Source organism: Planococcus soli, assembly GCF_016881065.1.
GTDB classification, from domain to species: domain Bacteria; phylum Bacillota; class Bacilli; order Bacillales_A; family Planococcaceae; genus Planococcus; species Planococcus soli.
In genome coordinates this window covers 1-57,671 of record NZ_WXYN01000020.1, presented here as the reverse complement: position 1 = coordinate 57,671, position 57,671 = coordinate 1, and the positions used below count along the sequence as shown (strand labels likewise).

The 57,671-nt window shown below is 45.9% G+C and carries 55 protein-coding genes, 1 pseudogene and 1 other annotated feature (1 of these 57 running past the window's edge); of the genes and pseudogenes, 10 read left to right on the top strand and 46 right to left on the bottom strand.

What is annotated here, in order from left to right; all coding sequences use genetic code 11:
* Window positions 1–154: the 5' portion of a hypothetical protein gene (locus GJB59_RS10940; RefSeq protein ID WP_142827301.1), read on the bottom strand. The gene continues 74 nt to the left of window position 1, outside the view; 154 of the gene's 228 nt are visible here — the first part of the coding sequence; it begins with the start codon at window positions 152–154; the stop codon falls past the left edge of the window.
* Between the two features lie 129 nt (window positions 155–283).
* Here GJB59_RS10940 and GJB59_RS10935 point away from each other — a divergent pair, with 129 nt between their 5' ends.
* Both GJB59_RS10935 and GJB59_RS19200 read left to right on the top strand, forming a co-directional pair.
* Complete coding sequence (locus tag GJB59_RS10935; protein WP_142827302.1) at window positions 284–907, top strand: hypothetical protein; 624 nt, start codon at window positions 284–286, stop codon at window positions 905–907.
* Window positions 908–1,209: 302 nt separating this feature from the next.
* The gene (locus GJB59_RS19200) at window positions 1,210–1,332 is read left to right on the top strand and encodes a hypothetical protein (protein ID WP_268951320.1); all 123 of its coding nucleotides are present in this window, start codon (window positions 1,210–1,212) and stop codon (window positions 1,330–1,332) included.
* Window positions 1,333–1,653: 321 nt separating this feature from the next.
* On the opposite strand, the gene GJB59_RS10925 is transcribed toward GJB59_RS19200, so the two are convergent.
* Together GJB59_RS10925 and murB are read right to left on the bottom strand one after the other, a co-directional pair.
* Window positions 1,654–4,020 carry a penicillin acylase family protein gene (locus GJB59_RS10925; protein WP_142827303.1) on the bottom strand — a complete coding sequence of 789 codons (2,367 nt, stop codon included), beginning with the start codon at window positions 4,018–4,020 and terminating at the stop codon, window positions 1,654–1,656.
* A gap of 137 nt (window positions 4,021–4,157) precedes the next feature.
* Entirely contained in the window at window positions 4,158–5,075 is a 918-nt protein-coding gene (gene murB, locus GJB59_RS10920; protein ID WP_142827304.1) for a UDP-N-acetylmuramate dehydrogenase, read from the bottom strand.
* A gap of 202 nt (window positions 5,076–5,277) precedes the next feature.
* On the opposite strand from murB, the gene GJB59_RS10915 reads away from it, so the two are divergent.
* Window positions 5,278–5,799 carry a YceI family protein gene (locus tag GJB59_RS10915; RefSeq protein ID WP_142827305.1) on the top strand — a complete coding sequence of 174 codons (522 nt, stop codon included), beginning with the start codon at window positions 5,278–5,280 and terminating at the stop codon, window positions 5,797–5,799.
* A 51-nt stretch (window positions 5,800–5,850) separates the two neighbouring features.
* Here the strand turns inward: GJB59_RS10915 and GJB59_RS10910 are convergent, their stop codons facing one another.
* The 4 genes from GJB59_RS10910 to GJB59_RS10895 form a co-directional block, all read right to left on the bottom strand.
* The gene (locus GJB59_RS10910) at window positions 5,851–7,407 is read right to left on the bottom strand and encodes an FAD-dependent oxidoreductase (protein WP_236015622.1); all 1,557 of its coding nucleotides are present in this window, start codon (window positions 7,405–7,407) and stop codon (window positions 5,851–5,853) included.
* Between the two features lie 192 nt (window positions 7,408–7,599).
* The gene (locus GJB59_RS10905) at window positions 7,600–8,238 is read right to left on the bottom strand and encodes an FMN-dependent NADH-azoreductase (RefSeq protein WP_142827306.1); all 639 of its coding nucleotides are present in this window, start codon (window positions 8,236–8,238) and stop codon (window positions 7,600–7,602) included.
* Window positions 8,239–8,346: 108 nt separating this feature from the next.
* Window positions 8,347–9,057 (bottom strand): DsbA family oxidoreductase, encoded by a 711-nt coding sequence (locus GJB59_RS10900; protein ID WP_142827307.1) that lies wholly within the window; start codon window positions 9,055–9,057, stop codon window positions 8,347–8,349.
* Window positions 9,058–9,328: 271 nt separating this feature from the next.
* The gene (locus GJB59_RS10895) at window positions 9,329–10,255 is read right to left on the bottom strand and encodes a manganese-dependent inorganic pyrophosphatase (protein ID WP_142827308.1); all 927 of its coding nucleotides are present in this window, start codon (window positions 10,253–10,255) and stop codon (window positions 9,329–9,331) included.
* Between the two features lie 210 nt (window positions 10,256–10,465).
* Here GJB59_RS10895 and GJB59_RS10890 point away from each other — a divergent pair, with 210 nt between their 5' ends.
* A complete protein-coding gene (locus GJB59_RS10890; protein ID WP_236015620.1) occupies window positions 10,466–11,275 on the top strand; it encodes a GNAT family N-acetyltransferase in 810 nt (269 codons plus the stop codon).
* 119 nt (window positions 11,276–11,394) lie between these two features.
* On the opposite strand, the gene GJB59_RS10885 is transcribed toward GJB59_RS10890, so the two are convergent.
* From GJB59_RS10885 to GJB59_RS10795, 20 genes and pseudogenes are all read right to left on the bottom strand, one after another.
* On the bottom strand, window positions 11,395–11,916 hold the full coding sequence (locus tag GJB59_RS10885; protein WP_142827310.1) for a type 1 glutamine amidotransferase domain-containing protein: 522 nt from the start codon (window positions 11,914–11,916) through the stop codon (window positions 11,395–11,397).
* Between the two features lie 69 nt (window positions 11,917–11,985).
* Window positions 11,986–12,576, bottom strand: a complete 591-nt coding sequence (locus tag GJB59_RS10880) for a DNA-3-methyladenine glycosylase (protein WP_142827311.1) — start codon at window positions 12,574–12,576, stop codon at window positions 11,986–11,988.
* Window positions 12,577–12,596: 20 nt separating this feature from the next.
* Entirely contained in the window at window positions 12,597–13,367 is a 771-nt protein-coding gene (gene trpA, locus GJB59_RS10875) for a tryptophan synthase subunit alpha (protein ID WP_142827312.1), read from the bottom strand.
* Entirely contained in the window at window positions 13,364–14,557 is a 1,194-nt protein-coding gene (trpB, locus tag GJB59_RS10870; RefSeq protein ID WP_236015624.1) for a tryptophan synthase subunit beta, read from the bottom strand. Before trpB ends, trpA begins: the two co-directional genes overlap by 4 nt.
* A 30-nt stretch (window positions 14,558–14,587) precedes the next feature.
* Window positions 14,588–15,160: pseudogene (locus GJB59_RS19120) on the bottom strand (phosphoribosylanthranilate isomerase); the annotation flags it as partial.
* Window positions 15,157–15,930: an indole-3-glycerol phosphate synthase TrpC gene (gene trpC / locus GJB59_RS10865; protein ID WP_142827314.1), complete on the bottom strand. Its 774-nt coding sequence runs from the start codon at window positions 15,928–15,930 to the stop codon at window positions 15,157–15,159. The gene trpC and the pseudogene GJB59_RS19120, both read right to left, overlap by 4 nt.
* Window positions 15,927–16,919, bottom strand: a complete 993-nt coding sequence (gene trpD, locus GJB59_RS10860; protein ID WP_142827315.1) for an anthranilate phosphoribosyltransferase — start codon at window positions 16,917–16,919, stop codon at window positions 15,927–15,929. Before trpD ends, trpC begins: the two co-directional genes overlap by 4 nt.
* 63 nt (window positions 16,920–16,982) lie before the next feature.
* Window positions 16,983–17,218: a binding site (T-box leader), on the bottom strand.
* Between the two features lie 287 nt (window positions 17,219–17,505).
* On the bottom strand, window positions 17,506–19,122 hold the full coding sequence (locus GJB59_RS10855) for a long-chain fatty acid--CoA ligase (RefSeq protein WP_142827316.1): 1,617 nt from the start codon (window positions 19,120–19,122) through the stop codon (window positions 17,506–17,508).
* A complete protein-coding gene (locus GJB59_RS10850; protein WP_142827317.1) occupies window positions 19,119–20,102 on the bottom strand; it encodes a CaiB/BaiF CoA transferase family protein in 984 nt (327 codons plus the stop codon). The genes GJB59_RS10855 and GJB59_RS10850 overlap by 4 nt, the downstream gene beginning before the upstream one ends.
* Complete coding sequence (locus tag GJB59_RS10845; RefSeq protein WP_142827318.1) at window positions 20,103–21,251, bottom strand: acyl-CoA dehydrogenase family protein; 1,149 nt, start codon at window positions 21,249–21,251, stop codon at window positions 20,103–20,105.
* A 14-nt stretch (window positions 21,252–21,265) separates the two neighbouring features.
* The gene (locus GJB59_RS10840; RefSeq protein WP_142827319.1) at window positions 21,266–22,036 is read right to left on the bottom strand and encodes a 3-hydroxyacyl-CoA dehydrogenase; all 771 of its coding nucleotides are present in this window, start codon (window positions 22,034–22,036) and stop codon (window positions 21,266–21,268) included.
* Between the two features lie 28 nt (window positions 22,037–22,064).
* Window positions 22,065–23,213, bottom strand: a complete 1,149-nt coding sequence (locus GJB59_RS10835; RefSeq protein ID WP_142827320.1) for a thiolase family protein — start codon at window positions 23,211–23,213, stop codon at window positions 22,065–22,067.
* A 605-nt stretch (window positions 23,214–23,818) separates the two neighbouring features.
* Complete coding sequence (locus GJB59_RS10830; protein ID WP_185960012.1) at window positions 23,819–24,721, bottom strand: glycine betaine ABC transporter substrate-binding protein; 903 nt, start codon at window positions 24,719–24,721, stop codon at window positions 23,819–23,821.
* A gap of 12 nt (window positions 24,722–24,733) precedes the next feature.
* Window positions 24,734–25,372, bottom strand: a complete 639-nt coding sequence (locus GJB59_RS10825) for an ABC transporter permease (RefSeq protein ID WP_185960013.1) — start codon at window positions 25,370–25,372, stop codon at window positions 24,734–24,736.
* Window positions 25,369–26,337, bottom strand: coding sequence for an ABC transporter ATP-binding protein (locus GJB59_RS10820; protein ID WP_142827321.1), 969 nt, complete (start codon window positions 26,335–26,337; stop codon window positions 25,369–25,371). Before GJB59_RS10820 ends, GJB59_RS10825 begins: the two co-directional genes overlap by 4 nt.
* A gap of 87 nt (window positions 26,338–26,424) precedes the next feature.
* On the bottom strand, window positions 26,425–27,270 hold the full coding sequence (locus GJB59_RS10815) for a GNAT family N-acetyltransferase (protein ID WP_142827322.1): 846 nt from the start codon (window positions 27,268–27,270) through the stop codon (window positions 26,425–26,427).
* 142 nt (window positions 27,271–27,412) lie between these two features.
* Window positions 27,413–28,630, bottom strand: coding sequence for an MFS transporter (locus GJB59_RS10810; RefSeq protein WP_142827323.1), 1,218 nt, complete (start codon window positions 28,628–28,630; stop codon window positions 27,413–27,415).
* Between the two features lie 209 nt (window positions 28,631–28,839).
* A complete protein-coding gene (locus GJB59_RS10805) occupies window positions 28,840–29,787 on the bottom strand; it encodes a DUF4003 family protein (RefSeq protein ID WP_142827324.1) in 948 nt (315 codons plus the stop codon).
* A gap of 55 nt (window positions 29,788–29,842) precedes the next feature.
* Window positions 29,843–30,652, bottom strand: coding sequence for a zinc transporter ZupT (gene zupT, locus GJB59_RS10800; protein ID WP_142827325.1), 810 nt, complete (start codon window positions 30,650–30,652; stop codon window positions 29,843–29,845).
* A gap of 96 nt (window positions 30,653–30,748) precedes the next feature.
* Entirely contained in the window at window positions 30,749–31,396 is a 648-nt protein-coding gene (locus GJB59_RS10795) for a uracil-DNA glycosylase (RefSeq protein ID WP_142827326.1), read from the bottom strand.
* Between the two features lie 124 nt (window positions 31,397–31,520).
* Here GJB59_RS10795 and GJB59_RS10790 point away from each other — a divergent pair, with 124 nt between their 5' ends.
* Complete coding sequence (locus GJB59_RS10790; protein ID WP_142827327.1) at window positions 31,521–31,862, top strand: P-II family nitrogen regulator; 342 nt, start codon at window positions 31,521–31,523, stop codon at window positions 31,860–31,862.
* Window positions 31,863–31,874: 12 nt separating this feature from the next.
* Window positions 31,875–33,164 (top strand): ammonium transporter, encoded by a 1,290-nt coding sequence (locus GJB59_RS10785; RefSeq protein WP_142827328.1) that lies wholly within the window; start codon window positions 31,875–31,877, stop codon window positions 33,162–33,164.
* 26 nt (window positions 33,165–33,190) lie between these two features.
* Here the strand turns inward: GJB59_RS10785 and GJB59_RS10780 are convergent, their stop codons facing one another.
* The 9 genes from GJB59_RS10780 to GJB59_RS10740 all read right to left on the bottom strand — a co-directional run bounded on the left by GJB59_RS10780 (window position 33,191) and on the right by GJB59_RS10740 (window position 41,131).
* A complete protein-coding gene (locus tag GJB59_RS10780) occupies window positions 33,191–33,829 on the bottom strand; it encodes a phosphatase PAP2 family protein (RefSeq protein WP_142827329.1) in 639 nt (212 codons plus the stop codon).
* 96 nt (window positions 33,830–33,925) lie between these two features.
* Window positions 33,926–34,594 carry an ABC transporter ATP-binding protein gene (locus GJB59_RS10775; RefSeq protein WP_142827330.1) on the bottom strand — a complete coding sequence of 223 codons (669 nt, stop codon included), beginning with the start codon at window positions 34,592–34,594 and terminating at the stop codon, window positions 33,926–33,928.
* A gap of 3 nt (window positions 34,595–34,597) precedes the next feature.
* On the bottom strand, window positions 34,598–35,665 hold the full coding sequence (locus GJB59_RS10770; RefSeq protein ID WP_142827331.1) for an ABC transporter permease: 1,068 nt from the start codon (window positions 35,663–35,665) through the stop codon (window positions 34,598–34,600).
* Between the two features lie 268 nt (window positions 35,666–35,933).
* A complete protein-coding gene (locus GJB59_RS10765) occupies window positions 35,934–36,242 on the bottom strand; it encodes an antibiotic biosynthesis monooxygenase family protein (protein ID WP_142827332.1) in 309 nt (102 codons plus the stop codon).
* A 93-nt stretch (window positions 36,243–36,335) separates the two neighbouring features.
* Window positions 36,336–37,298 (bottom strand): siderophore ABC transporter substrate-binding protein, encoded by a 963-nt coding sequence (locus GJB59_RS10760; RefSeq protein WP_142827333.1) that lies wholly within the window; start codon window positions 37,296–37,298, stop codon window positions 36,336–36,338.
* Between the two features lie 21 nt (window positions 37,299–37,319).
* A complete protein-coding gene (locus tag GJB59_RS10755) occupies window positions 37,320–38,081 on the bottom strand; it encodes an iron ABC transporter ATP-binding protein (protein ID WP_142827334.1) in 762 nt (253 codons plus the stop codon).
* A complete protein-coding gene (locus GJB59_RS10750; RefSeq protein ID WP_142827335.1) occupies window positions 38,078–39,028 on the bottom strand; it encodes an iron chelate uptake ABC transporter family permease subunit in 951 nt (316 codons plus the stop codon). Before GJB59_RS10750 ends, GJB59_RS10755 begins: the two co-directional genes overlap by 4 nt.
* On the bottom strand, window positions 39,021–39,971 hold the full coding sequence (locus tag GJB59_RS10745) for an ABC transporter permease (RefSeq protein ID WP_142827336.1): 951 nt from the start codon (window positions 39,969–39,971) through the stop codon (window positions 39,021–39,023). Before GJB59_RS10745 ends, GJB59_RS10750 begins: the two co-directional genes overlap by 8 nt.
* 287 nt (window positions 39,972–40,258) lie before the next feature.
* On the bottom strand, window positions 40,259–41,131 hold the full coding sequence (locus GJB59_RS10740) for a DUF6612 family protein (protein WP_328822968.1): 873 nt from the start codon (window positions 41,129–41,131) through the stop codon (window positions 40,259–40,261).
* Window positions 41,132–41,326: 195 nt separating this feature from the next.
* On the opposite strand from GJB59_RS10740, the gene GJB59_RS10735 reads away from it, so the two are divergent.
* Window positions 41,327–43,045, top strand: a complete 1,719-nt coding sequence (locus GJB59_RS10735) for an ABC transporter ATP-binding protein (RefSeq protein ID WP_142827338.1) — start codon at window positions 41,327–41,329, stop codon at window positions 43,043–43,045.
* 93 nt (window positions 43,046–43,138) lie between these two features.
* Here the strand turns inward: GJB59_RS10735 and hflX are convergent, their stop codons facing one another.
* Both hflX and GJB59_RS10725 read right to left on the bottom strand, forming a co-directional pair.
* Window positions 43,139–44,410 carry a GTPase HflX gene (gene hflX, locus GJB59_RS10730; RefSeq protein WP_142827339.1) on the bottom strand — a complete coding sequence of 424 codons (1,272 nt, stop codon included), beginning with the start codon at window positions 44,408–44,410 and terminating at the stop codon, window positions 43,139–43,141.
* Between the two features lie 78 nt (window positions 44,411–44,488).
* Window positions 44,489–45,202, bottom strand: a complete 714-nt coding sequence (locus tag GJB59_RS10725) for a VOC family protein (protein WP_142827340.1) — start codon at window positions 45,200–45,202, stop codon at window positions 44,489–44,491.
* Window positions 45,203–45,400: 198 nt separating this feature from the next.
* Here GJB59_RS10725 and GJB59_RS10720 point away from each other — a divergent pair, with 198 nt between their 5' ends.
* Window positions 45,401–46,951 (top strand): BCCT family transporter, encoded by a 1,551-nt coding sequence (locus GJB59_RS10720; RefSeq protein WP_142827341.1) that lies wholly within the window; start codon window positions 45,401–45,403, stop codon window positions 46,949–46,951.
* Between the two features lie 68 nt (window positions 46,952–47,019).
* Here GJB59_RS10720 and putP read toward each other — a convergent pair whose 3' ends face one another.
* Window positions 47,020–48,540, bottom strand: coding sequence for a sodium/proline symporter PutP (putP, locus tag GJB59_RS10715; RefSeq protein WP_142827342.1), 1,521 nt, complete (start codon window positions 48,538–48,540; stop codon window positions 47,020–47,022).
* A 111-nt stretch (window positions 48,541–48,651) separates the two neighbouring features.
* Here putP and GJB59_RS10710 point away from each other — a divergent pair, with 111 nt between their 5' ends.
* Complete coding sequence (locus tag GJB59_RS10710; RefSeq protein WP_142827343.1) at window positions 48,652–49,014, top strand: DUF2188 domain-containing protein; 363 nt, start codon at window positions 48,652–48,654, stop codon at window positions 49,012–49,014.
* Window positions 49,015–49,056: 42 nt separating this feature from the next.
* Here GJB59_RS10710 and GJB59_RS10705 read toward each other — a convergent pair whose 3' ends face one another.
* From GJB59_RS10705 to desA, 3 genes are all read right to left on the bottom strand, one after another.
* Entirely contained in the window at window positions 49,057–49,656 is a 600-nt protein-coding gene (locus tag GJB59_RS10705; RefSeq protein ID WP_142827344.1) for a response regulator transcription factor, read from the bottom strand.
* Window positions 49,653–50,789 carry a sensor histidine kinase gene (locus GJB59_RS10700; protein WP_142827345.1) on the bottom strand — a complete coding sequence of 379 codons (1,137 nt, stop codon included), beginning with the start codon at window positions 50,787–50,789 and terminating at the stop codon, window positions 49,653–49,655. Before GJB59_RS10700 ends, GJB59_RS10705 begins: the two co-directional genes overlap by 4 nt.
* Window positions 50,790–50,883: 94 nt before the next feature.
* The gene (gene desA / locus GJB59_RS10695) at window positions 50,884–51,903 is read right to left on the bottom strand and encodes a Delta(5) desaturase DesA (RefSeq protein WP_142827346.1); all 1,020 of its coding nucleotides are present in this window, start codon (window positions 51,901–51,903) and stop codon (window positions 50,884–50,886) included.
* Between the two features lie 207 nt (window positions 51,904–52,110).
* Between desA and GJB59_RS10690 the strand changes: the two genes are divergently transcribed.
* Window positions 52,111–52,341: a hypothetical protein gene (locus GJB59_RS10690; RefSeq protein WP_142827347.1), complete on the top strand. Its 231-nt coding sequence runs from the start codon at window positions 52,111–52,113 to the stop codon at window positions 52,339–52,341.
* 369 nt (window positions 52,342–52,710) lie between these two features.
* Here GJB59_RS10690 and cydC read toward each other — a convergent pair whose 3' ends face one another.
* From cydC to GJB59_RS10670, 4 genes are all read right to left on the bottom strand, one after another.
* Window positions 52,711–54,417: a thiol reductant ABC exporter subunit CydC gene (gene cydC, locus GJB59_RS10685; RefSeq protein ID WP_142827348.1), complete on the bottom strand. Its 1,707-nt coding sequence runs from the start codon at window positions 54,415–54,417 to the stop codon at window positions 52,711–52,713.
* Window positions 54,414–56,138, bottom strand: a complete 1,725-nt coding sequence (gene cydD, locus GJB59_RS10680) for a thiol reductant ABC exporter subunit CydD (RefSeq protein WP_142827349.1) — start codon at window positions 56,136–56,138, stop codon at window positions 54,414–54,416. The genes cydC and cydD overlap by 4 nt, the downstream gene beginning before the upstream one ends.
* Before the next feature lie 178 nt (window positions 56,139–56,316).
* On the bottom strand, window positions 56,317–56,487 hold the full coding sequence (locus tag GJB59_RS10675) for a hypothetical protein (protein ID WP_185960014.1): 171 nt from the start codon (window positions 56,485–56,487) through the stop codon (window positions 56,317–56,319).
* A 111-nt stretch (window positions 56,488–56,598) separates the two neighbouring features.
* Window positions 56,599–57,330 (bottom strand): hypothetical protein, encoded by a 732-nt coding sequence (locus tag GJB59_RS10670; protein ID WP_142827350.1) that lies wholly within the window; start codon window positions 57,328–57,330, stop codon window positions 56,599–56,601.
* Between the last annotated feature and the right edge of the window lie 341 nt (window positions 57,331–57,671).

The following is a 57,671-nucleotide window of genomic DNA, read 5'->3' as shown; positions in this document are numbered from 1 at the left end:
GGTCTTTTTCATACAAGATGCCTGCTAAAATAATTGCTGTCACCATAAAATAAATTACTTCAAGACTATCTAACATTGTATATATAATAATCCCCAAAAATATAATAACGGCAATTGTTATTCCTAAACCTCGTTCTGTAAATACTTTTTGCATACTCAACCTTCTTTCTTAGTTTCTAATTATTAAATAAATTATAACATATTTTAGTTGTCAGAAAATACTTGTTTTTCCAAATAAATAGCATACAATTTAAAAGTAAGTAAAAAATTAGGAGGTTATGAAATGAAAAATATTACAGTATTAATTTCTACAGTTTTATTATTGTCAGCACCTTTAACTCCACTCGCTAATGGATTGGAAGAAGAAAAAAAGTCTCAAGTTGATAGTGTTAACGAATCAGGTTATTATGGTCCCACACTAAATTATCAGTCACAGGTACTTTATTCAGGACCTATAGGGGGAGATGAAAATATTAAAAAAATTAGTACTCTTGAAGAAAACGGTGATGGTGATTTCACTACACAAATGATTATCAATGATAGCGCTAACTTTAATTGGAAATTTGATAAAACCATATACGGCAGCGATAAGTTAGTTAAAAATGGATATTCTTGGTTAACTACCCTTGTACTTAGAGGATCAGGAGCAGGAGCAGGATATGCTTTAACCACTCTTTTCACTTCTGCTGCGGCTAAGTCAGTGGCTGGCGGTATGGCTGGAGCAGTCTGGGTTAGAGGAGTCAAAGGATTACCTACAACTCAATATACATATTGGACAGTAAAAAAATATGTGGATAAAGACGCTTATAACATTTACAACCGTTACGTAGTATATATGTACACTGACAAAGCTAAAACGAAATTAAAAACTTCTTTTACAGAAGTACATTCTAATAGATATAAATAACCTTTGATAAACTATATTTAAACAGTAATGAATAAGTTGTCACTGCCGGTGTATATTCAGGCAGCCTATTACAAGCTTCGTTAAATTTTGTATGCCTTGAATTCACACTAAAATGCAATCAACTAACTGTCATCAGCAGCCCATGACTCTTCGTGGCTTGCTGATGGCAGTTAGTTTTTGTCTGCTAAAAAACTATGGGTCATAAAAGACTCGACAGTATTTAAATAAACGGTGCTAAGTAATAACCAATAGTCATACTTGCCTATTTTGGCAATTTCATATTTAGAGAAAGGAGGATTCATATGATCTTAATTTTATCTACTTATATCGCTTTGTTAAATTTTACTGTCCATAAAATTGCTGAAAACGACAGAGAGAGATGGATCAATGCTGGTTATCTTACCGCTTTTGAACTTCCCCTTTAATTCATTTTCTTATTCTTAATATTGCAGGTGCTATCACTGGTGCTGGGATGGGTACAAGTGCTACAGGATTATTATTCGCAGTTGCAATATCAATTACCGGATTCGTCTTTTTGTATATTGGTTATATTTCCAAAAGTGCACGTAATCAGTGATATTATTAGTAAAGAATCCAATAACTAAAAACCGTTCGTAAAAGTACACCTTTACGAACACTTCAAAACACCTGAAAAACGGCACAAAAAACGTTCGTAAACGTGTCAAAACACTTTACGAACGTTCCCTTATTTGCATATACTTTTACGAACGATTTTTCGGTATAACTTACTGAGCCTTCAAAATTAATGTCGCCCCTTCAATATCCTCCATAATTTCGGTTTCATGAAATCTTCCTTCTGCCCAGTCATCCACTTGGTTGTGGAAGTAATCCGATTTCATATGTCCACTTAGGCCAGGCCCAACAATATGATAGGCACTTGTTAAATCAGCAAGATCAGCCACAAAACGCCAGGAGGCTCCGTGGTCGACTTCGCCTTCCGGGGTGGATGCAGCTGCCTGAACGGTGATATTGGAACCTCCGATCGGTACAGGGCTCGGGCTAAGGAACTCGGCAAAAATTGCAGAGGCACCTGCAAGCGGATGCGGGAACGTCAATTGATGGTGGTCTCCCCATGCCCATTCGGCCGAGTCATTTCCCTGCTCTTCCCTAATTTCAGCCACTGCCGTCTCCAACGAATCGACAAGCCATTTTTCGGCGCCGCCATATTCCGTAACCCAAACGCCTTCTTCTCCGGCAAATGCACTTCGCATCATTTCATCCGTAATGTGATTTTTGCCCGCCAGCATATCGAAAACGTCTTCTGGAAATTCATCTGCCAATAGCGTTTCCGGCAGCTGCTTCATCCATTTATGGAAAACCAGCGGTGCGCCCTGATCTTGACTGTCGACCTGATCCCACTCTTCAAGCATGGTAAGCACCTCATCAAATTCATCGATTTCATTGCGCACAGTGGAAATCATGTCCCCTAAAAACTCTGCTGCATATAAATTCTGCTGGTCCATCTGCAGCTCCATCATATCCTGTGCTGTCAGATCATCCGATGCTTCCAGCACTTCGGCAATCCGCTCATAGCGATAGGGCTGCGCCCAAAAATCGGTAATGTGATACGGATAGGACTCATCAATCACTTCGTTGTTCGCTGTAGCAATAAACCCGCTTTCCGGATTGACCGCAGTTGGCAATTCATCAAAAGGCACATAGCCATCCCAGCCATATTCTGCTGAATCTCCTGGAACCGGCAGCTGCCCGTCCCCAGATTTGCGGATTGGAATGCGGCCGTTCGCTTTATAAGCGATTGTGCCATCTGTAGAAGCAAAAACAAAGTTTTGGGCCGGAGCCTGGAAATCTTCCAGCGCCAGTTCAAACTCTTCCCAATTGGATGCTTTGTTAAAGTTCAATACGGCCTGCAGTTCAAGTGTCGGCTCCAGCGCGGTCCACTGCATTGAAAAGACAGCACCTGCTTCCTCTTCGTCATACAGGACATTCGAAACGACTGGTCCATGCCTTGTTACCAACACTTCAAAATCTTCCGTTTCCCCGTCCTTTACTTTGATCGGTTCATTTCTGACTTCTGCCTGTTCCCACTGGCCTTCATATTGGAACTGTGTCGGATCTTCAGGATTTGGCGTTTCGATGTAAAGATCCTGAACGTCGGGGCCGACATTGGTGACGCCCCAGGCGATTTCCTCGTTATGCCCCAGAATAATCCCAGGGATTCCAGCAAAAATAACGCCGCTGACATTTTGTTCAGGCGACTCCAGATGCATTTGGTACCAGATCGATGGCGTGCTGAGTCCAAGATGCGGATCATCTGCAAGCAGTGGTTTTCCGCTTGCCGTTTTGTCTCCTGACACTACCCAGTTGTTGCTGCCGTTAAATTCAGGCGGAATAACCGATGCATCGAAATCTCCGGCTACCTGGACTGGCTGCTGCTTGTTTGCTGCCAAAATCGCCGGTGCAATTTCCGGGTAAGAGATAAACAGCTCGCGGGCTTTGTCTTCCGGGAATTCATTTAATGCCCAGTGGCGAACTGCGAGTGTATTCCAATGGCCGCCGAGGTCATAGGCCATGAACTTGCCGATTGTCAGCGAGTCGACAGGTGTCCACTCCGCAGGCTCGTAGCCAAGCAAGGCAAACTCAAAACTTAACTTGCTGTTTGCTTTTGCCTCTTCCATATAGGCGTTAACCCCTTCTGCATACCATTCCAAAACCTGTTTGGCTTCTGCGTCATAGCCATCCCATGATTTTTCCGCAGCATCCCGCAAACTGAAGGTCCGGAAAAACTTATCGGTATCGACTGCATCCGCCCCGATCACCTCTGCCAATTGGCCGCTAGCCTGTCTGCGGGACAGGTCCATCTGGAACATCCGATCCTGCGCCTGGACATATCCCTGTGCCCGGTAAAGATCAGCATCTGTCTCTGCCTGAATATGCGGCACGCCAATATCATCACGGATGACCGACACATCGCTGTCGAGTACCGCGACTGCCGCTTCGCCTTCAATAATCGGCTTGGACTTTCCTATGTAACCGTTTACAAAAATGAGTGCCGCTGCCGCAACTGCGACAAGAACGCCCAGAACAACCAAAAGCCATTTTAGCCACCTTCTGCTTTTCACTTTCTCCCCCATTGCCCTGCCCCCTTTTTCTTATGATGTTTCATTCGACTGACGAAGGATAAATCCCTTTTTTTTAAAAGAACAAACCGTATACACCAATTCAGTTCTCCACAAAAAAAGATGCCCCAGTTAAGGGACATCTTTTGGAATCAAACTTGATCTTCTCCGACAATCTTCACTTCCAGCTCTAAATCAATACCGAACTTCTCTTGCACAGCCGCTTTGACCATTTCAATCGTTTTGATGTAATCATTGGCCGATGCATTGTTTTTATTTACAATAAAACCGGCGTGCTTCGTAGAGACTTCTGCTCCGCCAAAGCCCCGTCCTTGAAGGCCGCTGTCCTGGATCAATTTGCCGGCGAAATTGCCGGGTGGACGTTTGAAAACACTGCCTGCAGAAGGAAATTCCAGCGGCTGTTTCGTTTCCCGCTGATACGTCAATTCCGACATCTTGGCATCGATAACCGTTTGCTTGCCGATTTCCAGCTCGAATTCGGCCGACAAAACGTAAAAGCCTTTTTTCGTGATGATGCTCTTGCGGTAGTCAAGCTCCAAATCTTCTTTGGATAAGACCAGCTTCTCGCCTTCTTTAGAGAGAACTGTCGCTTGAATAATAACATCTTTTATTTCTCCGCCGTAAGCACCTGCATTCATCGCCATGGCACCGCCGATAGATCCCGGAATGCCGCAAGCAAATTCAAAACCGGTCAGTTGGTTGGCTGCGGCAATTTTTGATACCTTTTTGATGTTCGCTCCGCCCTGGGCATAAACTCTTGTACCCTCTATGCGGATCGCCTGCAGACTTTTTAAAGTCAGGACGATTCCACGAAATCCTCCGTCCCGGACGACCATATTTGATCCGTTTCCGAGAAGCAGCAAAGGAATGTTATTTGTGTATGCATATTTTACTGCAAAAGCAGTTTCATCTTCAGTTGTCGGTGACACAAAAATATCAGCTGGCCCACCCATTTTAGTTAATGTATGAAGGTGTAGCGGTTCATCCATTTTGACGTGATCATCCGTCAAAAAATCGCGTAAATCCGTCAACCATTGTTCTTTCGTCATCTAAAGCAAATCCCTTCTAAACTTATAGCTTCTACTAGTATCCAATTTTCATCCCGATTTGACAAGCAATATAGCAAGGTTCAGGCCAAAAGTCCAATAAAATAATGTCTCGAATTCGAGAATTATTAATTAATAACTATTGACTTTGAGATTTATTGCCGTTATATTTAATTTAGAACAATATTTCTAGGAGGAATTTAACATGAAAAAATGGACAGTAGACACAGCACACTCAGAAATCGGATTTTCCGTAAAGCACATGATGATCTCGAAAGTAAAAGGCTCTTTTACATCTTATGAAGCAGTCGTTGAAGCGAACGAAGAAAATCTGCAAGGCGCGTTGATCGACTTTAAAATTGATGTAGCAAGCATCAACACAAACAACACGGACCGCGACAACCACTTGCGCTCTGCTGATTTCTTTGATGCTGAGCAATTCCCATACATCACATTCAAAGCCAATGACATTGTTAAGAACGATGGCGAGTACGAATTGACTGGCGACCTTACGATGAAAGGCATTACGCGCCCGGCTACTTTCGAAGTAGAATACGGTGGCAAAGGCACGAATCCATGGGGCGTTGAAGTAGTGGCGTTCAATGTAGAAGGCAAAGTAAACCGCAAAGATTTCGGCCTTACTTGGAACCAAGCACTTGAAACTGGCGGCGTAATGGTCGGCGAAGACATCAAAATCACATTGGAATTAGAAGGCAATCCAGCATAATAGAAAGACATTCAAAAAGCAGTGCGAGGAAAATTCCTCGCACTGCTTTTTTTATTTATAATCCTGCTCAATTTTCGGCAACGGTTTAACCGCTGGTCCATTCAATACATCTCCTGTATAGGAGAAGCGGGAGCCGTGGCATGGGCAATCCCAGGAACGTTCGGCGTCATTCCAATTGACTTCGCATCCCATATGGGTGCATGCCGTATCCACAAGATGGACTTGGCCGTATTCATCCCGGTAGCCGCCAGCCTTTTTCTTGCCGACTTTAACTAGCGCGCCCTCGTCTTTGCCCAGGTCTTCGACGGTTTTGGACGCCCGTTTCAGTTTCCCTTTGACCAACTCTTTCGCAACCGAAGCGTTGTCTTTTGCAAAACTCGCGACATCCACCGATTTCATTTTAGGCCGGGTTGGACTAAAGACAGGTGCGTAGTGATTTTCCTTGCCCAGAATTTGATCAGTTAATAGCATGCCGGCCAATGCCCCATTCGACATTCCCCATTTGTGGAAGCCGGTCGCCACCAGGATCTTGTCGTAGCCTGCAGTGATGGTGCCGATATAAGGAATCTGGTCGAGTGTTGTCATATCCTGAGCTGACCAGCGGTACGGAATCTCCTCGATGCCGAAATGCTCTTCACCAAACTTCTCAAGATTGCGGTAATGTTCCATTGTCTCACTCGAACTTTTTCCAGTGGCATGGCCATCGCCGCCAATCAGCAGCAGCTTCTCCCCATTTTCTCCCGGCACATAGCGCAAGGAACGGGACGGCATATCGCCGCTGATATACATGTCATTCGGAATCTTGCCATTCACTTTGGCTGCAATGGCATACGAGCGATTGACCGATAAGCGGGAAAAGTACATGCCATCAAAATCATTGAATGGATAGTGCGTAGCAACAATGACTTGGTTGCACGATAAATGCGACAGATTTTCGGTTTGAATAACCGGATCGTTTTTGCTCAAGATCTTCACGGCACGGGTCTGCTCATAAATTTTGCCGCCCAGCCGTTCAATTTCTTTTACCAATCCCGCCAAAAACTTCACTGGATGGAATTGGGCTTGGCCGCGCATGACCACCGCTTCTTTTACTTGGAACGGCAATTCCACTTCTTCTTTTGCCAGCTCTCCGTCGATGCCCAGCTGTTCGTAAGCCTCTGCCTCTTTTTCAACCAGCTTCGCTCCTGCAGCCGTATTGGCATAGACGAATGCATTATGATGTGAAAAATCGCAGTCGATGCCAAGTTCATCGGCAGTTTCTTCAATGAATTTCAAGCCGTCCATATTTGCCTGGTAATACAGTTTTGCTTTTTCCTCACCCACCAGTTTGACCAGAGGATAATAAAAAAGACCATGCTGTGCAGTTATTTTTGCGGTCGTATTGCCTGTTACCCCATCAACCAGTTTTCCAGCATCAATTAAGGTTACTTTCCTGCCAGCTTTCGCCAGTAGATAAGCACTAATAATACCGACCATGCCCCCGCCAACCACTGCAATATCTGTCGATTCGTTTGCTTGTAAAGCGGGATAGCTCGGAATATCCTTGTATTCTCTCCAATACGACTTCTGCTCTCCTGGAACTCGACTCACGTTATCACTCTGCACCATGCCATTCCTCCTCATAAAGCTTTTAGTAAATGTCTACCCCTAATGAAGAATCTTAATCAAATTGATAGATCGTCAAATCCCCAATTATTTGGATATACTGTCGAACTCGCATGAAATACTGTCCATCTTGGCAGATTTACTGTCCAACAGAAAAAAGGACCGCCCTTTAAGGGCAGTCCTTCATCCGAAAATTTATGCGTTTACTTTTACTAATGAATTTGCAGATTGCTCTACGCGCTTCATGCCTTCAGCAACGATTTCTTCCGCGCGGTCCGGGTACATATTGTGCCCTTCAATAATTACTTCTTCAATGTCAGTAATACCGAAGAAATCCATGATCAAACGGATATAGTTAACGCTCATTTCAGCAGGAGCCATTTCAGGTGTTGAATAAACTCCGCCGCGCGCGTTCAAGATGATGACTTTTTTCTCAGGTACAAGACCGACCGGGCCTTCAGCAGTGTATTTGAATGTAACGCCTGCACGGTAAACGTAATCGATGAACGTCTGCAATGGTGCAGGAATTGTTTTATTCCATAATGGGAACGCAAATACAACAACGTCAGCGTCCATGAATGCATCCATAGCTTTGTTGGCAGCAGTCAAAATACGCTGCTCCAGCTCTGTCATTTCTTCAGCTTGTGCAGATTTTTGCATTGCATCAAAGAAATCTTGACCGAAATATGGCATATCTTCCTTGAATACATCAAACGTATTGACGTTAAGATCAGAACCGGTTCCGATAGAATCCATGAATACTTCGTACATTTTGCTTGAAACCCCTTCTGATGCAGGGCGGTTGTTTGCTTTTACTACTAAAACATTTGTCATTAGGTTAAAACTCCTTCTGTAATTATATTAAAATTATTTATCTCAAATTAAAAGCACTTTCTCATCTTAAGAAAAAGCAGAGTAAAAGTCAATTACTCTGCCTCAGGCTTAAAGTCCGTCACATGAATCCCCTGTACAATAGCTGGTTTTCTTTTTGCCCATCGGCTTTAGCTTTGGGCGAATTCCCTCTTCTTCAGCAATTTGTTCAAGTGACTCAACAAATGCTTCCAATGGCTGGGCACCGGAAATCGCATATTTGCGGTTAACGACAAAGAATGGGACGCCTTGTACGCCAATTTGGCCGGCTTCAGCAATATCGAGCTGGACCTCCGCCATGAATTGATCGGATTCCAGCACTTGTTCTGCCTCACTACTTGATAGTCCAACCGCTTCCACGATATTCAGTAAAACCCTGTGGTTGCTGACATTTTTTGCTTCAACAAAATACTGATGCATAAGCTGTTCAGTCAGTTCTGCATCTTTGTCCTTGGTTTCAGCCCATTTAACTAAACGATGGGCCGCCAATGTATTGGCTTCCATCATGTTATCGAAATCATATTCCAAACCAACAGAACGGGCATGCTGCGCCACTCCCTCAGTCATTTCTTTTGCTTGTTCCATAGTTTTCCCAAATTTTTTCGCCAGACTCTCATAAGTCGAAACAACAGAATCGGTCGGAGTATTCGGATCCAGCTGATAAGCCTTAAATGAAACCTCCGCCTGGCTTTCAAATCCTGATTGAACCAACGCCTTTTCCAAAGTCCGCTTGCCTATATAGCAGAATGGGCATACATAATCTGACCAAACTTCAATTTTCATAGTTATCCACCTCGCCATTAACTATAGCAACGATAACAACAGCGCTCAATTTTTTTGCCTGTGGAAAGAAAAGTGAAAGTGCCTGTTCAGCTCTGACAGGCATAAGGCAGACCAGCAGAGTGGCGTTCTTTGCCACGCCGCTGGGTTGACTTATGATCCGAAGAGCTAGGCACTTGCAACTGGACAATTAGAAAAGCGCAGGCACCTGTCCTGAATCGACGGGCTTAAGGCAAGGTATTAAACCACAAAAAAACTGACTCCCCAAAGGGAATCAGCTTAATGCTTCTGTAATAACAGGAACAATTTGTTTTTTGCGCGATACAACGCCCGGCAGCAGGACGCGGTTGTCGACTACACTAGATTTAAAGGCGCCTTCGATAATGCCTGATCTTTCGCCAAGAACGATGGCGACTGAATTATTGTTGAGAATATCCGTAACAGCAAACACAAAGAGATCTAAGCCTTTGGCAGCGATGGTGTTTGCCATTAACACTTCAAGCTCTTTTTGGCGGACCATGACTTCTTCCACATCTATGGCATTGACTTGAGCAACTTCAAATCGGCGGTCGCCGGCTTCAAATTCCTTGGAGTCCAATGAAATTAAATCCTCTAATGTTTTATTGCTTAAATCAGCTCCCGCTTTCAATAAGTCGAGGCCATACTTTTGCACATCAATGTTAGCGATGTTTGCCAGTTCTTTGGCTGCTTCAACATCTTGCGGCGTGCAAGTTGGCGATTTAAAAAGAAGTGTATCCGAAATAATGGCCGAAAGCATCAAGCCAGCGATATTCATCGGCACTTCAACGCCGTTTTCTTTAAATAATTTCAAAATGATAGTCGTCGTGCAGCCAACCGGCTCCGCACGGAAAAAAAGTGGATCTGTGGTTTCAAAGTTGGCAATCCGGTGGTGGTCCACCACTTCAATCACCTGAACTTCATTGAGGTCTTCTGCACTTTGCTGGCGTTCATTGTGATCCACCAAAATTACCTGTGAAGCTTCCTTAGCGACCTGGGTCACCAGGCGCGGCTGATCGAACTTGAATGTTTCCAATGCGAATACTGTTTCGTTGTTTACTTCCCCTAAGCGAATCGGTTCAGCAACCATGCCCATTTCATTTTTTAAATAAGCGTATGAAATGGCCGAACAAATGGAGTCGGTGTCCGGATTTTTATGACCCAATACTAAAACTTTTGACATGAATAATAGCCTCCTGAAAAACTTAGTTTCTGTGCTTATTCTAACATAAGTACAGCAATTGAAAAAATCGAACTGCTGAACAATAAAAAATAAACCTAAAAGAGTATAAAGTTTATAGAATTATCTGTTTTTTATAAATTCATTGTGTACTTTAGCACATGCTAATGGTATAATATGACTAACTAATTCAAAGTTAGGTGGAAGGAAGAGATGCCTGTGACTATTTTACTGGAAAAGAAATACATTCCTCTGGCCGATTATTTCTCCGGAGCGACGAATCCCTCAATAAAATTAACATTTTCAGAAATCGAACAAATTATGGGACAGAATTTGCCCAATGCCGCCTACTTGAATAAAAGCTGGTGGAAAAAGACAAAAGCGCCGGCAAAGCACTTTCACGCCTGGGTAGACGCTGGTTACTTTGTCAGCGATGTTGAACCCGACCGCTTTGTGGTCTTTGAAAGGATTGACCTTTCAAATGGCAGCGGCTCAGGCCAAGATGAAGAGGATCAGGACATCCTGCTGATCCGAACTGCTGAGCATGGAGATGCACGCTCTCTCGCTGCTTTGCAGAAAACAGTGGAATCTGAGTCCGAGTTCATGCTGTACGCTAAAGACGAACGGACACAATCCACTCAAAAAGTCCGCAAACAAATCATCGAATGGAAACAAAGTGGCCATTCGACTATCATCATCGCTATCTTAAACGGTCAGCATGTCGGCTTTTTGATGATTATGGGCAACGATGCTAAACGAGCTGCACATAGGGCTACTATCGATCTAGGCCTTCAAAAAGAAGCGCAAGGCAAAGGAATTGCCAAATCATTGCTTGATAAAGCAGTGGAATGGTCTAAGGATAAAGGCATCAGCCGGCTTGAACTGTCGGTTGTCGAAGAAAACGCACCGGCACGCAAACTGTATGAAAAAGCCGGTTTTGAATCTGAAGGCATCCGCCAAAAATCCATGATGATAAATGGCAAACCACACAACGAAATTTATTTAGCGAAGTTTTTGGATTAGAAAAAGGAGTGCGCCCCGGCGCACTCCTTTTCATTGGATTTGGTTTCCAAAAACCTGTGTTCCTTAAAATCTTCTCCGCAAAAACCCCGAATCAGCTAGGCTGGTTCGGGGTTTATTTATTAAGCTAGCTTTTCTAACAAACGCAAGGATTCGCGATTGAACGCCGGGAGGTCATCCGGCTGGCGGCTCGTAACCAATTGGTCCTGGCACACTGCCACTTCTTCATCGACTACAGTAGCTCCTGCATATTCCATATCGACTTGAATCGATTTAAAGCCTGTCGCTTTACGGCCTTCCAACGCTTTGGCCGTTATCAATAATTGAGGTCCATGACAAATTGCAAAGACCGGTTTTTTCGCATCCATGAACGCTTTCGTGAATGCTACAAAACGATCATCCGCACGTAATTGGTCTGGAGAAAATCCGCCTGGCAAGAATAGTGCATCGTAATCATCCGGGCTGACATCGTCAATGCCTTTATCAATGGTGACAACAGCTTCGCCTTGTTTGCCTGTCACTTCTTTGCCTGCTTCTTTTTCGATAGTGAAGACTTCGTGACCCGCATCATTAAACGCTTTCGACGGATCTGTATATTCCACATCTTCGAACATGTCTGTAATTAAAGTTGCGATTTTTGCCACTTTCTACCACTCCTTCTGTTTAATCATTCTCTTTCAGTATTCCACCAAAAGAAGACATTAAACACAGAACTAGCGAAATTTCGAGACAAAGGGATTTTCTGTCTCCCAAAAACGATACGGATAGTCGACCGCTTCAAGCGAATTCTCAATGCCGACTCGCGGTCCGACCGATACGGCATGAACGGGATCTCCTTGCGCAATATAAAGCGGCTTCTCAGAAAAATGGCTGCCATAGTGATCCATGGTGATGGCCATTGCCTTGGTCAGTTTTCCAGGTCCACTGGTCCAATTCTTCATTGGCATATGCTTGCCGCGCCGTTCCGCCATCAGCTCTATGCCTTCTAGCGGTTCGACTGCACGAATCAAAATCGCCCGCGGAGTATCTTCTGGTCCGCTGACGACATTGATCAATGTATGGGTGTGCATTTGATACGTATAAATGAGCCCGGGTTTGCCGAACATGATTTCAGTGCGTTTGGTGCGGCGGTTGCCAAAACTATGGGCAGCCCGATCTTCCGCACCCATGTAAGCTTCAGTTTCCACGATACGCCCCGCAACGATGCCCTCCGGCAATTCATGAACCAGGATTTGGCCAAGCAATTTCCGGGAGAGCTCCAATGTCGGAGCATGGAAAAACTCAGCAGTGACTGGTGTAAACATAACATCTCCTCCTATCGGCATTATACCGAATGGGTGGCAGTCACCGCACTGATAAGCGGTTCGATTTCTTGGATTCTATTATCGTTGAAAGCTTCCACAATGGCACTTCCGACAATAAAGCCGTCTACATCATCACGCAGCATGTCGACGTGGCTGCTTTTCGAAATTCCAAATCCAGCGTAAACCGGAACCGGGCTTTTCTCCCGGACTTTGCGCATAAAGGCTTTAACATCTTCCGACATTTCATCGCGTGATCCGGTTATGCCTTTGACCGTTACTGCATAGACAAACCCTTCCGCTCCGCTGAGAATATCAGCCAGCCGCACATCGGTCGTCGTCAAGGTCACCAGCTGAATCAATTTGATGCCCTCTTTATCTATATGGGGCTGCACCAATTCTTTATGTTCATAAGGAAGATCCGGTATGATAACTGCCGAAACTCCAGCCTTGCTGCATTCAGATGCAAAACGTTCTACGCCAAATTTCAGCACCGGGTTCAGATAAGTCATAACCAGCAAAGGAATTTCAACCTGGAAAGTCCAGCTTTTCATTTCTTCCAGCACTTTCTGCAGTGTGACACCGTGTTTCAAGGCACGGTTGCCTGCCGCTTCAATCGTCGGTCCGTCCGCTACCGGATCAGAGAATGGGATGCCGATTTCAATGGCCGTTACTCCCGCTCCCTGTAAGTACTGCACTTGCTCTTTCAAACGGTCAAGGCCGCCATCGCCTGCCATGATGTAGGCGACAAACGCCTTATTTCCTGAATTCTTCAGCTGTTCCAGTCGTTTCATGACAGTCCCTCCAGTTTCTCAGCATACGTCGCCATATCCTTATCGCCGCGTCCTGATACGCAAATCACCAGAATCTGATCAGCAGTCATCGTCTTGGCTTGCTTTTCAGCTTCTGCAATGGCATGTGCTGATTCAAGCGCAGGAATGATTCCTTCAAGGCGGGACATGCTGATGACCGCATCAAGCGCTTCTTTATCTGTAATCGAACGATATTCGACACGGCCGATATCCGCTAAGTACGCGTGTTCCGGCCCAATTCCCGGATAATCGAGTCCCGCAGAAATGGAGTGCGCTTCCTGTACCTGCCCCGCATCGTCCTGAAGCAATTTCATCATAGCGCCGTGAAGTACGCCTTCTGTCCCTTTTGTCAAAGTCGCAGCATGCCTGTCCGTATCGACACCCTGACCGGCTGCTTCAACGCCAATCAACTGCACGTCTTTATCTTTAATGAAGGGATAGAACATGCCGATCGCGTTGCTGCCGCCGCCTACGCATGCCAAAATGGCATCAGGCAAACGACCTTCTTTCTCCAGAATTTGGCGCTTTGTTTCTTCGCCGATGACGCTTTGGAAATCGCGGACCATCGTCGGGAATGGATGCGGACCAAGAGCCGAACCGATCAGGTAATGCGTATCTTCTACGTTTGAAACCCAGTAGCGAAGGGCTTCATTGACCGCATCTTTTAAAGTTGCACTGCCTTTTGTAACACTTTCAACGCGCGCTCCCAACAGCTTCATGCGAAATACATTCAGTTGTTGGCGTTTGATGTCTTCTTCTCCCATGAAAATAACGCATTCCAAATCAAAAAGTGCACAAATCGTCGCTGTCGCTACACCGTGCTGGCCCGCTCCAGTTTCTGCTACAATTTTTCGTTTGCCCATGCGCATGGCAAGCAAGGCTTGGCCAATTGCATTATTCACTTTATGGGCGCCGGTGTGATTCAAGTCTTCGCGTTTCAAGTAGATTTTTGGTCCACCCAATGATTCTGTCATGCGTTGCGCAAACGTCAGCGGCTGTTCGCGGCCAACATACTCGGATAAATAATGATGGTATTCTTTCTGGAATTCAGGATCTTCTTTTACCTCGTTATAGGCATCTTCCAATTCTTTGACGGCTTTCATCAAGGTTTCCGGTACAAATTGTCCGCCGTATTTGCCGAAAAATCCAACCTTTTCTATTGTTTGTTCCATCGAATCATCCTTTACTTGTTTTATGAATTCCTGTATTTTTGCCGTGTCTTTGCGGCCGTCCGTTTCGACGCCGCTTGAAACATCGACCATATAAGGCGTTGTTTGCATAATGGCTGCATGAACATTTTCCGGCTTCAAGCCCCCTGCTACAATTAGGCGGGATGGATCGATATCGGCTCCATCGAGCAGGGACCAATCGAACACTTTGCCGCTGCCTCCACGATAATCGGTACCGGGAGCATCTACCAAAACATAATCAGCAATGGATTTCTTCAATTGATCTGCATCTTCTTTCGTACGGATGGAAAACGCCTGGATAACCGGGACTTGAATCGCTCCGACCAGTTCATCGGGTTCATCGCCGTGCAGTTGGACCATCGTCAATGGAACCCGTGCAATCGCGTCTTCGATTTGTTCCAAAGAAGCATTAACAAATACGCCAATTTTATCGGTATCTACCGGAATGTGTTTGGCCAGTTCAGTCGCCTGTTCGATCGTCACCTGGCGTTTGCTTGGAGCAAACACAAAACCGATAGCATCTGCCCGCTCTGCCGCTTTGACATGCTGTTCTTCTTTCAAACCACAGATTTTTACTTTGGTCATCGGATTGCCTCCTCACTTGTCGCCTGGCGAATCCAGTGGCCCGGATCTTCAGACCGCATCAATGCCTCGCCTACCAAAATTCCTGAAGCACCACTGGTAAAAGCAAACTTCGCATCTTCTTTTGTATTCATCCCACTCTCACTGATCAGCACCCGTTCGCCGTCAAATGGAAATTTCTCTGCCAATTGCGCGGTCCGTTCAACCGATACATCAAACGTCTTTAAGTTGCGGTTATTGACACCGATCAGCTTGGCATCCAGTTCTAAGGCTGTATGCAGTTCTTCTTCGTCGTGCACTTCCACCAATACTTCAAGCCCTTTAGAAATGGCATATTGGTAAAGGCTATGCAGCTTCTGCTTTTCGAGTGCCGCCACGATCAATAAGATGATGGTGCCTCCAGCATGTTGTGCTCGATCAATCTGAATTTCGCTGACCATAAAGTCTTTGCATAAAACAGGAATCGACACAGCTTCTGCCACTTTGCGCAGGTCATCAATCGATCCTTTAAAGTAAGTTTCATCAGTGAGAACCGAAATGGCGGCTGCTCCCGCTGCTTCATATTTTTTCGCCTGTGCCACAACATCCACTCTTGTCTGGATATCCCCTTTAGACGGGGAAGCGCGCTTTATTTCTGAAATGACGCCGTTTTTTTCCTGCAGCTGCTGCAGCAGCTTTGATTTTTCCGGAAAAGCGATGGCGCTTGGCTCCACCGGTTTATAAGTTTTTATTTCTTCATATTTAGTAGCAATAATTTTATCCAGTATGGTCATACAAATACCTCCGCTGCTAACCGGTGCAAGTCGAAGACACGCGCGGTTTCGCCTGATTTGATTGATGCTTTTGCCTGCTGCACACCTTCCGCAACGGTCTTAGCCTTGCCACTGACATACAGGACGGTTCCCGCATTCAGTGCCACTGTATCCAAATAGGGACTGTCGGTTCCAGATAAGACGTCCATAAAGATTTCAGCGTTGCGCTCCGGGTCTCCTCCTCGAATCGCTTCTATCGGGGCAACTTCCAAACCGACTTCATTCGGATGGATCGTCATTTTGCGCTTGCCCAGTTCATCGAAAACGATCAGCTCATTGGTGCCGGCAAGCGACATTTCGTCCAATCCACCTGCTCCGTGAACCAATGCCCCTTTTTTTCTGCCCAGCCGAATGAGCGCATCGGCCATCGGCTCCAGCATGTCGAGACGGTAAACACCGGTCATTTGAACCGTGATCGGCAACGGATTTGCCAAAGGCCCAACCAAGTTAAAGATAGTCGGAGTCCCAATTTCTTTGCGGATTCGGCGCAAGCCGCCAAGTGCCGGGTGGATAGCGGGTGCAAATAATAGCGCAATCCCAGTCTGATCCAGCATCGCCGGAATTGAGGCAATATCCGTTTTTGTCGAAATGCCCAATGCTTCCAATACATCGGAACTGCCAGTCTTGCTGGAAACACTGCGATTGCCATGCTTGGCAACAGTCAGTCCACAGCCAGCCAAGACAAATGCCGTCAATGTGCTGATGTTAAAACTGTAGGAACGGTCTCCGCCAGTTCCGCAAACATCAACCAGCTCCCCCTCTACCTCGGGAAGTTTGACTGCTTTTTCGCGCATCGCTCTGACCAATCCGACCAATTCATCAGCCGTTTCGCCTTTTTCATGCAAACCGGATAAAAAATTTTTCACATGCTGCTCATCTATTGTACCGTCCAGAATTTCCAACGATTTTTCATACATCAATTGTTCACTCATATTCTCTGCTCTGCTCATCCTGATCTCTCCTCATCTTGATTTTGAATGCAAAAATCCCCGCAACCAGATAATTAATCTGATTGCGGGGACGGGTCAAAACCGCGGTACCACCACGCATTAATGCAATAAATTTCTGCACTCACTTAAACAGGCTCTTCGCCTTTCCCTTTAACGCAGGGCTTACGTCTCCCTTACTCGCTTCCGCTTTCAGGACAGCTCTCCTAAGTCCATTCGCGCAGTTCACCCAATCAGCTTCCACCAGCCGCTGACTCTCTAAATGGATCTCCCTGCCTACTCGTCTCAATCCTCGATTTATACACTCTTCTATTCTAGTCTTCTCTAGGCTCTTCTCTCAAAAGGACTTGCTTCTCGTACAACAAGTTGACCCTTATCTTAAAAGGTTTTGTTTATTCTGTCAAGTAAAAGAAATGCGGAAGCGGCCGTATAGGTCCGACGGGCATAAGACGCTCCGGCGAAGCGGCGTTTCTCCAGCCGTACAGCTGGAGTGACTTATGACCCTAGGACCTGGGCGCTGGAGTCTGGACAATAAAGAAAAGCGCAAGCACCCATTTTCCTCTGGCACCTGCGTTTGAACAAATATTAATCACTGATAATAGCCATCCAGTTCTTTTCGCAAAGCTGCTTTGAGGAATTTCCCGACGGAAGTTTTCGGCACTTCTTTCAAAAAGACCACATCGTCCGGAACCCACCATTTGGCAAATTGACTCTCCAGATAGGCCAGCAATTCCGCTTTCATCGCTTCATCTTCAGCATGCCCTTCTTTCAGGACTACACAGGCAAGGGGCCGTTCAAGCCACTTTTCATGAGGAATTGCGACAACCGCTGCTTCGAAAACGGCGCCATGGGTCATCAGCGCATTTTCCAGATCTACCGAGGAAATCCATTCGCCGCCGCTCTTGATCAAGTCTTTTGTCCGATCCGTCAACTTGATATAGCCGTCCGGCTCAATGACGGCAATGTCGCCCGTATAAAGCCAGCCGTCTTTAAAAGCGTCTTCGGTCCGTTCGTCCTTATAATATTCATCGGCGATCCATGCCCCTTTGACATTCAGTTCGCCCATCGTTTCGCCATCCCAAGGAGCCTCACCGTTTTCGTTGACGATTCGCACTTCCAGCCCCGGCATCGGCAATCCCGCCATTGACCGGCGTTCGATGCGCTCATCCATCGTCATATCGGCCATTGCAGACGTTGTAATGGCCAAGCTGACAAGCGGCGAAGTTTCCGTCATGCCATATCCGGTTACAAACGGCACAGCGTATTTTTCTTCAAATGCCCGGATCAACCCTTTCGGCGAAGCTGATCCGCCGCAGATGATCATCCGCAGCGTCTCAATGTTGCGCGGTTTGGCTTCCAACTCTTTGAGGACGCCCAGCCAGATAGTCGGGACACCGGCAGTCAACGTGACTTTTTCCGATTCGATCAAATCCAGCAGCATGCCGGGAGCAAGCCCTGGTCCTGGCAATACTTGCGTAGTGCCGAACAGGACGCTGGCAAACGGCAGCCCCCATGCATTGGCATGAAACATTGGGACGATGGATAATGCAATATCGCGTTCAGACAAGCCCATCGCATCGGACATGCCGAGTGCATAACTGTGCAGCACCAATCCCCGGTGTGTGTAGACGACGCCTTTCGGATTGCCGGTCGTCGCCGATGTGTAGCACATGCCAGCCGGCGTGTTTTCGTCCAGATCTTCCGGGAATTCAAAACTGCCATCCTCTGCCGCCAGCAATTCTTCATACGAGTAAACATTTTCAAGTGACGTGTCCGGCAAATCCGTCCCGTCTTTCATGACAACAAAATGCTTGACCGATTTCAGCATCGGCGCCAGCTTTTCAATCAACGGGAACAAGTCGTGGTCGACCAACAAGATTTCATCTTCGGCATGGTTGATGACATAGGCAATATGCTCTGGCGATAGGCGGATATTAATCATATGAAGGATGGCACCCGCTCCCGGCACCCCAAAATACAGTTCCAGGTGGCGGTGATGATTCCAGGCAAAACTTCCGACTTTCGTACCGCGTTCCATACCGATTTTGCTTAAAGCAGCAGCCAATTTGCGTGTGCGCACCGCAAATTCTTTATAGGGAATACGGTGAATCATATTCTCTCCGGTCCGTGAAACAATCAACTTTTCCGGAAAGTAGCGCTCTGCTCTTTTTACGAAAGACGATAATAACAACGGCGAATCCATCATGTCACATCCGACTCCCTTTTCGTTTTATTTCGCTCAATGAAAAACGGATGCTCGTGCCGCTCATGGGCCTTTAATACAGGCGCGAGGCAGGCATCCACTTGGAGTGAGGCTCCGTACCATTCCTGCCAGTCTTTTGATTTAAAAAATGCTGCGACTTCCTGGTGTTCTGGGCTTCCCAATGGCTTTTCTCCCCACTTTGCCCAATCCGGCCGGTGGGCAAAGCGGCAAAAAACCTGCCAAAACTTGTCCTCTAATGCCCCTAAAGTTATGTAGCGCCCGTCTTTTGTTTCGTAAATGGCGTAGCTGATCCGGGCGCCGCCGATTTCTGGGATGCCCCTATCTGAAACACCGGCATCGTGGTAGACATCATGATTACCGAGAAATTCCGCCATGACTTCAGCCAAGGCAATGTCCAAGTATTGCCCCTTTCCAGTGCGGAACTTTTTCAATAGCGCCGCAAGCAGCTGTTCCGAAGCGATCAAACCTCCAGTAAAATCAGCGAAGGTATTCGTCGGATGAATGGGCCTGCCAGAAGCATCGCTTAATTGGTCCAAGGCACCGGACAAAGCCATATAATTCAAGTCATGGCTTCCCAATTCCGCCATTTCACCTGTTTGGCCATAACCTGATAGCGAGCAATAAACCAAATCCGGCTTAACCGTTTTTAGGCTGTCATAATCCAGACCCAACTTCTTCATGACCCCCGGCCGGAACGTCTCAATCAGTACATCTGCACCTTTGACCAAATCCAGCATTTCCAGACGGCCTTCCGGAGATTTCAAGTCGATATGAACAATCGTTTTGCCACGGTTGTTCGCCGCATGGACGTGCCCTCCGCTCATATAGCGGGCAGGGTCGCCTTCTGGCGGTTCTATTTTAATGACTTCCGCACCCAGTTCAGCAAGCCGCATTCCCGCATAAGGCCCCGGAACATAATAAGTAACATCCAGGACCCGTACACCTTTTAGCGCATTTTTCATTTACAGCCCCATCCGCTTAGCAATAATGGTTTTCATGATTTCATTGGAACCGGCATAGATTGCAGCTACCGGAATATCCCGGTACCGGCGCGCAATTTTATATTCTTCCATATATCCATATCCTCCGTGCAATTGCATGCATTCCCCAGAAATCTTTTTGGCTGTGTCGGTCAGCCAGTATTTTGCCATCGATACCTTGGAAACAATATCTTTTCCAGCCATATGGTCTTCAATCAATGATTCCAAGAATGAATGGCCCAGTTCGATTTCCGTCGCCATTTCCACCAGTTTGAACTGCGAGTTCTGAAATGAGCCAATCGGCTTGCCGAATGCTTTTCTCGATTTCACATATTCCAATGTCATTTCAAGCATATCCTCAGAAGCCACCTGTGCAGCTAACGCGACTACCAGCCGCTCCTGCTGCAGTTTTTCCATCAAATAGGTAAAGCCTTTATTTTCTTCGCCAATTAAATTCGAAGCAGGGACGACGCAGTCCTCAAAATACAGTTCGGACGTATCCTGTGCATGAAGGCCAACCTTATCGAGCTTGCGCCCTTTCGTAAAGCCAGGTGTCCCTTCTTCTACCATCAAAAGAGAAATTCCCCGGTGTTTCGGTTCTGCCTTTGGATCGGTTTTTACGACCACCAGCACCAATGTCGAGTTGATGCCATTGGTGATGAAGGTCTTCTGGCCATTGACAATATAGTTATCGCCCTCCCGCACAGCCGTAGCCGATATATTCGCGAGATCAGATCCGGCTCCCGGTTCTGTCATGGCGATGGCTGTGATGTGGTCGCCAGAAATGCAGCCCGGCAGCCAGCGCTGTTTTTGTTCCTCATTTCCATAAGCTTCAATATAAGGGACGGTAATGTCATTGTGCAGTCCAACCCCAGTAAGACTGGCACCTACTCGTTCCATTTCTTCTCCGATGACAACTGCGTAACGGAAATCAAGGCCAAGGCCGCCGTATTGTTCTTCAACTTGCGGACTTAAAAAGCCCATATCCCCAAGTTTTTTCCAGAAAGATTTTGGAATAAGGCGATCTTTTTCCCATTGATCATAATTCGGGACTGCTTCTTTCTCCAAAAATTTGCGCAACGATTTGCGGAACATCACATGCTCTTCTTCTTCAAAACGGTATTTTGCCATCCTGTTCATCCTCCTTATTTCGGCTGCATCCGGATTGCTCCGTCGAGTCGGATCGTTTCGCCATTCAGCATCGGGTTTTCAGTAATGCTCTCCACCAATAGTGCATATTCGGCAGGTTTTCCGAGGCGCGCTGGAAACGGCACTGCTGCAGACAATGAAACGATTGCCGCATCTGGCAGCCCTTCCACCATCGGCGTCTCCATCAAACCGGGGGCAATCGCCATGACTCGAATCCCGTCTCTGGCAAGTTCCCGGGCAATCGGCAGGGTCATGGACACCACACCGCCTTTTGATGCACTGTAGGCCGCCTGTCCAATTTGCCCTTCGAAAGCTGCAACAGATGCCGTCGAAATGATGACTCCCCGTTCACCTTCTTGGTTCGGTTCGTTTTTTTGCATGGCGGCTGCCGCAATGCGAATAACGTTGAAACTGCCAATCAAGTTTACTTTGACAACTTTTTCAAACTGCTCTAATGCAATCGGCGTACCTTTGGATAGCACTTTTCCGGGAGTGCCGATACCCGCACAATTGACCACTAAGTCGATGCCGCCGAATTGTTCAAGTGTTTCGCTGATATTCTGTTCGACCTGTTTCGCATCCGTCACGTCGGTTTCTTTATAGATAACCGACTCTTCGCCCAATTCTTGAATCAGCACTCTTGCCCGCTCCGCATTCAAATCAAAAATCGCCGCTTTTCCGCCGCTTTTCGCTATACGCCGCACCGTTGCTTCTCCAAGGCCTGATGCTCCTCCCGTAACTACTGCTTTAACCTGTGAAAATTCCATCGTCATCCCCCTTAAGTCTCAAACCATTTTAAAGTCTTTCAATAATAGTGGCGTTTGCCATCCCCATACCTTCACAGATTGCCAGCAGACCATAGCGGCTGTTGGAGCGTTCCAGTTCGTGCAGCAAGGACACCAGCAATTTGGTTCCTGTCGCACCAAGCGGATGCCCAAGCGCAATGGCGCCTCCGTTGACATTCAGCTTGTCGGGATCTCCCTCGATATCATGCAGCCATGCAAGCGGGACCGGCGCAAATGCTTCATTGACTTCATAGCGGTCCATGTCTCCGATTGTGAGACCTGCTTTTTCCAATACTTTTTTCGTTGCCGCTATCGGTCCTGTCAGCATTAAGGTTGGATCAGACCCAACCACCGTGCGAGCCAGTATCCGCGCTTTCGGCTTTAACCCCAGTTCCAGCGCTTTCTCAGCCGACATTAAAAGGACAGCAGAAGCACCATCACTCATTTGGCTGGCATTGCCTGCGGTAATCACACCATCCTCATCGAAAACAGTTTTCAGGCCACCCAGAACTCCCATCGTCGTTCCAGGACGCGGACCTTCATCAACAGCAGCAATTTGTGTTTCACCATTTTCTCCTTGAATTTCAATCGGCACAATTTCCCGCTCGTACCGTCCCGCCTGAATAGCATTTTGGGCTCGCTGATGACTTTGCACTGCATATGCATCAAGCTGTTCCCGGCTGAATCCCCATTTTTCAGCGATGCGTTCTGCGGACAATCCCTGATTGATAATTTCATATTGATCTGTCAGCTTCTTGCTCGGCGTTGCCCCTTGCATATTGGAAAACATAGGCACGCGCGTCATGCTTTCGACACCGCCCGCGATGACAATGTCCATGTCTCCCGCCAAAATGGCCTGCGCCCCGAAATGCACAGCTTGCTGGCTCGATCCGCATTGACGATCAATGGTAACGCCCGGCACATAATCCGGAAAGCCGGCAATCAATGCTGCGGTGCGCGCAATATTGCCTCCTTGCTCACCCGCCTGCGAAACACAGCCTAAAATAATATCTTCTACCTCACCTTTTTTCACTCCAGCTCGCTTTACCAGTTCCTCCAGCACCAAAGCCGCCAGCTCGTCCGACCGCGTCGAGGCAAAAAGCCCTTTTCTTCTTCCTACCGGTGACCGAACTCCTTCTATAATTACCACTTCTCTCACACACTTCACCTCATCATTTATTTTTGAATCCGCTTTCATTTAGCTGAATTGAATGACTATTCACTCATTAAGATTATTGTACAAGAACCCTTTGGCAAATGCTACAAGAAAAGCGCAGGCAGCCGTTTAGCTCCGACAAGCGCTGGAGGCCTTACCGGTAACGGCGGTCTTTAGCCGTTGCCGGTAAGGCTGAAGCGACTCGAGGGGCTGGCTTGCCGGAGTCTGGACAATTAGAAAAGCGGAAGCGCTCATGTAGCTCTGATGGGCATAAGACGAACCAGCTGTGTGGCGCACTTTGCCACACAGTTGGGGTGGCTTATGACCCGAAGAGCTGGGCGCTGGAGTCTGGACAATCAGAAAAGCGCAGGCAGCCGTTAAGCTCCGACAAGCGCTGGAGGCCTTAGCGGCAACGGCGGTCTTTAGCGGTTGCCGCTAAGGCTGAAGCGACTCGAAGGGCTGGCTTGCCGGAGTCTGGACAATTAGAAAAGCGGAAGCGCCCGGTTAGGTCCGACGGGCATAAGACAACCCAGCAACGCGCTGGTCTGTATCAAGTTTCATTATTCTTGAACAAAAAAATTCCGCAGCTTTAGCCGCGGAATCATTTCTTACTCTTCAATTAGCCCTTTTTCAATAAGGAACTCACGAGCAACATCGCTCGCTACTTCTTGGTCTACATCAATCCGCGAGTTCATAGCCAGCATTTCTTCTTCACTGATTTGCCCTGCCAATCCACTCAATACTTCCTCAAGCTCCGGGTATTCTTCAAGTGTCTCCTCTCGCACGACAGGCACCGCGTCGTATTTCGGGAAGAACGAAAGATCGTCTTCTGTAGTGGCAAGATCAAATAATTCGATGCGGCTGTCAGTTGTGAAAGCCGGAATGACATCGACTTCTCCACTTTGGACAGCTTCATACATGATGGCCGGATCAAAACTTTCCGTAGCTGAAAACTCAAATGGATACGTGGCGACGAGGTCATCAAAACCATCACCTTGACGCTCATAGAAAGGATGCGGTGCACCGAAACGCATAGTTTCTGATTTCGAGAGTTCCGCCAAATCCGAATACGTTTCTGCATCATAACCGCTGTCTTTTGAAAAAGCCAAAGTATAGCCATTTTCAAAACCAAGCGGTTCCAGCCAAGTAGCCCCTAAAGTCTCTTCATAGCCTGCTCTGACAATCTCCAGCACTTCTTCCGAGGTCTGTCCAGGCACTGATTCTTCCTTCAAGACATCTTTAAGTCCTGTCCCCGTATATTCCACGTACATATCGATGTCGCCATCCTCCAAAGCAGGAGTTAAAATCGCCACTTCTCCCAGGCCATCTTCGTATTCCACCGTGTATTCGGAATTCGCTTCAATATATTGCCCGAGAATATGAGGCAAAATATACTGCTCTGTCCATGGCTTGCCGCCGATTACCAGCGGTTCCGATTCACCTCCACCTGATCCGCATCCTGCAATGACCGCTGTTCCCGCCATTAAAATACCTAATGCCGCTTTCTTCATCCTTGTTTCCCCCTATGTTTTTAAGCCTTTTGGTGTCGCTCTTTTTTCAATCCACTTCAAGATCTGATCAAATCCAATTGCCAGTAAAGCCACAGGAAGCGCACCTGCCAGTACTAACGAGTTATTATACGATTGCAGGCCACGGTAAATGATGTCGCCCAAGCCGCCTGCCCCAACAAATGTGGCAAGCGTCGCGATTCCGACCGTCAATACGGTTGCTGTCCGAATCCCGGCCATGATAAAAGGCAATGCTAAGGGCAACTCAATTTGGCGCAAAATTTGCGTCCGGGTCATGCCCATTCCTCGGCCGGCTTCGATGGTCGAACCATCGACACCGGCGATTCCAGCATAAGTATTCCGCAGAATCGGCAGCAGCGCATAGATAATGAGTGCGATTAACGCAGTTGGAGAGCCGATTCCCAAAATCGGTACCAAAAAGCCGAACAATGCAAGGCTTGGTATCGTCTGGAAAACTGCCGTTATCCCAATAATCGGTTCAGCGTAGCGGCGGTAGCGCGTAATAATAATTCCCAAAGGCAATGCAATGGCAATACCGATTGCCACCGCCACAAATGACAGGTAGATATGTTCCAATAATGCACTGATAATCATATCTTGCCGGCTGACAAGGGTATCCAAAAAATTACTCATGCGAGTACCCCCGTTTCCTTAGCGAGAGCAGCTTTCAACAAATCACGGTCATTGGCATACGCTGCAATACGGCCATCCTGAATGATGGCCAAGTAATCTTGGCTGCTTCCATCCAGTTGAAAAAAAGCTTCTTCAATAGTGGAGTCAGCTGAAATCTTCTCAGCGCCCCCTGTCCATTTAGTAGAGAACAAGCCTAAAAACTCCAGCAATTTCCTTTCGCCGAATGTACGTTTTTGATTGATGCGCTCTACACCGATAAAGTTTCGGACAAATTCGTTTGCGGGGTTGTCAATCAGTTGCTGCGGTGTACCTGTCTGCTCAACTTGCCCGCCTCGCATCACGATAATAGAATCTGCAATTTTCAACGCCTCATCCATATCGTGTGTCACAAAAACGATGGTTTTCTTGATGGTTTGCTGGAGATTCCGGAGTTCGTCCTGCAGTTGTTCCCGGCTGATCGGGTCAAGTGCAGAAAAAGGTTCATCCATCAGTACAATGTTCGGGTCTCCAGCAAGCGCGCGAACTACGCCTACACGCTGCTGCTGCCCGCCGCTTAATTCAAGCGGATAGCGATCCATGTATATGGCAGGATCCAGACCGACTAATTCGAGCAGTTCACGTACCCGTTCTTCTTTTTTGGCTTTTGGCCACTCCAGCAACTTGGGTACCAGCGCCACATTGTCCGAAATCGTCATATGCGGAAACAGACCAATACGCTGAATAACATAACCGATGGAGCGCCGCAATTGAACTTCATCCATACCGTTAATCGGCTTTTCATCAATGTAGATGCTTCCGGCAGTCGGTTTTTCTAACTTATTGATCATTTTCATTAAAGTGGTTTTGCCGCATCCGCTAGGACCGATGATAGCAGTCAATTCATGAGTCGGCAGAACGAGTGAGATGTCTTTTAGCGCTTCTGTTCCATCAGGAAAGCGCTTCGTGACATTTTCAAATCGAATCATAGCATCCACTCCTTTCTGATTCTTTCAGCCTAGCTTTTTTATACCCTCTGGCAGACTTCTTTACTCCTTAAAATTTTCACGGAATAATTATTGTTCTTCAAAAACCAGATGAACCGGGTTGGCAATCTGCACGTAGCCAATTTCTCTGTATATTTTATTGGCTGTGGCATTGCTCAGATCGGTGTAGAGCATGACAAAATCAAACTCCAACAGCAGTTCGTCCGTGACTTCCGCGACCAAGGTCCGTGCATATCCCTTGCCCCGGCGATCCCGGGGTGTGAATACGAAGGAAACTGTGATGCCATGTTTGGAAGGGCGGGCTTTTTTCATACAAGAAACGATCACTCCATCCACTTCCCACACGTAGACTTCCTTTCTTTCCAGAAATTCGGCAATCCGGTGTTTCGCTTGGGCCTGAGTAGAGCGCTTAATTCCCGTGTCCACTTCAAAGAGCCTATACCATTCCTCAAGAAGTTCCGAATCTTTTTTACTGGCAATTCGCCAAGTTCCCTCACTTTTGCGCAATCCTTTATTGACTGCATCAATACGATACAAACCCTGGTCCATCAATACTTTTACCTGTTCCTCTGTCTGCTTGGCCCAAGCCTCCGCGAACATCCGGCTTGTTCGCTGTTCCCCGACCACTCCACTAATCTCTAACCCAAGATTCTGTAAATGTTCAGCGATTTCTTTTTCGATTCCCGGTATGCGCCGAAAAATCACGAGTTGCAAAGCATGCGGCGGCGTCATCAGACAAGCGCCGACAATTTCACCTCCAGCTTCGGCAATCGCTAAAAAATACTCCTCATACTGGTTGGCTTGAATTTGGCCAAGAACTCCCAGGAATAAGCTGTATATGTCTTCATTCTTATAAAGCACAGGTGCAACTCTTTCCGTAAACGCTGCTGAATCCGAGTAGATAAGCAATTCCATTTTTTCACGTCCATTTCTGTCGTAATTCCTCTTCATAAGTATTAGCTATATTATGGAAAATCTCCTGCCCATATCGGTATTTCCTTTAATAAAAAAACAACGTTCTCCGAAGTTAAATCGGACACGTTGTTTTTCAATCGATTTATTCCAACTCCATTTGCTTTGTTTCAGTTCCTAAAAATGCCACTGCCATTGCTCCAATAAGGATGGAAACACAGAAAATCCCAAAAATCACATTGATGCCAATGTTGGCCGTGAGCATCGAACCGACCAAAAGCGGTCCGAGAACTCCGCCGATCCGCCCAAAAGATGCAGCCATGCCTGTTCCAGTTCCACGAATGACTGTCGGATACTGCTCTGGTGAGTATGCATATAAAGCTCCCCACGCGCCCAAGTTGAAGAACGACAGGAAAGCGCCGGCAACTATCAGTAAAGTGATGGTTTCCGCATTGCCGAATGCCAGAGCGCTGGCTGCAGTTCCGATCAAATACGTGACCAAAACGAATTTCCGGCCGACGCGCTCGATAAGCCAGGCTGCCGAAAAATAACCAGGCAATTGGGCCAAAGTCATGATCAGTACATATTGGAAACTCTGGATCAAAGTAAATCCTTTAAGCACCATGACACTTGGCAGCCACAGGAACATCCCATAATACGAAAAGACGACTGTAAACCATACGATCCATAGCATCAAAGTAGGGCGTCTGTATTTTTTTGACCAAACTTCTTTGATATTGGTGGAAACTGATCTTAGCACATTCTTTTTCGCAGAAAACTGCGGCGAATCAGGCAAGTTGATGCGTAGGTACAATGCATAAAATGCCGGTAAAGCTGTTAACAGCAAAGCGACGCGCCAGCCATAGGACGGAATGATAAAATATGAAATAACTGCAGCAACCAGCCATCCAGCTGCCCAAAAACTTTCCAAGAGAACGACGACACGGCCCCGTTCTTTTGCTGGCACACTTTCTGAAACTAATGTGGATGCTACCGGCAGCTCACCGCCCAATCCCATTCCTACGAAAAAACGCAGGACCAAAAACGCCGCAAGCGTCGTTGTGAAGGCAGAGATTCCGCTGGCGATTGAAAACAGCAGCAAAGTGACGATGAAGATTTTCTTCCGGCCCACACGGTCTGCATAAATGCCGAAGACAAATGCACCGACCGCCATCCCGATCGAGTTGACACTGCCAATCCAGCCCATTTCACTGGAAGTTAAACCCCAATCTTCATGCAACGCTGCAATAACAAAAGCTAAAATCCCGACATCCATGGCATCGAAGAGCCAACCCAGCCCTGCGACCCACAATAACTTATTTCTTGATATAGAACTTGGACTTTTCTCAACTACGGTCGACATTGTCATTCTCCTTGTCTTTACACATGTATAGTACTGTCTTTACACCACTATACGCTTATGGCGAATTAGTGACAAGCCCCGCAGAAAAAGTCTGTTTTTTCTAATAAATCGCAATTGACGATGGTGAAATAGCAGCGATTAAAGATGATCGATTCAGCTTATCTCTATAGGTAGAACCAAAGAAATCAACTTTTAGCCATCTATTAAGATTAGCCGGAAGAATTATTTGTGGTGGAAATAATCGCCGCATTGATGCTCACCATCATTGCTGCTTGCTGGGCTTGCATCAAGGTTTCCAGCGAAGTGGAGAACGCCATAGCAGAGATATCTTGAACTTCTATATTGTCCACCATTGCCTGCTGGACAGCGGTCGAAAAAGCCATGTCCTTGTACCAACGGAATATCTTATTTTTTTCCAGTTCACGAGTGTTTTCCGCAATCGCCCTTAGAGCTTCGCCATCTACTTGCGTCACCGCTAAAAACCCAAGAATAGGATACTGCGCTAAACGCACCTTTATTTTTTCATCTTTGAAAAACTGCTGGATAGCCAATACCCTGCCTACCATTCTAGGGTCATACGCAGGAGAATCAAAGGTCATAATTTGCGACAGCCATTGCAGGTCATTGCCCATGGTAAAGCCTTGCTCGCGAAGATCGCGATAATACATATTCATGGTCGCTGCACGCTCTTCAAGCAGACCTTCCCTGCTGCCAAGCAACGCTGCGTAAGGGATGTCCTCGTTCGATGTCAGAAACTTGTGATGCTTTTTCATCTCTTCGTACAATCCTCTTGTCCGTTCGGCTTCTTCCGGTTTTTTCATCAACAAAGCTGCCAGGTACGTATAGGATGTTTTCCAAAATCCTGCGTTATTCAACTCTTTCTGATTTTGATTGACCAGCTTCAATGAACTTTCCACGTCTTCTTCTTTCATCACTATGAAAGCTGCCGCTATATGAAGCAGGTGGGAGCGAAGGGGTGAAGTCCACCCCTCGTTCTTTTTAATGACCTCAACTGCTGCTTCATGCGCTTTCGAATCGAAAGCCTGGTTACGCGATAAATATATATTCGCAACAGCCAATGCAATCCGTTTGTCTACGGCCCATCCCGTTATTTTTGACACTTCCGAGAAAGTTTGTTCGATTTGTTCAATATCCATAGAAAAAGCCTCCTTTTCTCTCTATTACGAGAAAAGGAGGCTAAAAGTTCCAAGATTAAACGATCAATACCAAGCTGACAGCCATTACCGCCATACCCGCCACCAGTCCGTAGATGGACAAGTGGGCTTCGTCGTAGCGTTTCGCAGCAGGCAACAGTTCATCCAGGGAGATGAAGACCATAATGCCAGCTACTCCAGCGAATATAATTCCAAATAATGTGTCGCTGAGAAATGGCATTAGGAATAGCCATGCAGCAATCGCTCCGATCGGTTCTGAAATCCCTGAAAGAAAACTGTATTGAAAAGCCTTTTTCCGGCTTCCGGTTGCATAATATATCGGAACGGATACGGCGATTCCCTCAGGAATATTGTGAATGGCTACCGCAATAGCGATGGCGATACCAAGGGTAGGATCCTGCATCGCTGACATAAATGTCGCGATCCCTTCCGGAAAATTGTGAATGGCAATTGCCAGTGCCGTGAAAATACCCATCTTCCGCAGCCGTGCATATTCATCGTTTGTCGGACCGTCATCCATGTCCTCAACCGTTTTTACTTCATGGGGATTGCCTAATTGAGGCAAAATCCGATCTAATACCGCCATGAAAATCATGCCGCCGAAAAATCCAGCCAAGGTCAGCCAGTAGCCCATGCTTTCGCCATGGGCACCGGTCAAGGAGTCTTTTGCTTTAACAAAAATTTCAATCATGGAAACGTAAATCATCACTCCGGCCGAAAAACCCAATGAAATCGATAGGAATTTTGTGTTGGTACGGGATGCAAAAAATGCGATCAAACTGCCAATCCCAGTGGCCAGCCCGGCAAAAAGAGTTAATCCAAGCGCAAATAAGACTGTACTGTCCATAGACATGCCTTCCTTCCAATTCTATTGAATATGGTTATTGTACGTCAAAAGTTTCCTTAGCGCAACTTTTTTTAATGAGGAAAGATTTTCTACTATTCATATATTTCGCTTTCCAAGAAGTCCTTTCAGTTTCTGCCAATCCCCATCTTTCAATGCACGGACAGGTGGATTATAAAATACGCTGGCTGGATGAAAAGTTGGAAAAATGTGATAAACTTCAGCAGTTTCTTTAAAGACACCCTCTTCTTCATCCCAATATAAAATCGGCGTTTCCATTAAGATACCGTGAAGTTCGGTGACTTTTGCCTTTGGACCGATCAACCGCTGCAGCCCAACATTGCCTAAAGTCACAATAAGCGGAGGCCGGACATCCTGAATCTCCGTATCCAGTATTGGTGCATGTGCAATAATTTCCTTTCGGGTCGGTGCCCGGTTGTATTTTCTTTCAACGGTCTCTCCATTGCGCTTTTTCTTGGTTCCCCACTTATAAGGCCTGCTTCGCACCGCACTTGTAATATAGACATCTTCTCTTGCTAAACCAACACTTTCAAGAGATGCCATCAACTCTTTTCCAGCCCGTCCCGTAAAAGGAATGCCAGTTTCCACTTCGTTTTCTCCCGGCGCTTCTCCTACCAGCATAATAGCCGGATTGGCAGGTCCGCTTCCCCAGACAAATCCCTCGACAGGATGCCCTTCTATTCTTTTTTTTCCTAGTTCAGCCAGCTCTTTTGAAATTTTATACATCCAGTTTCACCTCAACTATTTATTTTCATGTAAGGAAAACTAACATGAATTGAAAATAACTCTTGCATTATCAGAAAATATAATCTAATATGTTAAAAAACCTAACATTAAGGAGGAAGAAAACATGAAAAAGATTGAAACGATTATTCGGCCCTCGGTTTTCGCGGATGTTCGCCAAGCTTTGGCGCTTGAAGGAATAGACGGTTTGAGTGTAACGGAAATTGCGGGAATCGGAAAGCAGGAAGGCCGAGTCGGTTTATTCCGAGGCAACGCCTACACAATGGAATTTTCTCCAAAATTGAAATTAGAAATGGTAGTGGATGACGACAAAGTCGAAGATATCATCCAAGCTTTACTGGAATATGCCTCAACCGGCCAAGTCGGAGATGGCAAGATTTTTATTTTGCCTGTCGAAGAAGCTATACGAATCAGAACAAAAGAACGCGGCATTGTCGCGATTGGATAAGGAGGAGATTAGATGGAGGCAGTTCAAAGTTCAGTAGATATGTTATGGGTGATGCTGGGGGCTATGTTGGTATTTTTCATGCACGCAGGATTTGCCATGGTGGAGTCAGGCTTTACACGATCTAAAAATACCTTGAATATTTTAATGAAAAACATGATCACTGTTTCACTTGGGTCGATTCTCTATTTTATCGTCGGATACGCTCTTATGTTTGGCCCGTCTTCTTTCGGATTAATCGGCACAGAAGGATTTGCTTTATCAGGGGTTGAAGACATTGGGTTCTTCGTCTTCCAGGCTGTTTTTGCCGCTACTTGTGCAACGATCATTTCGGGAGCTGTAGCTGAACGGATGCATTTATCCGCTTATATTTTATTGACAATCGCTATGACTGCAGTCATTTACCCTGTTGTTGGACATTGGGTATGGGGCGGCGGCTGGCTGTCACAAATCGGCTTCATTGATTTTGCTGGATCAACGGTGGTGCATTTAACCGGTGCAGTAGCTGCATTTATTGCTGCTTGGAAAATCGGACCCCGCATCGGAAAATACAGTGGCAAGTCGGTCAATACAATTCCCGGCCATAGTTTGCCGCTTGGCGCATTAGGGGTTTTCATCCTTTGGCTCGGCTGGTTCGGATTTAATGGAGGCAGCACCTTGGCAGCTGACCCTGCCCTCGTACCTCCAGTAATCGCGAATACGCTTTTGGCAGCATCTGCTGGTGTACTCGCCACTGCCGGGTATACACGCTTGCGCTATGGCCGCATCGATGCTTCGTTAACTATGAACGGCGCGCTTGCCGGACTGGTCGGAATTACCGCAGGTGCAGCAAACGTTTCCCTTGTTGGCGCCATTGTCATCGGTTTGATTGCCGGGGTCATCATGACCGAAGCAATCCGTTTGCTGGATTCTAAAATTCGTGTCGATGATCCGGTCGGAGCTATTTCCGTTCACGGTATTGCAGGTATCTGGGGGACGCTTGCAGTCGGCTTGTTCGATACTACTAGCGGTTTGTTTTACGGAGGTGGAGTAGAAATTCTCGGACTTCAGGCAGTCGGAGTTCTGGCGGTAATCGCATGGGCTTCAATCTCAACCGGATTAGTGCTGTTCGCTATCGGCAGCATTGTGCCGCTCAGAGTCACTGCTGAAGAAGAAGAGGTCGGCTTGGACTTTTCAGAGCATGGCTCTCAGGCATACTCCATGCAGGATGTCCTGCTCGGTTCACCGACTGGCAGCAACGACTCATTTGCGCACCGGCTGAACCAGCTGGGCGATGCACCTACTTCCCAAAAATCAACTTCCTAGCCAAAACGAAAAAGAGGAATTTCCGGTTACTCCGGAAATTCCTCTTTTTCTCGTTCTGCAGCCCTTTTTCGGAACTGTCGTTCACGCAGTTCATACCAGACGGCTATTGCCACAAACCAGGCATAGCCAGCAAAAAGGCCCGCAGTGATATCAGAGAAGTAATGCTCTCCCCCCGCCACTCTCGATAAGGCGACAAGTACGGACAGCGCAACAGCCGCCAGCCATATGATAGCCTTGATCTTTCGTGAGGTACTGGCTTCTGAAAGAAAATAAGCCAGCGTAAACAAGTACAACAAGCCAACCATCGCATGATTGGATGGGAAACTGAAAGATTCCAAACCATGCTGCAAATCCGGACGCGGACGCTCGAACCATTCTTTCATTAGCTGGTTCAGCACATTTCCCAAGCCAACAGCCAGAAAGACGAACAGCATTCCCCGGTAATTTTTTCGAAACAGCCATAAATAGACGAGCAAAGCCAAACTCACACCAGCTATCATCCACGGCTCCCCTATAATGGACATGCTGTCGAGCAGCTTTTGACCTCCCAACAGCTCCGCCGCTTGCTGATCAATTTGAACAATCGCTTTTTCAGGGTAATTTACAAGTATGGCAAAAAAACCGAGCAAGGTCGCTATTGCCAATGGATAAAAAAGATGCCTCATGACATACACCCTCTTTCCTTATTACTTACAGTTTATCATAAGCAAAATGAAAAGCCCGCTCGCCATGTCAGCGAGCGGGCCCAATCTTCACTTTGGTTATTGAAGCTCCAGCACACCATCTACCATTTTATAGACTTTGTCGCAATAATCGACCAGACGGATATCGTGCGTCACCACAATTGTCGTTGTTTTTTTGCTTTTCGTTTCTTCCTTCAATAATTCCATTACTTCATAAGCGCGGTCGGAGTCCAAAGAAGCTGTCGGTTCATCCGCCAAAATAATGGATGGATTGCTGTATAAAGCTTTGGCAATCGCTACCCGTTGGCGTTCGCCTCCGGAAAGATCCGATGGGTATTTTCCGCGGAGGTCCCCAATTCCTAAATCCTTGTAAAGCTGTTCCAGCTGCTCTTTATCCATATTGTCTTTTTTTACTTTATCCAACAGCTTCAACTGCTTTTCCACCGTCAAGAACGGCACCAAATTGGAAGCCTGCAGAATAAATCCGATTTCTTTCAACCGAATTTTGGAAAGCTGTTTTTCATTTAACGTGGAAATGTTTGCGTTGTTGATCAAAACTTCTCCATTTGTCGGAGACAAGAGCCCACCGGCAATCGTTAAAAATGTGCTTTTGCCGGATCCTGAGGGGCCAATGACCGCAATGAGCTCTCCTTGTTCTGCATGAAAATTCGTTTCTTTTAATGCATCTACTTTCTTGTGTCCTGTACCAAACGATTTTTTTACCTGCTTCATTTCCAATACTGCCATGAGTTAACCTCCAATCGCTTTTAATGGATCAATTTTCACAATCGTCAGCACAGAGAAGACGGCTCCTAAAATGGCAACTACGATCAGAACCATCCCGTAAATGAGCATCGTCGGAATATCAAACGATACCGGAACCGCACTTGGCAGAAAAGCACCTGTAAGAAGCGTCAGTCCGAGGCCCACTACTACACCAATCGACGCTAAAATAGCTGTTTGTGCTATAACCGAGCGCGCCAGATAGCCGCTTGGAATTCCCTGTGCCTTCATAACGCCAAACATGCTGATTTTCTGGACAGTCAGGACGTAAAGGAATATCGCGACGATTACTGAGGAAATCACAAACAGGAAGTAAATCATAAAGTTTAACGTCAAACTTTGTTCTGTATAGCCAGGAAGGCTTTCAATGAAAGTTTCTGTCTCGATCACCGCCAGGTCCTCTTCATCGGTCACCTCGGCAAGATCAGCTGTCCGCACCACAAAACCGCTGATTTGGCGATCAGTTCCAGCTGCCTCTTCGCCAAACTTTACGCGCTCGAACGTTTCCACATCTGTATAAAGAACTGGCGCAGCGTTAAAACGCGCTTCATCTGTGAAGCCGACAATTTCCAGCGTTTCTTCTGTTGAAGATAAACTCAAAGTATCCCCTAGCTTGAAACCATCGTCTTTGAGAGAATCCCCGGCAATCACTTCGTTACCGCTGGTGAATGCCGATCCCTCTGTTACTTCCGGCATGATGAACTCGCCGCTGTCGATTCCAAAGATCGACACGTTGGCTTTTTGATCATCGGTTTGAGCAATGGCATTCAGCTGTCCGAGAACAGCCGTTTCATCAGCATTGATGCTGTCGACTAGATCGGCAGCAAAAGAAGATTGCGTCAAGCTTTGATCCGATTCCTCGGTCAGCACGATGGCATCCGCGTCCCATTTGTCCACGGCTTCTCTGTTTAGACTCGCCAGCCCATTTGCTAGACCGGATAAAAAGAACACCAGATAAGCGACCAGCATCAACACGCCGATTATCAATGTAAAACGCAGTTTATTTTTCATAATTTCGTTCCATGCCAAAAACATCTTTTCACTTCCTTTTCGTTGTTTTAAAGAAGTTGAACTAAAGGCTCCCCTTTTCGTACCATTAACGAAGACAGCGAAGCCTTCTTGTGGATCTAAGTCTGAAGCAGCAGAAAAATTGAGTTCTTAAGTTCAGCATATTTTTTGTTATTTTCAATTATACTGTACATACTTATACAATTCCTTTATTAACCTTATATAAATATAGTATTTATTGCGAATTTGTGAAAACTCATGAGAAAAGGCGAACCACTGAGGGGTTCGCCTTTTCTTATCTTACAGCGTGAACGTGATAGGTGTTTTGAGATGACTCGATAATATGATCGGGTTTCGGTTTGCCGATATTGGCTTTGTGCCCTGCAATATGTTCAGGATTCTTCTCCCAATTCTTCCAATCGCTTTCCGATTCCCAGCGTACATAAACAATCACTTCTTCATCGCCTCGGCGAATGTTTTTCTTCAATACTGTACGGTCAATATAACCAGGCTGTTTTTCAAGCTTGCCTTCACCGGAGAAGCGGTCTAGTACCAGTTCTGAAAATCCTTCTTTAACGACGATCCGTTTCATTTGCACAAACATGCGACCCGCTCCTTCATTTTTTCAATTTGACAATCAGTAGGTAAATAAACAATCAGCGAGGATTTTCTATCCTCGCTGATTGTTGGTTACTCTTTATTCAAATGCAGATTGTACATCCGTTACCATTTGGGCAACAGACTGCAATCCTCCGCCAGACAAGTACCAGAAGTCCGGATCCAAATAGATGATCTTATCGTTTTTGTAAGCCGTTGTTTTTTGAACCAATTCATTTTCAAGAGAGTCTGCAGCACTTGCTTCGTTTCCGACAGCAGCGTTGCGGTCAACCACAAACATCATATCCGGGTTGGTTTCCAGGATGTATTCAAAAGAGATGCTTTGCCCGTGTGTTGAAGCTTCAATGCCTTCATCAGCTTGTTGAACACCGAACACATCATGGATGATTCCGAAACGTGAAGCCGCACCATAAGCACTTACTTTGCCTTCGTTAGCAAGAGTAATCAATGCTTTTTCATCTGATTCGCTAACTGTTGCTTTTACTTCTTCGATTTGTGAATCGATTGCTGCCAACTCTTCAACGACTTGGTCTTCTTTACCGAAGATTTCGCCAAGAGTAGTCATGTTTCCTTCGAATGATTCCATATAATTATCTGTATCTACTGCCATATGGATCGTTGGCGCAATATCAGAAAACTCTTCGTACATTTCAGCCTGGCGACCAGAAATGATGATCAAATCAGGCTCCATTGCATGGATCGCTTCAAAATCTGCTTCTTTTAACGTACCGACATTTTCATATTTCTCTGCATTGCCGTATTCTTCTTCAAGGTAAGCAGGAACATTTTCTTGAGGAACTCCCGCAACAGCATCAATTTCCAGTTGATCCATGGAGTCGAGAACACCAAAGTCGAATACTACTACTTTTTCAGGGTTCTTGTTGAATGTCGTTTCTCCAAGTTCGTGCGTTACTGTCATTTCTTCTGTTTCCTCGGCCCCAGCATTTGCCGTATCCGATTCGGTCGTTTCTTCAGTTGAACCGCAAGCTGCCAGGAAAGCCACCATCATTAAAGTGAGTGCTGCTAATAACCATTTTTTCATATTGTGTCGAACTCCTCTTTTTTAAGAATTGAAATACACACAGATCCGGCAATCGTTCATCTGCTGAATCGGAATATCCATGTCATATATTTCTTTTAATGCTGCGCTTTGAATAATTTCTTCCGTTGTTCCATCTTTCACCACACGGCCGTTTTTCAAAGCCACAATCCGGTCCGAATAGACAGAAGCGAAGTTGATATCGTGAAGGACAATGACCACTGTTTTGCCGAGGTCATCGACCAAGCGCCGGAGAATCTTCATAATTTGGACAGAATGCTTCATATCCAGGTTGTTCAAAGGTTCATCTAATAGAATATAATCGGTATCCTGTGCAATAACCATCGCGATAAATGCGCGCTGGCGCTGGCCGCCTGAAAGTTCATCCAAATAGGAGTTTTCCATTTCCTTTAAATCCATGTAATCGATTGACTGGTCCACCATTTTTTCATCTTCATCGTTCAGACGGCCTTTTGAATAAGGAAAGCGGCCAAAAGAGACAAGCTCGCGAATTGTCAAACGGACATTCATATAGTTGGACTGCTTTAAGATCGATACACGTTTCGAGAAATCATTGGACTTCAACTTTTTTGTATTGGTTGAATCAATAAGCACTTCGCCGGTATCCGCATCCAACAGACGGCTGACCATAGAAAGCAATGTGGATTTTCCGGCTCCGTTCGGTCCGATAAAGGATGTAATCTGACCGCGCCGGATATCAACAGAGACATTTTCTACAACTTGTTTTTTTCCGTACAACTTTGTCAATTCACGAACTTGGATCATTTAGATCGACTCTCCTTTAATAGTAGGTAGATGAAGTAAATTCCACCGATGAAATTGATGATGACGCTCAATGTCGTATTGAAAGTGAAGATCCGCTCCACTACCCACTGGCCACCGACTAAGGCTACTACGCTGATGACAATGGACCCTGTCAATAAAACCGAATGTTTATATGAGGTGAAAAATTGATAGGACAAGTTTGCGACAATCAAACCGAAAAATGTTATCGGCCCGACCAGCGCCGTGGCAATAGCAATCAAGACCGCCGATAGCACCAGCATCTGTTTTACTATTGCGTCGTAGTTCACGCCAAGATTGATCGCTGTATCACGCCCCAGCGTCAGAACATCCAAAGATGAATTTTGTTTCCAGGCAAATGCAATCAACAGGGTGATGATGACGAGGGAGGTCCACACCAAATCTGAATTGACATTATTAAAGCTGGCAAACATCCGGTCTTGGATGATTGAAAATTCATTCGGATCAATTAAGACTTGCAGGAAGGTTGTGATACTGCCGAAAAACGTTCCGCATATGATACCGACCAACAGGAGAAAGTAAATCGGCCGATCGTTCTTTTTGAAGAGCAAGCGATAGAATAACAACGCGAAGATCACCATTACAGCAATCGACAGCATGAAATTCACTTGTTTGTTGACGATTGTAATATGATCTGAACCCAGGAAAAAAATCAGCAATGTTTGAAGGAGCATGTAAAGTGAATCCAAGCCCATAATGCTCGGCGTCAGGATCCGGTTATGGGTAATCGTCTGGAAAACAACCGTCGCATAGGCGATAGCAACTCCAGTCAACACCATGGCAAAAACTTTTATACCGCGTCTTGGCAATGCATAATCAAAACTTCCGTTCAAATCCTGGAATAGATAGACTCCACAAGCCGCTAAAGCTAAGCCGACTAATATGAGCATTTTATGTAGGTCACGCATACGACTTCCTCCTAAACAACAAGAAGAGGAAAATAAAGCTTCCGATAACGCCGACCATCAAGCTGATGGAAATCTCATACGGGTAAATCATCACTCTTCCCAAGATATCACACACCAGCAAGAAAATAGCTCCAAGCATTGCAGTATGCGGCAGTGTTTTTTGTAAATGATCTCCTTTAAAGATCGACACGATGTTCGGGATGATCAACCCGAGGAACGGGATAACCCCTACCGTCAAGACAACCGCCGCTGTGATCAGAGCCACGAGCACCAATCCGATATTGACGACACTTCGGTACTTCATCCCCAGATTTTTGGAGAAGTCCTCGCCCATGCCCGCCACCGTGAAGCGATTGGCGTACATATAAGCGATGATAAAGACCGGAATACTGATGTAGAGAAGTTCATAACTCCCCTTCATCACCATCGAAAAGTCACCTTGCAGCCAGGCAGACATGTTTTGGATAACGTCCGCCCGATAAGCGAAAAATGTTGTGATGGAAGACAGGATGTTCCCGAACATCATACCGACCAAAGGAATGAATATAGCATCTTTGAATTTGATGCGGTTCAGTATGTGCATGAAAAGAAATGTGCCAGCAAGCGCAAAAGCAAAAGCCACTGTCATTTTTTCCAGCATCGATGCATTTGCGAACAACAGCATCGACACCAGAATCCCAAGACGAGTGGCGTCTAATGTACCTGCCGTTGTCGGAGACACGAACTTGTTGCGGCTTAACTGCTGCATGATGAGTCCTGCCATACTCATCCCTGCACCTGCCAGCAAAATCGCGACCAGCCTTGGCAGACGGCTGATCAGGAATATCTGTGTCTCTTCCGATTGGAAGTCAAGCAAATCAACTATGCTGATACTGCTCACTCCGACAAACAAGGAAACGATCGACAGTATGATTAATGTTGGTATTAAATAACGTTTTTTCATTACTGTCCCTCATCTGTCCTCAATAAACAATATTGATTATTCGATAGTGATAATCATTATCACTGACTTACATGTTTTAGTATAGCATGCTGTATAGAAGAGTCAACGAATAGTTGAGAATTATTTTCATTTAGGTGAGAATGATGTTTTTCTGTCAAAAGTTTGTCAAATTAATGGAAGCATAAAAAGAGCACGCCAAGGCGGCGTGCTCTTTGTCTGTACTTATAAAAGTTGCCCTTATGCGTTACCAGAGGCATCTATTGCAGCTGTTAAATTACTCTTGCCAATCAGCCTTCAATTTCTTGTGCCTGCTCCAGCACTTCAGCCGGTACTGTGATCGCATCAATTTCGTTGTATTGGCTATAGTCAGCCTGCACGTCCGACTTGATATTCATCGTTTCTCTTTCGATGTTCAAATCCATGTCCATCGTCATGTCCATACTGTTCGTCAGAAATGTTTCTTTGTCTATGTTGATTATATAGTTTACCGAATGAATGGTCATATCTTCGAGGACCATCTGAGCTTCAATCTCCATTTGCCCCAAAGTTTTTTCCAGCTGTTGATCCATCAACTCTTGGAACTTTTCCCCAGAGGCATCAAGAGTCAAAATGTATTCCTCTCCAGTCTGTTCAAACGTAAAATCATCCTGGAATTCCGCCAGTTCTTCAAGCTGTTGGGCAGGATCGGCAGTTTGCTGATCAGCCAAGCCCTTTAAATCTTCGATGCTTTCATCCGGCATCTTCAGCCAAGTTGCCATCGTCTCTTCATACATAAACATGCCTTCATCCGTGTAATACATTTCCATGCTCATGGGGTTGCTGTTTTCAATTTCCTCGGATTCGATAGCTGTTTCGGCAGTTTGATGAAACGCCAATGGTTCAGTAGTCATATCCATTGCAGAATCCATTTTCATATTGATTTCCATACCCTCAGTCCCCATGACCATTTCCTGATCGGTTAAGATATCTGCGTGCAGACCCGTTACACCCTCGGAAGCTTCCACCGATTTCGCGTAAACTTCTTCTACTGTCAAATCGCTGTCTTCCCCTTTTGCTGCTTCGCCTCCTGATGCCGGTTCCGCTGTTTCACCGCAAGCGGAAAGGCCTACGGTTAAAGTCGCTGCGCTCATAAACATGATCCATTTTTTCAAAATGTTCACTCTCCTCTAAGTCGTGTTGGTTACTGTTCTTTTTCAGCGCTCAACGAGATTATAAACTCATTGAGATGAGTCTTCTTAATTCTACGAAAAACATTGGAAAAAGTTTCATATTCCTTGTTTACCCAAATTCTATTCGTTTATTTCTTCAACTTAGATTATACTTTTCCTTGTGAGAAAAAAAATGAGGTGGATTCTTTGAGATTAAAACATTTTTTCAGCTACTATAAGCCGCACAAACGGCTGTTTATTATTGATTTTTCCAGTGCCGTCCTTGTAGCAATTCTGGAACTTGCGTTTCCCGTCGCTGTCCAATGGTTTATCGACGACCTGCTGCCGAGCGGTAATTGGGGCACCATCACCACAATCAGTTTCCTGCTGTTGGCAGTTTTCCTGTTAAGTACGTTTTTGCAGTACATTGTCAGTTATTTGGGACATAAACTGGGCATCAACATTGAAACAGATATGAGGGAAGAGCTGTTCACCCACGTTCAGCGGCAGTCTTTCCGGTTCTTTGATAACACCAAAACCGGCCATATCATGAGCCGTGTCACCAATGACCTGTTCGACATCGGCGAACTTGCCCACCATGGCCCGGAAGATTTCTTTATCGCCATCATGACGTTTTTCGGAGCATTCGGCATCATGTTCTGGATCAACCCGAAACTGGCCCTTGTCACGCTGATCGTCATTCCATTCCTGGTTTGGCTCATCACGTTCTGCAACATCAAGATGAACCAGGCATGGGGCAGCATGTACGGGAAAATTGCGGACGTAAATGGCCGTGTAGAAGACAGTGTTTCAGGCGCGCGCGTTGTTCAGTCGTTTACAAACGAAGAGTTTGAAATTGAGCGCTTCAAAACAGACAACGACCGTTTCCGCCACGCCAAGCTGATTGCTTATAAAGTAATGGCGGCAACACATTCAAGCATCTACATGATGACCCGCCTTTTGACTTTAGTCGTCCTTGTTTACGGAGCATGGCTCAACTTCCAGGGCGAATTATCCTACGGTGAGCTTGTCAGTTTCGTTCTTTTCCTGAACGTATTGATCAAGCCGATTGATAAAATCAGTGCATTGCTTGAGCTTTATCCGAAAGGCATGGCCGGCTTTAGCCGCTTCCGTGAACTGATCGAGCAGGCGCCTGACATCAATGACCGAAAAGGCGCGGTCGCAGTCGGAAGCTTAACCGGCAATATTAAATTCGAAGATGTTCATTTCGGCTACGATGACAACAAACCTGTGTTGTCAGGCATTGATTTGAACTTGCGTGCCGGAGAAACTGTTGCGTTTGTCGGTCCTTCAGGCGCCGGGAAAACGACCATCTGTTCATTGATCCCTAGATTCTATGATATCCAGGAAGGTAGCATCTCCATTGATGGTATGGATATCCGGGATATGACAAAGCATTCACTGCGTTCGCAAATCGGCATTGTCCAGCAGGATGTCTTCCTGTTTACGGGAACAATCCGTGAAAACATTGCTTACGGAAAAAGAAACGCCAGCGAAGACGAAATTTTAGCAGCTGCCAAAAAAGCGCATTTGGAGGATTTTGTGATGAAATTGCCGCAAGGCTACGACACACAGATCGGGGAACGCGGATTGAAATTGTCCGGCGGCCAAAAACAGCGCCTGGCTATTGCCCGCATGTTCCTGAAAAATCCGCCGATTCTCATTCTGGATGAAGCGACATCTGCACTAGATACGCAAACAGAGCGGGTCATCCAAGAAGCTTTAGCCGAGCTTGCGGAAAACCGCACAACCTTAATAATCGCTCATCGCCTCGCTACAATACGCGATGCCGATCGCGTCATCGTTGTAACAGAAGACGGGATTGCAGAGCAGGGCGGCTATAGCGAGCTGTTGGAAAGTAACGGCATTTTCGCCAACCTCCACCGCATTCAGTTTCAGCAATAAGATCATTTGAATTGGGACGGTTATATAAGCAGAGTAGTTTAGGAGCAGACAAAAAAGGCGCATCTCATGAAAAATGAGATGCGCCTTTTCTTTTTAGCTGCCGACGACAAATTCCTGGTAGCGATCGTAATCTTCGTGGCTCAATTCTACTTTCAGCACAGTGCCTTCTTCTTCGTATTCCGTTTCAAGAATACTGGCTTGTTCATTCAAATAAGCGACAATGTCGCCGCGATCGAATGGGATGACCATCCGGCATGTGACGTAATCTGCGAAAATTCTTTTCCTGACGACTTCCAGCAATTCGTCGAGTCCCTTGCCTTCTTTTGCGGCAATCCACACGCCATCTCCGGTTACTGCAGGATAACGGACGCCTGCAAGATCTGATTTATTGTAAACATACAGCGTTGGCACATTCTCCACTCCAACAGCCTGCAAAGTCAAATTTGTCACTTCCATCATGTAGCGGTGTTCTTCGTTGGAAACATCCACTACGTGCAATAGTAAGTCCGCATTTCGCGCTTCCTCCAGTGTGGAACGGAACGCTTTTACCAAGTGATGCGGCAGTTTGCTGACAAAGCCGACAGTATCTGTCAGCAGGAAGCTTTTATTGTCTTCCAGGCGGATCTGGCGGACAGAGGTTTCGAGTGTTGCGAACAGCATGTCTTTTTCAAACACCTGCTTCTCCTCATTTTGTCCGGTTTTCTCCAACAAGCCGTTCATGATTGTCGACTTTCCGGCGTTCGTATAGCCGACCAGCGAGACGACGGGCATCCCCTTTTTCGTACGCTGTTTTCGCTGTGTGACGCGTTGGTCTTTAATATGCTCAAGTTCTTTGTGCAGTTTCGAAATCTGTTCTTCAATTTTCCGGCGATCCAGCTCCAGCTTGGTTTCACCGGCTCCGCGGTTGGCCACGCCTCCGCTGCTGCTCCCGCCTTGGCGGCCAAGCGACGCACGCAGGCCAATTAAACGCGGCAGCATGTATTGGAGCTGTGCCAGCTCGACCTGGACTTGTGCTTCACGAGTTTTTGCACGCCGCGAGAAAATATCGAGAATCAGCATGGTCCGATCAATCACTTTGCATTCCAGGTCTTCTTCCAGATTCCGGATCTGCGATGGCGACAGCTCATCATTGAAGATTACTAAATTTGCATCTGCCTCTTCATAGAAGGCTTTTATTTCTTCCACTTTACCGCTACCGACGTAATGCGACGGATTGATGCGATCCAGGTTTTGTGTGATTTCACCGGCCACTTCCACATTGCAGGCTTCTGCTAAATTATGCAATTCTTCCATTCCGTATGCGAAATGAAGATCTTTTTGAAGCTGGACACCGACAATGACCGCTTTTTCTTGTAATTCATCCATTTATCATGTCCTCCTAGTTCAGGAAAGGAAAATTCCCATTCGATTTCTCTATTTTACCACAGTTCTTCTGACGCCCCACTACAGCCGGGGCAGCCAGTACTGCCCTTGTTCGAATTCGACCTTATTTACACCCTGTGCAAAATGAACTTCCTCAAGACGCTCTTTCGGAAGATCGGTTTTTCTGAATTCGATGCGGCAGTTTTCAAGTTCCAGGCTGCCGCCCAGAAGTTTTTGCCATGCGCGCGCGGCTTCCTCTGGATTCCATACCCCAAATACACAGCGTTCAATTGACAGTTCTTTATTTGATTCTTGAATAGCACCATTTCCCATAAGGTTCTCGTATCGCTCCTGGTCCGTTTCCTGCCATTCAATGAAGAATGGGGAAGGCAGCCCGGCTGATGCCTCTTCTCTAATGAACAGCATTTTCCATTTGATCAGCTGTCCGGCTCCTGTCCGGCGTTCGGCATCCAGAACTCCTGACGTGGTGAATCCGCGGCCTTTTAAGTCATCGTTTACTGACTCGATATTGTCAGTGCGCAAGCAAACCGTTCCAAACCCCACTTGGTCATACAGCAGCTGCCGGGTCAACGGATGATCAGCCTGAGCAGCAACTTGCTCTTTCTCGACTGACAGCCATTCGATATAGCAGTCCTTTACATACAAAAGCGCATTATGCGTTCCCCAGTTTATATGCTGCCCTCCAACAGCCGCATAAAATCCTTGTTCCCCCCAAAAGGTTGCAGCTTCCTGCGGATTTTTGCGGACGAAATGAACAATATGATCCAACTTCATAAAGCACCTCACAATTTTTTGTCATGCTATACCGTTCGCCATCTTTTGTCCAGTCTCCTTTAAGCGGCAAAAAGTAAAAAATCCGACAGAAGGAAACTACTGATTTTGACAGAAAGTTTGATTTTTTTACTATAATGGGTGGTTTTTGTCCCGCATGTTCGGTAGGGTAAACTATAGAAAAACTTATAGGAGGTCACGATGGATAAAAAAATGTTGAAAAATCCCGTATTTATAGTATCCGCCGCCGTTATTCTTATACTGGTTATTTTAGGCGCGGCGACCCCAGTTCAGTTCGGGGAAGTGGCGGGGAGCTTATTCAGTTTCACTACCTTGAACTTTGGCTGGTTTTACTTGCTGGCTGTCTTTGTCATTACCCTCTTCCTGATTATCATCGCATTATCCAAATATGGCGGCATTCGGCTTGGAGCTGACAGCGACCGTCCGGAATTCCCCTTCTTTACTTGGATCGGCATGCTGTTTTCTGCCGGCTTCGGAGCTGGCCTTGTGTTCTGGGGCGTAGCTGAACCGATGAGCCACTTTTTCACCACCCCTTTCGGCGATGAAGCACAAACACCCGAAGCTGCGAAAATCGCTATGGGCTACTCGTTTTTCCACTGGGGCATCAGCCAATGGTCGGTATTTGCCATTGTCGGCCTCGTCATCGGCTTTCTCCAATTCCGAAAAAAGAAACCGGGACTGGTTTCTACAGCTCTTGAGCCGGTGCTCGGCAGCAAGCCGTTGATCAAACACTCGATCGATTCGCTTGCCGTCATCGCGACCGTTATGGGAATTGCCACATCCCTTGGACTGGGCGTTCTTCAAATGAATGGCGGACTGAATGCCGTATTCGGTATCGATAACGCCTTCCCGATACAGCTTGGCATTATTGCTGTCATGTTTGCGGCCTATACTTTATCTTCTTCAACCGGACTGAAAAAAGGAATTGCGTACTTAAGCAATTTGAACCTTGGACTCGCTTTGGTACTGATGGTATTTGTCTTTATTGCCGGACCGACTGTCTTCATCATGGAGACCTTTACATTGGCAATGGGCGATTACATCACCAACTTTGTGTCCTATAGCCTGCGCCTTGAACCTTATGCAGATGGCGAATGGGTGCAAGGATGGACGATCTTCTATTGGGCTTGGGCAATCGCCTGGTCTCCATTCGTTGGTGCATTTGTCGCACGTGTCTCAAGAGGACGGACGATCCGCGAATTCGTAATGGGCGTACTCGTCATTCCCCCGGCTATCGCCTGCCTGTGGATTGCAGTCTTTGGCGGAACAGCACTTTGGTATGATATCAACCAGGGTACTGGAATTGCTGAAGCAGTAGATAATGACCTGACATCTGCTCTGTTCCAGACTTTCGGAGTGCTGCCGTTGACGACCATTATGTCGGTTCTTGCCATTCTGCTGATTTTCACTTTCTTGGTGACTTCTGCTGACTCAGCTACTTACATCCTGGCTTCAATGACCAGCTACGGAAGTTTGAATCCGCCAACAGCGTTTAAAATTGTTTGGGGTATTCTGATGTCTGCAATTGCTGCAGTCCTGCTGTATGCAGGCGGACTGGAAGCTCTTCAAACAGCTTCTCTCATATCGGCTCTGCCGTTTACCGTACTGCTCGTATTGATGCTTTGGTCCTTCACTAAAATCATTCGCACAGAATCACCGCCAATTCGAAAATCCGAATTGCAGCGATTCAAGCGCATGGAACAGGAAGCCCGCAAGCAGCGCAACAAATAACCGAATCAATGAAAAAAGGCGAACGGCCCTTCCATTTGGAAGGGCCGTTCGCCTTTTTGTTTAGAGTGTTATTTGTCTTCGTTGATCAATCGAACCGTTTCATCAAATTCTTTATCAATTTGTGCATCCGGTTTATAAGTTACAAGGCTGACAAGCCATGTAACAAGCAGGCACAGGAAGAAACCTGGAATGATTTCGTAGACACTGCCGATGAAATTCGTTGTTGCAGTTGCTCCAGGTTCGTCTGCAGCAGTACCAATCAAATCCCACACGATAACTGTTACAGCACCAACAATCATTCCTGCCAAAGCACCTTTTGAAGTAAGCTTGCGCCAGAATAGAGACAGTAGAATGATTGGTCCGAAAGCGGCACCAAATCCTGCCCACGCATAAGCGACCAGACCCAAAATAGTGTTATTCTGCTCCCATGCAAGATATGCAGCAATTATGGCAATAACCGCTACAGCAATACGGCTCAAATTCACATAGCCTTTCGGCGATGCTTCTTTCTTGAAAGCAATCTTGTACAGATCTTCAATCAATGCAGATGAACTGACCAGCAGCTGAGAAGAAATCGTACTCATAACAGCTGCCAGAACAGCTGCCAATACAAATCCAGCAATAAATGGATGGAACAGGATCTGGCTCAAGTCAAGAAAGACCGATTCTGGATCCACTAAAGTTGCTGAAGGATTTTGTTGGAAGTAAGCAATTCCGACAAGTGCTGTTGCCGTTGCTCCAAGAAGACTGAAAATCATCCAGCCCATGCCGATACGGCGAGCTACGCGAACTTCCTTTAAAGTTTTAATTGCCATAAAACGAACGATGATATGCGGTTGGCCAAAATAACCAAGACCCCAAGCTACGGCGGAGATAACTCCGATTGTAGAAGCTCCAGAAACAAGGCTCATCATGTTCGGATCTACTTCACGAATACTGGCAGCTGTTTCGCCAAATCCGCCTGTAGCAAAAATCCCAACTGCCGGAACTGCGATCAATGCCAGCACCATCATGATGCCTTGAACAAAATCCGTATAGCTGACAGCCAAAAATCCGCCGAACAGCGTATAGGCTACAACAACAATCGACCCTAAAACAAGGCCTAAATGATAGTCCATTCCGAACGAGCTCTGGAAGAATAATCCAGAAGCAACCATTCCGGAAGATACGTAGAACGTGAAAAAGATCAAGATAATAATTCCCGATACAATTCTTAACAACCGTGATTTATCTTTTAAGCGGTTCTCAAGAAAACTTGGAATGGTAATCGAGTCGCTCGTGACGAATGAATAAATCCGCAAGCGCGGCGCAACAAAGTACCAGTTTAAAAAGGCACCCACTGTCAGTCCAATGGCGATCCATACCTCAACCAATCCTCCGAGGTAAATAGCACCAGGCAAACCGAGCAAAAGCCATCCGGACATATCCGATGCACCGGCACTGAGTGCTGCAACTGCTGGCCCAAGACCCCTCCCACCGAGCATGTAGTCGGATAAATCGGCAGTTTTTCGATAAGCATACCAGCCGATAAAGAGCATGGCTGCAAGATAAATAGCTAAAGCAATGATTTGATATGTAGTATCTGTCATTTTATCCCCTCCTTGGTTAACAGTGTAACATTATTGACACTTTTTAAAAGTCCCATTTTCGGTTTTACTGCCCTTCCAATCGGGGAAAAGAATCTCAAGGAGGAGATTATGATGCCATGGAGCAAAAATGATTATCCGGATTCGTTTAAAAACTTGGACAATGCAGTCCGCAGCAAAGCCATTGAAATTGCCAATGCACTGCTTCGTGATAGCTATGAGGAAGGCCGCGCCATCCCTATTGCTTTGGACCGTGCAAAACAAAGTGTAACGGGAGACGAAGAGCGGCCGATCTACGAGATCAGAAAACATGACGAAGGGTGGCAACTAAAGAAAAAGGACAGCAAAAAAGCCATCCTGATCGAAGAAACAAAGGATAGCCTGATGGGCGAAGCCAAACGCTACGTTAATAAAAATCATGGAGAACTCCACATTTACAACGAAGATGATTTCCTTTCCGACACACTTTATGAATAACTCCCAAACAATAAAACGCCGCTGTCAGCCGACAGCAGCGTTTTATTTGAACCAGCCTTTTTCTTTGAAACGGGATATGGCTTCAATCCGGTTCCCGACCTCGAGCTTGTCCAAAATGGTTGAAATATAATTTCGAACCGTCCCTGTTGTGATAAACAGTTCTTTGGCAATTTCTTTCGTGCTGCGCCCTTCGGCGATCAATTCCATAACTTGGCTTTCCCGTTCGGTCAATGGGTTTTCGTCAGCATAGGCCAAATCCACAAGCTCTGGAGCATAAATACGGCGCCCATCGATTATTGTCCGTATGGATGTAGCAAGGTCTTCACTTGGGCTGTCTTTCAGCAAATATCCGCTGACTCCCGCTTTTCTTGCGCGCTCAAAATAGCCTGAACGTGCGAATGTGGTCAGAATAATGATTTTGCAAGGATGTTCTTTCAGAATTTCTGCAGCATCCAAACCACTTTTTAATGGCATTTCGATGTCCATGATGCAAATATCAGGCTGCAGCTTTTCTACAAGCTCTATTACCTCTTCTCCATTTGCCGCTTTGCCGATCACTTCCATATCCTCTTCCAAATCCAATAACGAACCTAAAGCTCCCAGCATCATCCGCTGATCTTCTGCTAATACGATTCGAATCATTTCACCGCCTCCTTTGAACTATACAAAATTACATTCGGCACCCGGATATTCAGTGTAGTGCCATCCATTTCTTTAATATCGACTGAGCCGTTCACAAATTCCAAACGTTCGCGCATCCCTGCCAGCCCGTTCCCCTTCAAGGAAGTATTTCCTTCAGGGAATCCTTTGCCGTCATCCTGTACCTGCACCAAAATCTCTTCAGGGTTTTGCTTGATCAACACGCTGCAGCGCGAAGCATCGCTATGTTTGACAACGTTTGTCACAGCCTCTTTCAGACACATGCTCAAGACATTCTCCACCAAGAGCGGTGTATTGGTCAGCTGCGGTGAACCGTAAAACACAAAATCGATTTCTGCAGCACTTAAAATTTGCTGAATGCGCAGCAATTCTTCATCCAGTTTGGTGCCGCGCATATTTGAGACCAGCTCTCTGACTTCCTTTAAAGCAGTACGGGCTGTCTGCCGGACATCATTGATTTCATTTAAAGCAGATTCTGGATTCCGGTAAATTAGTTTGCCTGCCAAATCACTTTTCAAACCGATCAATGACAATTTCTGCCCCAGTGTATCGTGAAGGTCACGTGCAATCCTTTCACGCTCTTCAATGATGACAAGTTGAGATATCCGCTTATTGGCATCTTCCAGCTGACCTTCCAGTTTTTCCCGTTTGTTGCGGTTATAAGTATTAAAAGGCAAAAGAATTACCCCCAATACACTGAGCACGATAAACGGCAGCTGAGAAACATATAATTCACTGTGTTCAAAAAAGCCAAATACGACAGCCGCAATCGTTGTTCCGATATGAAGGCCATAAATTATGAAAAAACCGACTTTGCTGCGCAAGTTCCCAATGAAAAAGGCAACGAAAATTGATAAATAGACATAGCCGAACAACAGGATCATCCCGATATTGATCGCCATTTCAAAGCTCACCCAAACATAGACAAAGCCGGTTCTTGAATTAAAAGAAAGACGATATGCAATGAAGAACAGCAGCAAAAGCAAAATGCCGAAAATAATCTCAGGCATTAAAGAAGATCGGAAAATAAAGAAAAACGGTAAAATACAAAAGATCACCCAAGCATATAGGCTAAGCCAAGGATTTTTAGGAAATATTTGATACCAGCTATGCATATGATCCTCCGCTCTCTTTCTATAGTAGTTTCATCATAGCAAAAAATAGGCAAAAGAAAAAACCATTCCGCTAAGAATGGCTTTTTGCTTGTATTTATTGCTCAACCGTTTTCGAATTGCCCAGCAAGTGTTTGATATCCCCAAATGTAACGAATGTTTTATTTGGTGCATCATACAATTTGTAGCGCAATGACTTAAGGCTGGATTTGATGTTGATCGTTGTTGCCTGTTGAAGCGGTGGAGTAGACACATGTGCTTTCTCCAAGTTGTAGTTAGGAACACGCGGACTCAAGTGATGCACGTGGTGGAAACCGATGTTGCCTGTTACCCACTGCAATACTTTTGGAAGCTGGTAATACGAGCTTCCTTCTACCGCTGCTTTAACATAATCCCACTCGTTTTCGTCTTCGAAATACGAATCTTCAAATGTATGCTGAACGTAGAACAACCAAATACCGAATGCTCCGGCAATAAACATCGTTGTTCCTTGAACGATCAAGAATGCCTGCCAGCCGATTACCCAAATCAAAAGAGAGTAGATGGCAACTAGCGAAAAATTGATCAAGTACGTGTTGTTGCGCTCTTTTTTGCGTGCATCTTTACGATTGAAGCGGCTTGAGATTAATACAAGGAAGAGAGGTCCAATTCCGAACATGACCAAAGGATTGCGGTACATGCGGTATTTGAAACGTTCCCATTTTGAAGCTTCTACATATTCTTCGATAGTCATCACCCAAATATCGCCGACTCCGCGCTTATCAAGATTACCACTTGAAGCATGGTGAATCGAGTGCTCGCGTTTCCACTTTTCATAAGCGAAAAGTGTCATGATGCCTGTGATAGTACCGACAATTGCATTTGCTTTTTTATTCTTGAAAAACGATCCGTGCGTGCAATCATGGAAAATGATGAATGTGCGGATAACGAATGCGGCGGCTACTGCTGATAACGCAATGGTCAACCAGATTGAGACATCAAGTGCTTGGTAAGCCAAGAACCATGCCAATATAAAAGGTGGAATTGTATTTGCTATTTGTCTTACACTTGCTTTGACATCCGCCTTTTCGAAAGGGGCGACAAATTTGCGTAACTGCGCTGTTTTTTCTCTGCTCATGTCTTCAACTTCCTCCTCGAACGGACTTTTTCGGTCCGAATAACTTATTAACCTAATCATAAAGGGTAATGGGTCTGGCCATAAGACACAAACGTCTATATTTCTATATGACAGTTGTCATGTATTTCGGAAAAACTACTTCTTTAAAATTACAAGTGATATGTGTATACTGATAGTAATCAGAAAAATCAGAACGGAGTGAGGCATATGACCGGTCTTGTAGCCGTCATCATGGTGTTTTCGATACCACTTGCCGGCATTATCACCGCACACCTCCAAACGCAGACAAAGTTAAAGCACAAGATGATTGAAACTGAATTGGAGCTCGAAAAGCTGAAGCATGATAATTTTGTTATCGAAACACAGAAAATGCGTCTCGAACTGGAGCAGCTGAAGTTGGAAGATGCAAAAAAAGATGAACATCTCCTGCTGAAATAAGAACAGGAAAAAGACCCGTCACTGGATTGTGTACGGGTCTTTTTGGTGTTTTCGCTTTTCTNGACGCCATTACTGGTAAGGCTTCCAGCGCTTGTCGGGGCTAACCGGCTGCTTACGCTTTTCCTTATTGTCTAGACTCCAGCGCCCAGATCCTAGGGTCATAAGCCACTCCGGCTGTGCGGCTGAAGAAACGCCGCTTCGCCGGAGCGTCTTATGCCCGTCGGACCTGCACGGGCGCTTACGCTTTTCTTTGTCCAGACTCCAGCGCCCAGATCCTCGGGTCATAAGTCATCCCAGCTGCGTGGCAAAAACCGCCACTTCGCTGATCTGCCTTATGCCCGTCGGACCTGCACGGGCGCTTCCGCTTTTCTAAGCAAATACACTGTTTTCCACTTGTTTTAATTGGTGGAAATGTGATTTTCTTTCCATTAGTTCCTGGTAGGATCCACTTTCTACGATTCTGCCGTTTTCCATTACGATAATCTGATCCATTTTTTCAAGGCCTGCCAAGTCATGGCTGATCGCAACGAATATGTCCCCTTTGCCTTGCTGGAAAAGTTCCTCGTAAATGGCTTGGCCGGTCAGGCTGTCTACTGACGATACCGGTTCATCGAGAAGCCATAGTGATTTGCCTTTGAGGAGAGCACGTGCAATGGCGAGCCGCTGTTTTTGGCCGCCAGACAAGTTCTGCCCTTTTTCCTCCACCGCCATCGACAGCGGAAACAGTTCCAACTGAACTTTAGCTAATGCCCGTTCCATTTTTTCATCACTTGCTTCCGGATCTGCAATTAGCAGATTGCTGCGCACCGTGCCATAGAAAAAATGATTTTCTTGAAGCACTACGTTCATTTTCTGCCAGATGGATTCCTGTTGAAGCTTTTCGGCAGGCATTCCACCAATTGATAATTGCCCATGATCCAGCGGAAAGACGTTCAGCAGCAATTGCATAAGCGTCGATTTGCCAGATCCGCTGGGTCCGACAATTGCGGTTTTTGTGCCTGGCTTCAAATGGAGTGAAACATCATCGACCGCTGCTTTTTTTTCTCCAGGATAGCTAAAGCTAGCTCTCGTAAGCTTTATATCGAGCGGGCCTTCCGGAAGCTGTTCCGTTCCTCGCGGCGCAGCAGGTTCTGCAACAATTTCTTCTAACCGAACTGCGGCTTTTCGGCTTTCTTCAAAATATGCTGGGAAAGCGGCCATCGGGGCTACGTTTTCGAAGGCAGCAATGGATATCATAACGAGCATAGCCAAATACAAACCGTTCAGTTCACCCGCTGCAACAAAATACGCGCCGACACCCAATACGAAAAATGATACCAGCAAAGCCACCATGGAGTTGATGGACTGGGCCAGGTTTTCCTCCAACCCCTCTTTTCGCTGGCTCTCATTATATTGGACTGCATCATTTGCCAGCTGCTGTTCTTTGGCATTGAGCTGCTGGTGAATTTTCAAATCCCGAAAACCATAAAGGAATTCTGTCGCTTCAATAGCCAAACTTCCTCGCTTGGCTCTCGTTTGTCCATCTGTCCGGCGTTTTCTAATCGAAAAAAGAGCCGGAACCACGATAACCGTCAGCAGCATCCCGATGAACATCACAGCAGCAATTCCCATGGAGAAAAATGAGCTGAAGAAAATAGTGCTTAAAAAAACAATGCCTAATACAACCGGTGGATAGAAAACACGCAGCAGGAAATTTTGCAGGCTTTCGACGTCTCCAACAATTCGAGACAATAAATCCCCACTCCGATACTTGCCGAATATTCCAGGGGCGAGCGGCGCCAGACGATCAAAAAAGGATACTCTCAAATGGCTGAGCATAGTGAACGTTGCCCGGTGGGAATACAAACGTTCTCCGTAGCGGCTTAACGCCGAAATAAAACCGAATAATTTCAGGCAGGCCGCCATCACAACAAGCGTCGTCATGTGAGAAGTCAAGGCAGCTTTAGAAATTAAATAGCCGCTTGAACCCATCAATGCCACACTCGCTGCGCCCGCTATAAATCCAAAAAAAATGGCAATGGCAACATCCTTCTTCTCAATCAATGTCAATCTCAATACATGCTTTAATTCATTCATCGCACGCCGCCTCCCTGCTGTACTGCAAGCATTTCTTTATAGGGACCGTAATTTTGCAGAAGTTCATCATGGCTTCCAGCTGCTTCCAGTTTGCCGTTTTCCAGAAAGAAAATTATATCCGCATTTTTTATCGTATGCAGGCGGTGAGCAACCGTGATGACCGTGGATGTTTTTTGCAGCTCACGAAGCGAAGCTTGCAGGATTTGTTCGGTCCGCAGATCCAGTCCAGTTGTCGGTTCATCAAATAAAATGAGCGACGGTTTCTTCAAGAATGCGCGAGCCAGCGCAATTCGCTGTTTCTCTCCACCGGATAATCCACGTCCGGCTTCCCCGACTAGCGTTTCAAATCCTTGTTCAAGCGTTGAAATCATTTCTGCAATCCCTGCTTTTTCAGCAGCTGCCAGCACTTCTTTATCATTGACTTGCCGGTTGGCACCGATCTCCATATTTTCACGGATAGTGCCAGCAAAAAGATACGGATTTTGGGATATATAGCTCAACTGGTCAAACCAAGACTTTTCACTGACGGTTTCACGTGGAACTCCGTTGATCATCAGATGGCCCTGGCTTTGCGGCAATAACCCAGCCAATAAATGCATAAATGTCGTTTTTCCGGAACCGCTTTTGCCGACAATCGCCACCTGGCTGTAAGGGGGAATTTCTCCATTAAACGGTGCGAGTTCAAAGCCTTCGCCATATTGAAAAGACAAGCCTTCCAAAGACAGATGCGGGGGCTCAGGTGCAACAGCCTCATTGCCCCAAGTTAATGGCGAATGTTTTTTTTCGAGTTCAGCACCCAATTGTTTGGCTGCTGATACGCTGCCGCGTGCTGTATGGAAAGCACTCCCGAAATCTTTCAGCAAATTAAAGAAATCCGGTACTAAAATCAAAATGAAAAACGCAGTGAAAAAGCTGATGCTGTCAAACACAACAAGGCGCAGACCAATTTCCAGTGCAACAATACCAATGCTAAGCATGGAAATATACTCCAGCATCAACGATGATAAAAACGCGGATTTCAATACTTCCATCGTTGAATCACGGAAGCTTAAACTGCTTTTGCGGATGGCTTTTTGCTGCTTTTCAGCCTGTCCGAATAATTTGAGCGTGGACAATCCCTGCAAAATATCCAAAAAAGTACCGGAAAACCGGTTGAGCTGCTCCATTTTTTCATCGGCTTTTTTCTTCGTCCCTTTTCCGACCATGGCCATGAAAACTGGGATGAACGGCGCCGTGATTAAAATGATCACACCGGTGGTCCAGTTTTGAGTGAAAATAACCACCAATAACAGGAGTGGAATGATATAAGTTTGGATCATTTGTGGAATGTATTTACTGAAAAAGCCATCTACTTCATCCACCGCATCCATCAATAGGCTGACCTTTTGGCCAGACTGCCCTTGAGCTGCAGACAGCAGCGGATTTTCAGCAAATGACTTTATCAAGTTGGTTCGAAACTCATTTTTTACGTCAGCGGCCAGATTGACACCCGCTCTGCCAATTGCGTAACCGGCCATTACACGCAGCAAAATTGCCGCGAACAAGCCGCCAAACAGTGGCAGCAGGCTTTCGAATGCAGCATTCTGAAGAAAAACACGATCTGCAATGAATACGAAAAATAAGGCTTGTCCAATTGTGGCAATCCCTTTTAAAAGCGATGCCGCCGCCAGAAAGGCCATAATGTTTTTCCGTTGGAATGCCAGCTGTTTTAAGTCGTTCATGCCATTCTCTCCTTCGCTTTACCTCTTCTCATTATAAAGCATACGATACTGAAACCCCCGTCAGGTGCCCATGGCAGCCGCATTTATCCAAAGCTTTGTTACAGTGTTGTTCACAAATTCATCCTTTTCTTCCGCACTTAAAAACCCTGCAGGCATTTGGCCTCCAGGGTTGAAATCATTAATTTTCGATTGATTGTTCATAAGAGTTTATTGAAAAAATGGCCGACTTTAACCAAACCATATCTTCTTGTATTTTCAGTTTCACGGACTGATCCGTACATCTTCGGTATTCGGCCATTAGCTTAATCAGTTCATATTCGAAAAAGGCGAGCTCTTCTTCTGTGATCACTGCAAACACCCTCTTAGGTAAGCTATTTTATAATTAGCGCCTTATTACCTATAGTAATAAGTCTATTATACCAAGAAAACAGCATTTTACCACCTTAAAGAAGATTTTATTTCATAAAAATAACAATAAAATAGAGTAAGTCGTTAATCCGACACAAAAGGACACCAAACTGCTCTCTCTTTCTTCTGGAAGTTCTTCTTTTAGGACGTTTAAAATAACGCCCCCTGCCAGGAAAGCTGTGAGCACTGAAATAATCCATTCATGAACATCCGCAAAAGCTCCGGTTCCCCACCCCACAAGGATAGCTGCGGCAAGCAGCCATCTGCCATACCGATCATATTCTTCCTGATGGGTCGCGCGCAAACCCTTGTCATTGGTTATGAAATGTACCCCCATTGCAATGAAGAATAAAAACATCCCTAAAGGGTCCCCGTATTCTTCTCTGACAAGCAAATAACCAATCACTGAGTTGTATAATGCGAAGGCAACAATATGCACCCAGAAAACCCCCGTTGCAGCTTTCGGCTGATCTGCATGCTTGTTCTTTTTCTTGGAAGTCTTGACTGAGTGCTCTAAAGCATAAAAAATGACCAATCCGGCCATCGCGATCACGTATATATGGTTTTCCAGAAACTGCAGACCGCTATTTTCGAGCTCTCCCTGCAGTTCGTCCTGGAAAATACTGAGTTCAGGCAATAGATGCAAAAAGACATAAGCGACTGATATACCGCCGGCAACTGAAAGAAACCGGCTGCGCGGCAACACTTTCAACAACTTTAAACGTTTTGAGAAAAGATGAATCAATACAAATCCAATGGCAAAAATAAAGCTTAGACCAAGCATCCGTTTTCTCCTTTCTATCTATATAAGTTGAACGAAAAAACAGCTTTACCCATCGCTTCGGCTGCTTTGGACAGAGCAAGGCCAGTGCTCCTGCAGGATAGCGAAACTGATTTGCGGAATACCAGCAGCCGAAATTATTAGTTTAACTTATATATGAATATTTCAAAATCGGATACCCTAATATGTGAGATAACCCTCTTTACTAATTGTCTCCCCTTAGCCGAACTCGTGTAAACAAACTAGGGATCTGCAGCTGTTTCTTCTATAAAAGATGCAAAAAGAAAAAAGCGTCCAGGAGACGCTTGAGCTTGTAGACAAAAGAGTATTTATGAAATTCAAAG

What these genes read in the sequence shown, in the direction of transcription:
- trpA (WP_142827312.1), bottom strand. Translation starts at nt 13,367, where the DNA reads ATGAAACGACTGGAACAGCTGAAGAATTCAGGAAATAAGGCGTTTGTC.
- cydC (WP_142827348.1), bottom strand. Translation starts at nt 54,417, where the DNA reads ATGAATGAATTAAAGCATGTATTGAGATTGACATTGATTGAGAAGAAG.
- GJB59_RS10880 (WP_142827311.1), bottom strand. Translation starts at nt 12,576, where the DNA reads ATGTTTACACCAGTCACTGCTGAGTTTTTCCATGCTCCGACATTGGAG.
- GJB59_RS10890 (WP_236015620.1), top strand. Translation starts at nt 10,466, where the DNA reads ATGCCTGTGACTATTTTACTGGAAAAGAAATACATTCCTCTGGCCGAT.
- GJB59_RS10830 (WP_185960012.1), bottom strand. Translation starts at nt 24,721, where the DNA reads ATGAAGAAAGCGGCATTAGGTATTTTAATGGCGGGAACAGCGGTCATT.
- GJB59_RS10770 (WP_142827331.1), bottom strand. Translation starts at nt 35,665, where the DNA reads ATGTTTTTGGCATGGAACGAAATTATGAAAAATAAACTGCGTTTTACA.
- GJB59_RS10765 (WP_142827332.1), bottom strand. Translation starts at nt 36,242, where the DNA reads ATGTTTGTGCAAATGAAACGGATCGTCGTTAAAGAAGGATTTTCAGAA.
- GJB59_RS10785 (WP_142827328.1), top strand. Translation starts at nt 31,875, where the DNA reads ATGGAGGCAGTTCAAAGTTCAGTAGATATGTTATGGGTGATGCTGGGG.
- GJB59_RS10925 (WP_142827303.1), bottom strand. Translation starts at nt 4,020, where the DNA reads ATGGGGGAGAAAGTGAAAAGCAGAAGGTGGCTAAAATGGCTTTTGGTT.
- GJB59_RS10745 (WP_142827336.1), bottom strand. Translation starts at nt 39,971, where the DNA reads ATGAAAAAACGTTATTTAATACCAACATTAATCATACTGTCGATCGTT.
- GJB59_RS10825 (WP_185960013.1), bottom strand. Translation starts at nt 25,372, where the DNA reads ATGAGTAATTTTTTGGATACCCTTGTCAGCCGGCAAGATATGATTATC.
- GJB59_RS10840 (WP_142827319.1), bottom strand. Translation starts at nt 22,036, where the DNA reads ATGGAATTTTCACAGGTTAAAGCAGTAGTTACGGGAGGAGCATCAGGC.
- murB (WP_142827304.1), bottom strand. Translation starts at nt 5,075, where the DNA reads ATGACGAAAGAACAATGGTTGACGGATTTACGCGATTTTTTGACGGAT.
- GJB59_RS10910 (WP_236015622.1), bottom strand. Translation starts at nt 7,407, where the DNA reads ATGGTGCAGAGTGATAACGTGAGTCGAGTTCCAGGAGAGCAGAAGTCG.
- GJB59_RS10935 (WP_142827302.1), top strand. Translation starts at nt 284, where the DNA reads ATGAAAAATATTACAGTATTAATTTCTACAGTTTTATTATTGTCAGCA.
- GJB59_RS10855 (WP_142827316.1), bottom strand. Translation starts at nt 19,122, where the DNA reads ATGATGGATTCGCCGTTGTTATTATCGTCTTTCGTAAAAAGAGCAGAG.
- putP (WP_142827342.1), bottom strand. Translation starts at nt 48,540, where the DNA reads ATGACAGATACTACATATCAAATCATTGCTTTAGCTATTTATCTTGCA.
- GJB59_RS10750 (WP_142827335.1), bottom strand. Translation starts at nt 39,028, where the DNA reads ATGCGTGACCTACATAAAATGCTCATATTAGTCGGCTTAGCTTTAGCG.
- GJB59_RS10780 (WP_142827329.1), bottom strand. Translation starts at nt 33,829, where the DNA reads ATGAGGCATCTTTTTTATCCATTGGCAATAGCGACCTTGCTCGGTTTT.
- cydD (WP_142827349.1), bottom strand. Translation starts at nt 56,138, where the DNA reads ATGAACGACTTAAAACAGCTGGCATTCCAACGGAAAAACATTATGGCC.
- GJB59_RS10705 (WP_142827344.1), bottom strand. Translation starts at nt 49,656, where the DNA reads ATGATTCGAATCGTATTAGCAGAAGATCAGCGGATGATGCTGGGAGCT.
- GJB59_RS10710 (WP_142827343.1), top strand. Translation starts at nt 48,652, where the DNA reads ATGCCATGGAGCAAAAATGATTATCCGGATTCGTTTAAAAACTTGGAC.
- zupT (WP_142827325.1), bottom strand. Translation starts at nt 30,652, where the DNA reads ATGGACAGTACAGTCTTATTTGCGCTTGGATTAACTCTTTTTGCCGGG.
- GJB59_RS10790 (WP_142827327.1), top strand. Translation starts at nt 31,521, where the DNA reads ATGAAAAAGATTGAAACGATTATTCGGCCCTCGGTTTTCGCGGATGTT.
- GJB59_RS10810 (WP_142827323.1), bottom strand. Translation starts at nt 28,630, where the DNA reads ATGTCGACCGTAGTTGAGAAAAGTCCAAGTTCTATATCAAGAAATAAG.
- GJB59_RS10815 (WP_142827322.1), bottom strand. Translation starts at nt 27,270, where the DNA reads ATGGAATTGCTTATCTACTCGGATTCAGCAGCGTTTACGGAAAGAGTT.
- GJB59_RS10820 (WP_142827321.1), bottom strand. Translation starts at nt 26,337, where the DNA reads ATGATTCGATTTGAAAATGTCACGAAGCGCTTTCCTGATGGAACAGAA.
- GJB59_RS10850 (WP_142827317.1), bottom strand. Translation starts at nt 20,102, where the DNA reads ATGAAAAATGCGCTAAAAGGTGTACGGGTCCTGGATGTTACTTATTAT.
- GJB59_RS10755 (WP_142827334.1), bottom strand. Translation starts at nt 38,081, where the DNA reads ATGATCCAAGTTCGTGAATTGACAAAGTTGTACGGAAAAAAACAAGTT.
- desA (WP_142827346.1), bottom strand. Translation starts at nt 51,903, where the DNA reads ATGAGCAGAGAAAAAACAGCGCAGTTACGCAAATTTGTCGCCCCTTTC.
- GJB59_RS10895 (WP_142827308.1), bottom strand. Translation starts at nt 10,255, where the DNA reads ATGTCAAAAGTTTTAGTATTGGGTCATAAAAATCCGGACACCGACTCC.
- GJB59_RS10700 (WP_142827345.1), bottom strand. Translation starts at nt 50,789, where the DNA reads ATGCATAGCTGGTATCAAATATTTCCTAAAAATCCTTGGCTTAGCCTA.
- GJB59_RS10725 (WP_142827340.1), bottom strand. Translation starts at nt 45,202, where the DNA reads ATGAAGTTGGATCATATTGTTCATTTCGTCCGCAAAAATCCGCAGGAA.
- trpB (WP_236015624.1), bottom strand. Translation starts at nt 14,557, where the DNA reads ATGGAACAAACAATAGAAAAGGTTGGATTTTTCGGCAAATACGGCGGA.
- GJB59_RS10690 (WP_142827347.1), top strand. Translation starts at nt 52,111, where the DNA reads ATGACCGGTCTTGTAGCCGTCATCATGGTGTTTTCGATACCACTTGCC.
- GJB59_RS10845 (WP_142827318.1), bottom strand. Translation starts at nt 21,251, where the DNA reads ATGGCAAAATACCGTTTTGAAGAAGAAGAGCATGTGATGTTCCGCAAA.
- trpD (WP_142827315.1), bottom strand. Translation starts at nt 16,919, where the DNA reads ATGAGCAGAGCAGAGAATATGAGTGAACAATTGATGTATGAAAAATCG.
- GJB59_RS10720 (WP_142827341.1), top strand. Translation starts at nt 45,401, where the DNA reads ATGGATAAAAAAATGTTGAAAAATCCCGTATTTATAGTATCCGCCGCC.
- GJB59_RS10805 (WP_142827324.1), bottom strand. Translation starts at nt 29,787, where the DNA reads ATGGATATTGAACAAATCGAACAAACTTTCTCGGAAGTGTCAAAAATA.
- GJB59_RS10905 (WP_142827306.1), bottom strand. Translation starts at nt 8,238, where the DNA reads ATGACAAATGTTTTAGTAGTAAAAGCAAACAACCGCCCTGCATCAGAA.
- GJB59_RS10670 (WP_142827350.1), bottom strand. Translation starts at nt 57,330, where the DNA reads ATGCTTGGTCTAAGCTTTATTTTTGCCATTGGATTTGTATTGATTCAT.
- hflX (WP_142827339.1), bottom strand. Translation starts at nt 44,410, where the DNA reads ATGGATGAATTACAAGAAAAAGCGGTCATTGTCGGTGTCCAGCTTCAA.
- GJB59_RS10915 (WP_142827305.1), top strand. Translation starts at nt 5,278, where the DNA reads ATGAAAAAATGGACAGTAGACACAGCACACTCAGAAATCGGATTTTCC.
- GJB59_RS10775 (WP_142827330.1), bottom strand. Translation starts at nt 34,594, where the DNA reads ATGGCAGTATTGGAAATGAAGCAGGTAAAAAAATCGTTTGGTACAGGA.
- GJB59_RS10760 (WP_142827333.1), bottom strand. Translation starts at nt 37,298, where the DNA reads ATGAAAAAATGGTTATTAGCAGCACTCACTTTAATGATGGTGGCTTTC.
- trpC (WP_142827314.1), bottom strand. Translation starts at nt 15,930, where the DNA reads ATGACCATACTGGATAAAATTATTGCTACTAAATATGAAGAAATAAAA.
- GJB59_RS10900 (WP_142827307.1), bottom strand. Translation starts at nt 9,057, where the DNA reads ATGAAAATTGAAGTTTGGTCAGATTATGTATGCCCATTCTGCTATATA.
- GJB59_RS19200 (WP_268951320.1), top strand. Translation starts at nt 1,210, where the DNA reads ATGATCTTAATTTTATCTACTTATATCGCTTTGTTAAATTTTACTGTC.
- GJB59_RS10795 (WP_142827326.1), bottom strand. Translation starts at nt 31,396, where the DNA reads ATGTATAAAATTTCAAAAGAGCTGGCTGAACTAGGAAAAAAAAGAATA.